This is a genomic window from Mediterraneibacter sp., from assembly GCF_030825015.1.
Lineage (GTDB): Bacteria > Bacillota > Clostridia > Lachnospirales > Lachnospiraceae > Mediterraneibacter.
Map to the genome: position 1 here is coordinate 5,160 of NZ_JAPJQP010000013.1, position 47,305 is coordinate 52,464.

Sequence of the window (47,305 nt, forward strand, 5' to 3'; positions counted from 1 at the left end):
GTACTCTGTCTTCGGCGCTGTCTTCACTTCGATTCCTGTTACCTTCGGTTCTTCTACCTGTCCTGCATTTACTTTAATCGTGATATCTGCTGTCTTCTCTGCGTATGTTACTGTTACTTTCTTATCACTTGTTTTCAATGCTGTTTCAAGACTTGGGCTGAATGCAAACGCTGCTTTTGTTGTATCGTCGTAAGCTACTTCTTTATCTTCGCCCTTGTCATATTTCACTGTAAGTACAAGTCCTGTCGGATCGAATTTGTCACCTTCTGTGTACTCTGTCTTCGGCGCTGTCTTCACTTCGATTCCTGTTACCTTCGGTTCTTCTTCCTTCGGATTAACCGTAATGATAATGTCTGCTGTTTTCTCTTTGTATGTTACAGTCACTTTCGTATTCTTTGTAGTAAGCGCTGTATCCAATGTTGGGTCAAATGCAAACTGTCCTGCTGTTTCTGCAGTATATTCAGCTACATCTTTCACTTCACCATTATCATATTTCACACCAACTTTAAGTCCTGTCGGATCGAATTTTTCACCCTCTGTGTAAGTTGTCTTCGTCGGCTGATTCTGAATCACAAGTTCTGTCGGCTTCGGCTCCGGTACTACCGGGTCATCTTCTGCTAATTTAACACGAATCTCAGCCGCACTCATAAACTTGTTTGCCTGTCCTCCATCACCATACGTTTCAACTCCTGTAAAGCGGATAAATTTCGCTTCAACCGGCTGTACAAACTGGGCAAGCTTCCAATCTGTTCCGTTTTCCCAAACTTGTGTTGCAGGTGTGATCTCCACTTTTGTCCAAGAATCGTCTGCACCTGTCATGCTCACTTCTACAGTATATGACTTCACACGACCATTCTGATCTCCGCCTGTAATATTGCCGCCCTTCGGCAAATAACGAAGCGCATCAACTTTCTGAGCCTCTGCAAGTTCCATCACTACATAAAGGTTCTCGTTTGTTGTTGACGGATTCCAGCTTGAATGCCAGAACGTATCATTCTTTTTATCGAATGCTTTCTCAATATCTGTACCATTATTAGGCTGTGTACTTCCTGCTGTCGCAGTGATAGTTCCGGTGTAATCCTTACTGTCATCTGCCGGATCTACTACTCCGAGGTTGATCACAAAGGTGTTCCGTGTCTTATGATCTTCTGATTCAATCAATACTTTTACAACATTATCCTTCGCCGGAAGAACTGTTACAGCCGCATTGTCTTTTCCTTCCGGAACTACTTCCTGTACTGCTTTTTCTGCAACATTCCATGATCCTGCTGTAAGCGCTTCTGCCGGAGCTGCTTTGCCGTCTACAGTCAGACTCTTCAGTTCCGCTGTTGTGTTTGTTGTGAAGTCAGACTGATTTGCTCGATACAGTTCTGCTTCTACAATTCCCGTACATGTAAATCCACCAGTCTTTCCTGCTGCATTCGGATTATTCACAACATGGATCTTTACAAATACAGCGCTTGTCGGAAGAAAATCATATGTGTATTCCACAACACCAACGTCCGGAAGTTCTGTTGGATGTGTTTCTTTTGCTTCAACTTCTGTCCAAGTTCCTTCTTCTCCGGTTTCCGAAACATATATTTTCGTTGTGTTATCTACCGGATAAGTTGCTGCATGTTTGTCAGATCTAAAGAAAATCTTGATCTGATTGAATACTTGCTGAGTTGCATACTGGAATATAATATCAGCATCGTTATCCTGAGCTTCTTTACTGTTTTTATAGTTACTCCACATTGTAGAGTTCGTATTTCCGCCCTGATTTGCATCTACAGTTCTGTTTTCATCGCGAATTGCTTCCAAATCATCTGACTGCATCTCTAATGGAATATCCTGTGTCAGTTTCATCGCTTCTTTTGCAATATTATCCCCTACTGAATACGTTGCTTTCTGAACACGAACTTTGGCATCAACTGGCATTTTTTCTCCAAATACATCTGCCGTTCCTTTTACCGATACAATTCCTTCTGCACTATATCCACCTTCCGGTTCTACCCATGTTACCGGGAATGATGCCGTAAGGATTGTTCCATCTTCCATAACAGCAGGTCTTGATGTCGGAAGCTTCGGATCTACACCGATTGAAGTCGTTGTTGAATAATTCAAAATTGCCGCTACCGTGTCGATCATATTTACATTAACTGAAACTGTCTCTTTCTTCTCAACACCGTCAACGGAAAGAGTTCCTGCTACACTGAAAGTACCCGCCTGACTGATCTGCTCTTCTGTAACATTCTCCCATGTTACTTTTCCTTTTGCTTCTGACTTATCTGTAAGAACAACGTCCAGTTCTGCCGGAAGCTGTGGCTGATTTCCAACTTTAACATAATAGTTCTTAGACATTTCTACACTACTGATTGCTTTTTCTTCTGCTGTGTTGTCTGAAGATGCTTCTGTTGTAATCGTCACTGTCTGTTCTTCCAGTCCATCAGCTTTCACTTTCACAGTGATTGTTCCTGCTGATTTTGTCGAACGAACGATACCTACAAGCTGTCCGCTGAATGCTTTTCTATTATCATCCCGATATGACTGATGATCTGAAGGTCTTCCGTTGTCAACACCTGCAAGCACTCCATCACCGCTTACTTCAAATGTCACTTTATTTTCTGCATTCGGCACAAGGTTACCATCTGCATCTGTAACACTTACTGTCAGATAAGAAAGATCCTGTCCATCCGCCGTAATCTTCGTGCGGTCAGTCTCTACCTTAAGCTTCTTTGCTTCACCTGCTGTTGTTACAGAAGTACGACCCTGAAGATTTTCTGTGATTTCTGTACCTTTTTCATCATATGCCTTCGCTGTAATCGTACCATCTGCATAAGGAACCATCCATGTCATATACAGATTTTCATGTTCTGTACTGCTCTTTCCGGTTCCTTCATACATCTGATATGTATATCCGGCAGCAGTTGTCTTCTTTGTGAACTCTTTTGCTCCCAGTGATTGCGGGGCTCCTCCGCTTGCCGGAGTAAAGAACAATTCTACTTTACTTGCATCACTGTATACAACTACCGGAACTTTATTTCCTTCTTTCTTGTACACAACATCTTCATTCCATGCCGGAAGAATATGTAATGTATTCACGTCATCATTCCACTGGCTTTGGTAGAAGTAATAGCTGTCTTTCGGAAGTCCTGCAGTATCAACGATACCAAAATAGGAATTCTTTGGTGCCGGCCATCTAGATGCATTACCCGGTTTTCCTTCTCCTGTTCCATTCCATGGTGTCGGCTCTCCAAGATAATCGAAGCCTGTCCATACATATTCGCCGGCAAGGAAATCTCTCTTAATCACTTCATACCAAGCGCTGCTTGCCGTAGCTCCCCAGCCAACTGCTGATGTGTCATAGGACGTCAGATCATAATCACCATAATCTGTCTGATTTCCCATTCCTTTATAGATACCTCGGCTGTTAACTGCAGATGCTGTCTCTGAACCATACATGCACCAGTCAGGATGTGCTTCATGAATCATGTCATAATGAGTCTTTCCCTGATTCCAAGGCTGAGAATAATTCATACCGTTGATTCCGCCGGCATCGTGTAAGCTCTGACCAAGAGTAATTGAATTTGTGTCATTGCCTTTGAGTTTGTTATCTCCTGTTGTCACTGGACGCGTAGTATCAACTGCTTTCGCCCACTTCACAAGATTGTCCTGAGCAGTCTTATATGCATCGCTGTAACCGCTTGTGCCTTCCCACATCTCATTTCCAAGTGACCACATAATGATCGCCGGATCGTTCTGTCCGCGTTCAATCATTGCTGTAAGGTCGAACTGCGCCCAAGTCATACCGTCTGCGGCGCCCATGATCTGATTATCTTTTTCGATTGTTTTATTAAACCACTTAGAATAATCATTCGAGTTACCGTTTTTCTGAGCTACCCATCCGTCAAACGCCTCGTCGATCACTAAGATTCCATGCTTATTGCATGCATCGATCAATTCATCTGACGCCGGATTATGCGTTACACGGATCGAGTTGCATCCCATCATTTTCAAGATCTCTACCTGCCGCTCTGTAGAACGGTCATTTGCGACTGAACCAAGCGCACCCTGATCATGATGCATACATACACCCTGAAGTTTCATTTTATTTCCATTCAGGGAGAATCCGTTATCCTTATCAAATTCAAAGTAACGGAATCCGTAATCTGTCTCGTATGTATCAACCGCTGCATTATCCACAAGAACTTCTGTTTTTACCATATAAAGTTCCGGTGAATCTGTACTCCATAATTTAATACCAGAAACCTGATCCTCAGCACTAATCTCTTTTGATTTTCCGGCCTCAACCGTATCTGCTGTGCTTTCAAAAGTAGCAACTGCCTGCTCTGCCGTTCCATTCTTCGGATAAATCGTATGTTTTACTTTTACAGAGGCAGTGTTTTCAGACTCATTCACAACCGTTGTTTTTACTTTCACCGCAACATTGTTGCCGTCTGCATGATTTTTCAAATCCGGTGTTTCAATCTTTGTTCCGTTCTTGTCCACATGAACAGCATCTGTTACAACAAAGTCTACATCTCTGTAAATACCGCTTCCTGAATAAAAACGGCTTGACGGTGTCTGGTGCTCTACCTTAACGGCAATCACGTTCTCTTTACCGAACTTCACATGATCTGTAATATCAAATGAAAACGCCGTATATCCATAAGGATGTGTACCGAGTTTCTCCCCGTTTACATAGACCGTTGCATTCATGTAAACGCCGCCGAAATCAATGCTGATGCGTTTTCCTTCTAAGCTCTTGTCTACAGTAAAACTTTTTCTGTACCAGCCTGTACCGCCCGGAAGATATCCACTTTCCGCTTCCATCTTCTGCGAATATTTTTGATCGATACTGTAATCATGCGGCAGGTTCACCTGATCCCATGAGGAGTCGTCAAATGCTGAAGCCTGAGCCCCGCTTGCGTCCCCAAGATAGAACTTCCAGTTATCGTTGAAGTTCTGCGTTCTGACCGTTCCGCTGTATTTATTAAGGAACACCTGCTCCGGCGCTGTATTTGTCTGCGTCGAAGTTCCCCCTTCCAGTTGAACGATCTCACCTTGTGCATAGGCTGTCGCCGGCAATACCATGCTTCCCGCTAAAGTTGCCGCGAGAACTGCCGAGCCTACTTTCTTCCATTTGAGATTTTTCATAAACTTTTTCGCCCCCTATAATTCCGGAGCACTCCTTCGTTCTGAATTTTCACGCATGTTCCGCAAAACAAAAGGATCTGCTTCTTATTTTCTCAAAAGATCCTATCTGTTTTCTCTATAAATTTCGTACAGATAGTGCCTTTTTGCATTACAAAAAAACGGCCTTTCCGTCCACGTTACTATGCGTAATATATAAATTATACAAAACTTTGTTTATTTTGTATAGATTACAGCAACATTTTTGTAAGGTCGTTTTTACTTTTTGGCACTTTTAACATATATCTCTTGATATGACAGATGAAGAAAGCGCGTTTTTTGTGCAGATTTTCAGAGTTCTTCCAACAATATCATCAGTTCATCCAATGTTTCCGTCTCGTTTACCCTTCTCCGCAAATCAGCCGCGCCTGTAAGTCCTTTCGTATACCACGCCACATGCTTTCTCATTTCCCGCATACCTGCAAATTCTCCGCGATATTGAATCTGCAGCTTGGCATGTCTAAGTATCATGCTTCGAACAGCATCCTTGTCGGGTCTGGGCGGTGTTACCCCATTTTCTTCTTTTCCGATCATTTCTGAAAAGATCCACGGGTTTCCCTGCGCACCTCTTGCGATCATAATTCCGTCGCATCCGGTTATTCGTACAAGTTCTTCTGCTTTTTCCGGCGTAGTCACATCACCGTTTCCGATCACCGGAATGGACACTGCTTCTTTCACCTGTCTGATGATCTCCCAGTCTGCCTTTCCGCTGTAATACTGTTCCCTTGTTCTTCCGTGAACCGCCACCGCCGACGCTCCAGCTTCCTCTGCCGCTTTGGCAACTTCGACAGCATTTACATGAGCATCGTCAAACCCTTTTCTGATCTTTACTGTAACTGGCTTCTCGATCGCCTTAACGATTGCATTGACAATCTCATACACAAGAGTCGGATTTTTCATCAGGGCAGATCCTTCTCCGTTTTTTACAACTTTCGGAACCGGACACCCCATATTGATATCCAAAATTGCAAAAGGACGCTCTTCAATTCGCTTTGCCATCTCACTCATGATCTTCGGATCAGAGCCAAACAACTGCAAAGATACCGGCTGCTCTTTCGGGTGTATCTCCATCAGTTTCTCTGTATTTTTATTCTGATACAGAATCGCTTTTGCACTAACCATTTCCATCCCCAAAAGACCTGCGCCCTGTTCTCTGCACAGCAAACGAAAAGGCAGGTCTGTCACCCCTGCCATAGGTCCTAATAGATATCGGTTTTCCAGCTCTACATTTCCTATTTTTAACTTCTTCATACTTTCTTCTGCACTTTCTCATGGATCAGTCTCAAGCCGTTCAATGTAAGCTGCGGATCGTACAGATCGATACATTCTGTTTCCTCGGCAATAATTTTCCCCAATCCGCCTGTCGCGATCACATAGGCATCTTCATATCCAGATTCTTTTTTCATTTTCTTCACTATATATTCCGTCTGTCCGACCGCTCCGTATACAAGTCCTGCCTGCATTCCGCTGACTGTCTCTGATGCAAGCACTGATTCCGGTTTCCTGATCTGAATTGCCGGAAGCATCGCCGCTCCATCCCACAGAGAACGACCCGCCGTTTCAATACCGGGTGCGATCACACACGCCTCAAGCGTACAATCCGGTCCGATCAAATCATACGTCGTAGCTGTTCCGAAATCAATCACGATCGCCGGACCTTTTGCAATGGCATATCCCGCCGCCGCATTGACGATCCTGTCCGGTCCGGTTCTCGCCGGATTTTCCGTTACAACATGAACTCCGGTGTCAGTCTGCGAAGATACGATCATCGGCTTTGTCCCTAAATATTTGATAATACCGCTTGTAAAGGAGTGCATGATATCCGGAACAACCGACGCGATAATCACCGCGTCAATCCGCTTCGGATCAATCCCTCTATGTTCCAGTATCCCACATATGGTAAACCCATATTCATCCGATGTCCGCGCCCGTTTTGTCGTCATACGGAACATCCCGAGCAGGAATTTCCCTTCAAACACGCCCATCGTAATATTTGTATTCCCTATATCAATCGTAAGAAGCACTGTATCTCCCTCCTGCCATGCCGGATTCCTCTGCTGCATTTTCAAAATGCATCTTTAACGTTGTCTGCTCAGCTTCTTGCCGCCAAGATCTCATAGCTTTGTTCAAAACTTTCCCCGACTTTAACCCGATTGACATATGGTTTCTCTGAAAGTTCTTTATCAAATCCTACATTGTCACATCTTCCCATCCACGGTTCAAGGCAAACGAACGGAGCGTCTTTCACCGACCAGATGCCGAAATTAGGAAAACCTGCGCATTTCATACCGACATACGGAGTTCCGTCTTTGTGATAAATCCACACTTCATCAAACTGACCGCCGTCAAAGATCAACGCGTCTTTTTCAAACATCTCGTCATTCAGTCCGCAGCATTCGTCTTTCAGTTCAAGCTGATACACCGTATCCGGATCAGCCGCACTTTCCGCAAGATTGACCAAAATGTATTCAAGCGATTCTTTATTCGGGAATCTCAACATATAATCTGTCTTTTTCTCTCCTTCTTTTTCAAACCGAAATGCCGGATGTCCGCCAATCGTAAAATACATCTCTTCGTCTCCTGTATTATGCACTTCCCATTTTACGATCAGACTTTCCTCTTTCAGAAAATATGTAACAATCAGTTCAAAATCAAAAGGATATACTTCCTTTGTTTCCTCACTGGAAGCAAGCAGAAACGCTGCTTTCTCCGGCTTCATGCAAATGCATTTAAAGTCATTATCTCTTGCAAATCCATGCGCTGAAGTAGGATAAGAAGTTCCATTGATCTTCACTTTGTTTTTATAAGTTTTTCCTACATTCGGGAAAAGAATCGGAGAATGTCTTTTCCAGTATGCGGGATCTCCTTCCCACAGAAGTTCCGCTTTTTTTTCTTTATCATAAATGCGTGTAACCTCCGCGCCATGCTCCGAAATCTCAACACAGAGCCGTTTATTTTCCAATTTCATCGCTTCTGCCTCCCTTTCCCTGAGTCGCCTTATTTGCTGCTGTCTGTATCGCTGTCAGACTCTTCCACCTGCACACAATTATCTACAAGATAATCCAATACAGCTTCTCTTAAGATTGCCGCTTTCAGGACATCCTCTCCAACCTGCTCAACATAAGTATCTACGTCCGCTCCTACCTCTTCTGCATACTCTTCAAATTTTTCTTTATATTCTTTCTCTGACGGCTCAAGCTTTTGTTTCTTCGCGATCAGTTTAATCGCCTCGTCAAACGCCGCTGTCTGCTGTGCGCTTTCTTCTACTTTTGAATTAAACTCATCTTCTGTCATCTGAAGATATGTTGTAATAAACTCAGAAAGTTCGATTCCGTAAAGACCTGCCATCTGCGTATAGTAATTTGTCATCTGTTCTTTCTGCTCTTCCACAGCATCTTCCGGATATTTCTTCACGTCAATCTCTTCCAGAAGCGCTTCCTGGATTTCTGACTTCAATGTCGTTTCATTTGCCGTCTCCGCGCTGCTTTCAATCTGTTTGCGGATCTCCTTGCGGTATTCATCTGCAGTCTTGGACGTCTTACTGTTGCTTGCCACCCATTCGTCTGTCAACTCAGGAGTGTTCTGTTTGTAAATCTCGTTTAACACGATGTGGAAACGTGCAACTTTCCCTGCCACATCCTGTCCCGGATAGGAATCTGAGAATTTTACCTGTATATCAAACTCTTCCCCTGTATTGTGTCCTACAATCTGATCTTCAAATCCTGCATACTCCCCTTCTGCCCCGATGAACGTTCCGCTTCCAAGTTCCAGATCCGCTCCTTGTGCCGTTCCGCCTTCAAACGCCACATCGTCAACATATCCTGTATAATCAATATTCACCCAGTCTCCCGACTCTGCCGCCCGGTCTGTGATTGCTTCTTTTTCTGCCGCCGCGCTCAAATTAGACTGAATCGTCTGCTCGACCTGCTCATCCGTCACTTCTATCTCTTCTACCTGCGCTACTTCAAGTCCTTTATACTGTTTTACCGTTACATAGTCGTTGGACAGTGTTTTGCTTCCGCATCCTACAACGGAAAGCGCCATCATTGCTGCAAGCATCATCGATACAATTCTTTTTTTCATAATTTGTCTCCTTTTCATCTGCGTATTTTACGCATCTTCCTTTATATTTATTTTTTATTACTTGTATTTTCTGCCCCTCAGACTTTTTTCTTTCCCCAACGATACATGTTTCATTTCTAATTGATTTATCCTCTTACAACAGAGGGGAAAGCAAACGTGAGAACTGTTCTTTTGCTTTAATGACAAGTCCTCTTTCATCGTATACTTTTCTCGTCACCTGTGTACACAATGTCATATCGTTTTCAAACGCGCGTTCCAGTCTCTGAACGGTACGCTCACTGTAAATCACCGCATTCACTTCAAAATTCAGTCCGAAGCTTCGGAAGTCCATATTCGCCGTTCCAACGCAGGCAACCATGCCGTCAATACTCAGCGTCTTCGCATGAAGGAATCCATTGTTATACACATAACATTTTGCCCCTGCTGCAACCATCTCTCCGATATAAGAATAGGTTGCCCAATAGACAAACGGATGATCCGGTTTACACGGGATCATAATGCGCACATCCACTCCTGACTTGGCGGCAATCTTAAGAGCATCCAGAATCGATTCATCCGGTATAAAATACGGAGTCTGAATATACACATGATCCTGCGCCCGATGAATAAGCCGCAAATAATTATCGTGAATCATCTTTATCTTCGAGTCCGGCCCGCTTGATATGATCTGAACCGGATCTCTGCCGTTTCTTAAATATTTCGGAATCTCAAAAAGCGAATCTTCCAGGAACAGATTCTCCTTCGCTGCATAATTCCAGTCAAGGACAAAACGTACGGCCAACGAAGTGACTGCCGCCCCTTCGATACAAAGATGCGTATCTCTCCAATACCCGAATTTTGCATCTCTTCCGATGTACTCTCTTCCTACGTTAAAGCCGCCCACAAAACCAACTCTTCCGTCAATGACAACAATCTTTCTATGGTTTCGGTAATTCACACGAAGCTGAAGCTGACCAAGAAGCGCCGGGAAAAATTCTGCAACTTGAATTCCCTCTTTTTCCAAACGTTCCCAATCGCGATTTTTCATCGTCCTGCATCCCATGCTGTCAAACAAGATCCTGACTTCCACACCTTCCCTTGCCTTTTGGATCAGCACTTTTTCTACTTCCTGCCACAGTTCATCGTTGCGGATAATATAATACTGCATGTGGATATACCGTTTTGCCTGTTTCATTTCCTCCACAAGTGCGCGGAACTTCTCTTTTCCATCCGTATAAATGCGAATATCATTATTATCTGTCAGAACGGCTTCTCCCGCCTCCAGATTATAAAGAATCAGATCTTTAAACCTCGCCATCTCCGGATTCGCCATACGCAGCCGTTTATAATAAATCGTCTCTTCCTGACGCCGGACGGCATATTTCAGCTCGCCTTCAATCTCCTTCGCTTTAAACATCCTGCTTTTATGGAAGTCCTGCCCGATGATCAGATAGAGAATAAATCCGAGTATCGGTATAAAATAAAGCAGAAGCAGCCATGTCCAAACAGTTTGCGGAGATCTTCTCTGAAAAAAAACAATGATCAGCGCAAGAACAATATTAATCAAGACGATATTGTCCATAATAAAATTATAAACACTCACCGCTCCGTTCCAAATCATTTCTGCCATAAATAGCACAACTCCTTTTTATGTACTTTTAGGTACTATAACAGTATACTCGTTCACCCCCTCAAAAGTAAACCCCTTTTTACTTGCACTACTTAAAAAACAATGGTACAATATTATTTGCGTAAATGCGGAAAACGGCATTATACAGTAAGATTTAGGAGGATTTGTCATGAGTACATTCACCATTGTGATGATCGTCATTCTCGTGATATTAGTCGCAGTGCTCGTTGGTCTTTACATTTTCGGAAAGAAGGCCGAGAAAAAACAGGCAGAACAGCAGGAGCAGATGGCGGCTGCGGCACAGGTTGTCAGCATGCTCATCATCGATAAAAAGAAACTGAGACTGAAAGAAGCGGGACTTCCTCAGGTAGTCGTAGACAACACACCGAAGTATCTTCGCCGCACAAAAGTTCCGGTTGTAAAAGCAAAGATCGGAGCGAAGATTATGACTCTTATGTGTGAGAACAAAGTGTTTGAAGTTCTTCCGGTAAAAAAAGAAGTCAAAGCAGTTGTAAGCGGACTCTACATAACAGAGATCAAAAGCGTACGCGGCGGTTCGATCGAACAACCTGTAAAGAAAAAAGGATTTTTCAAAAAATAAGAAAAACAGGCGTCATAAAGGAAACATTTTCCTATGACACCTGTTTTTTTATTCTGTAACCGATCCAAAACGAATACATCGCTCTTTTATCCGCCTATTTGAGGTCTAACTGCATAGAAACCCCTTTGCTGTTTCTCGGAACAATGCTCATATTAATACGGCAGTCTGCCAACGGTTCATGATTCACATCCAGTTCATATGCGACTTTCACACCGATCCGTTCCTCGTCCACGTTAATTTCCATGTTCTTTGTATTGACACCAACCAGCATCTGACCGTAAGGCGTTTTGTAATACGTCAGATTTTTCTTATTCTTTTCGAATACCATATGAGAAGACGTGACACCACTTTTCATAATCTCAAGACAATCTGTTCCGGTAATCTTGATCTTATTCTTGATCGTGCCCGCCATTCCTTCAAGAACTTCATCATAAAGAATATAATGTTTTCCGTTTCGCCAGTAATAACTTGCCGGAGTGACAACTTCGATCCCATCGTCCCCGACTTCATACCCTCTCGCCGGATCATCCATAATATCGATATGTTTTCCCGAAATGCTGACTAATACCTCTTTCGTCATTGATCTAATACTCCTCAATATTTACTACATTCGTTGTCGGCACATCAAACGGCATCACTGTATTTGCAAACTTGCGGAATTTCTCTGCCGCATCGCTTACATAAAACGAATACACGCTGTGCTGTCCGTCTTTCCCGTCATTTTCCATCTGTTGTTCATGCAGAAGCTTTTTCAAATCCATCGCCGTCTCATAAGCCGGATTCACGATCTGAATCCTTTCTCCGAGATAATCCCGTATTTTAGATCTGAGAAGCGGATAATGCGTACATCCGAGAATCATCGCGTCAATCTGCGTATGTCTCATGGAGTCAAGATAATACTCGATCACTTCTTCTGTAACGACATGTTCCTTAAATCCTTCTTCTACCAGAGGTACGAAGAGCGGACACGCCTTTTCGATCACTTCAATATCCGGAGCCATCCTTTGGATGATCTTTGTATACATCCCGCTTTGCACTGTCGCATCTGTCCCGATCACTCCGACTTTCTGATTCTTCGTCGCTTCCACGGCAGCCCGAGCCCCCGGAACAACAACTCCCATGATCGGAATATCAAATTCATCGCGCACGGCATCCAGCGCCAAAGCGCTTGCCGTATTACAGGCGATCACGATTGCTTTCACCTGTTTTGTCTTCAAAAACCGGATAATCTGCTCCGAAAAACGGATAATTGTATTCTGCGACTTGCTTCCGTACGGAACCCTCGCCGTATCTCCGAAGTATACGATATTTTCATTCGGAAGCTGCCGGGATATCTCCCTCGCAACCGTAAGTCCGCCTACCCCGGAATCAAAAACTCCGACAGGCGCGGTCTTTTTACAGTCTATTCGCATGATTCCCTCCATCGTGGAAACAGCCGGTATAAACTTTATACCGGCATGTTTTTATAAATATATAACGAATTTTTCTTACAGAGCAAGTGTTTTTGCCACTTCATACTGATATTCGGATACTGTCTTCTTCATCGCCAATGCTTCTTCGATATCAAAATCAACATACTCGCCGTTCTTATATCCTACCACACGGTTTGTTTTTCCCTGGCAGAGAAGATCCACTGCCATAGCTCCCATAATTGACGCGTAAACTCTGTCTTTACATGTCGGGCTTCCTCCACGCTGCATGTGTCCGAGAATGGTAGCTCTTGTCTCAATTCCTGTTGCAGCTTCGATTCTCTTCGCCATATTGATCGAATCACCGATACCTTCTGCGTTGATGATAATATAATTTTTCTTACCGCGTTTCTTATTCTTCAGAATATCGTCAATGATCTCCTGCTCGTCAAAGTCATGCTCTTCCGGCATAAGAATTCTCTCTGCTCCATTGGCGATACCGCACCACAATGCCAAATATCCCGCATCGCGTCCCATAACTTCAATGATACTGCATCTCTCATGAGACGTTGATGTATCACGAACTTTATCGATCGCTTCCATCGCTGTATTTACAGCCGTGTCAAATCCGATCGTATAATCTGTACAGGCAATATCGAGATCGATCGTTCCCGGAATTCCAATCGTATTCACACCGAGGTTTGCAAGTTTCTGTGCTCCGGCAAAAGAACCGTCTCCGCCGATAACCACAAGACCGTCAATACCATATTTTTTACAGATTGCAGCAGCTTTCTGCTGTCCTTCTTCTGTACGCATAGATTTACAGCGCGCTGTCTGAAGGAACGTACCTCCACGCTGAATCTTCTCGGACACATCACGCGCCGACAGATCAATGATCTCTTCTTTCAGAAGTCCGTGAAATCCTCTTCTGATACCGCGAACTTTCAATCCTCTGGCAAGCGCCGTTCTTACAACCGCACGGATTGCCGCGTTCATACCCGGTGCATCTCCACCACTTGTAAGAACTCCGATTGTACGGATCTGATCTTCAATCTCCTCTAAGTACTTTTCTTTTTGATTCTCTGCCATGATTTTTCCACCTTTCTGCAAAGTGACGCTATTAATAATATTTATTCATTGTAATTTTTTTAACAATAATATTCGAAAATTATTCTACCTTATTTAGAAGTGGTTTTCAATAGCTTTTTCAACCACTTTTACCCGACTTTCACCAAAATGGTTCATTAATCTGCTCAAAATCTGCTCATTGATCTGAATATTGCGGTTTTTCGGAAGCCTTTTTACTGCCCGTTCCTTCGCACAGTATATCACAACTTCATCTTCTCCTTCCGAATCTGCCAAATATCCGTAGACGATCTGCTCCTCATCAAGAAACGTTGCTTTATCCGGGAATTGAATCCACAATTCCTTCTTCGTACTCTCAAAAGGAATCACTTTCTCACAGATTAATTTACTTGCCTTTTCATCTTCCTCAGAAACTCTTCCGCTAATGAATACTTTCTCATTCAGTTCCATCCAGCGTCGGTTCCTCTCATAATCCCTCGGGAAAACAACAACTTCCACCGTTCCCAGCAAGTCTTCCAGCGTAAGAAACGCCATCACCTGATTCGTCTTTGTATATTTCGTTGTCTTATCGACGATCATCCCGCCAATGATGGACTTCTGCCCGTCATGCACCTTTGTTCTATTCAGTTCTTCATCAAACTGGAAGTCCGCCGTCGTAGCCGAGATCACTCTCCGCCAACGCTCTTCATATTCTTCCAGCGGATGACCGCTAATATAGATCCCAAGCACTTCTTTTTCAAATGCAAGCTTATTCTCTTTTGTGTACTCGCCTACGTCAGGCATCTTGATCTGAAAATCTGCTTTTTCTTCTTCCCCCACTAAGTCAAACAGGCTCATCTGACCTGACATAGAATATTTTTTCTCCTGATTCACATGATCTAAGATCTGAATGTAAATACTCATAAACTGTTTTCTCGTCCCGCCAAGAGCATCCAGTGCCCCGGCTTTGATCAGGTTTTCGATCGTTCTTTTATTCAATCCTTCTTTTGAAGAAACACGGGTAATAAAATCTTCGAGATTTTTATATGTTCCGAAAGTATTCCGCTCTTCAAGCATTGCATGAACGATCGGTCTTCCGATACTCTTGATCGCCGCCAAACCATATCTGATATTCTGTCCGTCAACTGAGAAATCCGCTTCCCCTTTGTTAATATCCGGCGGAAGGATCTGTATTCCCATCTGCCTGCTTGCGTAGATATATTCAGCTACCTTCGACGGATTATCAATGACCGATGTCATAAGCGCCGCCATATATTCGACCGGATAATAATATTTCAGCCATGCCGTCTGATACGCTACGACCGCATACGCGGCGGCATGCGACTTATTGAATGCATAGTTTGCGAAATCCAGCATCTCATCGTATATTTTATTCGCCGTCTTTTCATCAATTCCGTTCTTAATACATCCCGGAATATCAGAACCTTCATCCCCATATAGGAAAATCTGCCTCTCCCGCTTCATTTCATCGCCCTTTTTCTTAGACATAGCGCGTCTTAAAAGGTCGCTTCTTCCAAGCGAATATCCGGCAAGATCCCGCACGATCTGCATAACCTGTTCCTGGTAAACGATACAGCCATAGGTCGATTTCAGAATCGGCTCCAGCTGCGGACAATCGTAAGTGATCGACGTAGCATCATTCTTTCCTTTGATGTACTGAGGAATAAAATCCATCGGCCCCGGGCGATAAAGAGAAATTCCGGCAATCATATCTTCCAAGCTGTCCGGTTTCAGTTCTTTCATAAAGCTTTTCATTCCCGCGCTTTCCAACTGAAAGATCCCGTCTGTCTTTCCCGATCCGATATACTCAAGCACCTTTTTATCGTCATAATCCAACGTATCCATGCTGACTGACGGGTCTTTCTTTCTCGCCATATTCACTGCGTTTTGTATAACAGTCAGTGTACGCAGTCCGAGGAAGTCCATCTTCAAAAGTCCCAGCTGTTCCAAAGTAGTCATCGTAAACTGTGTCGTTACGGATCCATCTGCCGCCCTCGAAAGAGGAACATACTCATCCACCGACTTCTGACTGATCACAACACCTGCGGCATGCATGGAACTATGTCTGGGAAGTCCCTCCAGCCTTCTCGCCATCTTGATCAGATACTTTACTTCTTCATCCTCTTCATACGTCTTACGCAGTTCGGGATTTACTTTTAACGCCTTATCGATCGTCATCTTCGGCTCCTGCGGAATCATCTTCGCAATCGAATCTACAAACGCATAAGGCATATCCATCACCCGCCCTACATCGCGGATCACCCCGCGCGCCGCCAAAGTTCCAAAGGTCACAATCTGAACAACTCTGTCTTTTCCATATTTTCTCACAACATAGTCAATCACTTCCTGCCTGCGTTCGTAACAGAAATCCACGTCGATATCAGGCATGGAAACACGTTCCGGATTCAGGAAACGCTCAAACAGGAGCTGATACCGGATCGGATCGATCGTCGTAATCTCCAGACAATAAGAAACAATGCTTCCGGCCGCAGATCCGCGCCCCGGTCCGACTGCGATCCCATGATCTTTTGCATATTTTATAAAATCCCACACAATCAGGAAATAATCTACATACCCCATATTCTTGATCGTGCCCAGTTCATAATCAAGCCGTTCCCTCAGTTCATCCGCCCGTTCTCCATAGCGTTTCTCAAGTCCTTCATAACATAATTTCTGAAGATATTCCCATGAAGTATACCCGCTTGGAACATCGTATTTCGGAAGTTTTGTCACGCCAAATTCAATCTCCACAAAGCAGCGGTCTGCAATCTTCTGTGTATTGTCAAGCGCCTGAAGCGCATATGGGAAAAGAGCCCCCATTTCCTCTTCGGATTTCACATAATACTGTCCGCCCTCGTAGCGCATCCGGTTCTCATCCGACAATTTCTTTCCTGTCTGAATACAAAGAAGAATATCATGTGCTTTCTCATCTTCCGCATAAGTATAGTGCACATCATTTGTCGCCACAAGCTCGATTCCTGTTTCCTGCGACATTTTCAAAAGCTGTTGGTTTACAAGTGCCTGATCCGGCAGTCCGTGATCCTGCAGTTCCAGATAGAAATGATCTTCCCCGAAAATATCCCTGTATTCCAATGCAGCTTTCTTCGCTTCCTCATACAGCCCTTTCATCAGATATCGGGACACTTCCCCCGCCAGACAGGCGCTCAACGCAATGATGCCGCTATGATATTCCCGCAAAACTTCTTTATCTACGCGGGGTTTGTAATAGTATCCCTCCACAAAGCCTTTTGATACAATCTTCATCAGATTAGCGTATCCTTCGTTATTTTCCGCAAGAAGCACGAGATGATAATACCGGTCTTCCCCGCCGGTCACTTCCCGGTCAAACCGGGAGTTCGGGGCAACATATACCTCACAGCCTAAGATTGGATTAATTCCCTGATTTTTCGCTTCTCTGTAAAAATCAATTACCCCATACATTACGCCGTGGTCTGTGATCGCCGCACTGTCCATCCCCAGAGCTTTCACCCTTGCGACATATTCTTTTATCTTATTCGATCCATCCAACAGACTGTACTCTGTATGGACATGCAAATGTGCAAAACTCATCTCTCACCTCGTAAACTAACCTGTTCTAATCGATTCTCCTATTGGCTAACGCAAATCTGCCGCGAAAATTTTTCCTGCTTTATTGTCAATCTGTATCTTTCCCTGCTTCAAAAGTCTTCCGACTGCACGTTTAAATGCCGCTTTGCTCATTCCAAATTCTGCCTTGATCCGTTCCGGATCCGCTTTATCTGTAAACGGAAGCATCCCGCCGTTTTTCTCGATACGTTTTAATACTATATCGGCATCCGTGTCCATCTGTTCCGGTATCCTTCCTCTTACGCTCAAGTCGAGTTTTCCGTCTGCCTTCACAGCCGTCACCCTCGCCTCAACCTGCTGCCCGATATACATCTTTCCGTAAACTTCCCGCTTCGGGATCATTGCCGAATACTGATCATCCACAGCAACAAACACACCGAAATCACGACTCAGTTCATATACCGTTCCGCTGACCATATCCCCTTTCTTGTACGGCGAATCCGTCCGAAGGAGCTGATAAACTTTCATCGTTGCACACAATCTCCCGCTCTTATCTATATACAGACTCACAAGACAACGATCGCCTTTTTCTACCTTTTCTGTCTGTTCTTTGAAAGGAAGCAGCAGATCTTTCTCCAACCCCCAATCCAAAAACGCACCGACTCTTCCGACGTCTGCCACTTCAAGCACCGCCGTTTTTCCAAGTGTGAGTTTCGGTTCATTTGTAGTTGCGATCATACGATCTGAGGAATCCTTATACAGAAACACCTCGATCGGATCTCCCGGTTCAATTCCTTCCGGCACCTGCTTTTTCGGCAGAAGCACCCGCTCTTCATCATTACCGAGATACACGCCGAAATCCACGATCTTCACAACGGTCAGAACTTGTTTCTCTCCCAGTTTCATACATTCTCTCCTTTATCATTTCGAAGCAGAATCCCTTGCATCCGCCCCGATCTTCTTCCATCATTTGCTCCCCTCGAAGCTTACTGTTTATTGTATCACACCCGGGCGGATTGTTCCATACTCTCCATCAAATCCGGGGTTCCATTTTATCTGCTCATTCCTTATTTTGTCAATCAGAGATTGAACAGCTTCGCCGGCAACGCACCCGATCTGTTCAGCCGGCATCTCTCTTAATATTTCAAATTCTGAACCAAGTTCCACAAGAAGCCGCATATATTCCCTCTCAGCACGTTTGCCTTTCGGAGCAAATCCGTCCGCCAGGGCAACGACTTCTCTTAAAGGGATCAAATGTTCATATGTCTCTTTTTTTAATGCGACAGCCTTAGCCTCCTCTTCCGACCTGTCTGCCAGCTCCTCGATCCGATTCGCTACTCCTTCCGTCACCTTACGCCCGCACACCGGACAGATCCCGCCATGAGCCGCCGTTTCTGCCGGAGTAAAACAAACGCCGCATTTGCGATGTCCGTCCAAATGGTACTTTCCCTCCTGCGGATAAAATTCAATCGTTCCGCCCAGTCCGTTCCCTGTCCGCAGCGCTTCTGCCAGTTCTCTATAAGAGAGTCCGATATCAAAAAGCGTCGCTTCTCTTCCTAAATTCCCGGGAGAATGGGCGTCCGAATTAGAAATAAGCCGATAGTCATCCAAAACAGACACTCTGCGGTTCATGACCGGATCGGACGAAAGACCTGTTTCCATTGCATATACATAAGCCGTCATATCTCCAAAACACTCCTTTGGAGTCCGAAATTCCGAAAATGCACCGAACACCGAAAAATGCGGCGTCCATATGTGCGCCGGAATATAAACAGCTTCCCCGCACTCATCAAGTGTCAGCTCAATCAGATCCCGACAATCCAGTCGGAGCGTAGGACGCCCGTCCGAACAAAGATTTCCAATCAAAGCAAGGCGGTCTGCGATCCGTTCCGCCACCTCCAGATCGGGAAGGAGAACGAGACTGTGCACCTTCCGCGAACGACCTTCTTTTTTGTACACAGAACTGATCTCACCGCTTACGACAAAACGCGGAATCATCTCCTTCTCCTTGTTCCCATACGCACCAATTCGTTTTCCCTGCGCCTCGTCACGAAGCCTGTATTCTTCTTTCAATACATACAAGCCGTCTTCTGCCGGAGTCAGTTTCTCCCGAAGTTCTTCCCGCCACGCCGGATGGGTAAAATCACCGGTTCCTACAATATGGATCCCTTTTCTCCTTGCCCACAGATCGAGCAATTCCGGCGTACATGTCTTACTTGTTGCATAAGAATATCGAGAATGGATATGAAGATCTGCTATATACATTTTTCACTTCTCCCCTTTCACAACCGCTGTCTCTCACTTCTTAAAGCAGGAATCTTGCGTACATTTCTTATACCCGGCTCTCAAAGCTTCCTCCAGCGAATCGAAGACGCAGAGCGCATCTTCGGGTTTATTTGCGATATAAAGGCAGTCCCTTCTGCCATGGACATAGTAACCGTTGGCATAATATTTTGTATTTATCTTGCTTATAAACTCCGATATTGATGAAGCAAAACTGATTTCTTTCGCTTTCTCTCTGTTTATTATAAAGCCTTTTGAAGTTCCATTTTCAAGCTCCCGAACAAACCTGCACCCCGGAAGAGATATCGGAGATTCGGTTAACTGCCAATACAGCCTGTACAAATCCTGTTTTAAAAATATATAGTATTCGGCGCTGTTTCCGATAATCCAGTATTTTGTATTATCTTCTTTCAAAATTCCGCTATTTGTCCACGGAAGATTATTTCGCAGCCGTTCCTGATATTCTATATAGATATTCCCTGTCTTTGCCAGTTTCATGTCATGTTTGATCTCTAAACCAAATTCATTTTCGCCAGAGTACTGTCCCTCTTCATCAAAAAAGCTGCCAAGCTCAACCCCATATTTTGCAAATTCTTGTTCAACCCACACTTCAAATTCATGTCCGGCCTGAAGTTTCCCCTTAAAATAAGGTGTTTTTTTACGAGAGACATCCCAGTCAACAGGTTTTTCATAATGAATCGGATCCGCCAAAAACCGGTCGTTCCATGTCTTTACATAGTCATTATATCTGTAGATCAAAGATTCCGTAGGCTGAAAATCCGCATAATCAATCTCTGCACCGCTTGATATTTTTTCAAACCAAAACAGATAAAGATAGTCTTCGGGAGAAAGTCTTTCTCTTGGATTAATAATACGCATAGTCACCTCCACTGAATCTAAATTTCTTCTGCATAAGCAGTCAGCCGGTCCATATCACTGCCGAACTCCTTTTGCCGCTCTTTCCTGTTAAAGAAATGCAGCCCCCATATCTTATAATTATTATCATCCGCTATTTGAACAACCGGAACCAACTGATTTTGCATTTCCAGTAAAAACTCTTCTTTCCACTTGTCCACAGGCAATAAATGTGTCCCTTTCGGTTCAATAAAAACTTGAAGCTGTTCAAACCCTCCGTCCTTACATACCTGAAGAAACAAAAGATAATCCGGTTCAAATCTTCGTCCGCCGTCAAAAGAATAAAGATGCAGTTGTCTTTCATTTCTTAGCAGGTAAACTTTATCGTACTTCTTCTTCAACTTTTCGGCATATAATTTAAAATACGCCACAAACGCTTTTTCTTCCACAGTACCGAAATTATCTTCAAACGCAAACCAATCTTCTTTGGACAGATCTAATCGATACGCCGCGTCCACAGAACTGTCATTTTGAGAAACACCAATCCCGCCATCATGAGGATTGATATAGCTGCATTTTTTATCGGTGAAAATATCATGTATGTAATGTGCCTTGAACTCTTTTGTTCCTTCATATGTTTCCTCTGTTTTGGATACATTTTCAGCAATCTTTGACAAAGCGCTAAGGCATGCGTCATACAGAGTCAAAGCAGATGGACTTTCCTCTTTTGATATAATCTCAAGCTTAATCTTTCCTAAATAATCTTCCCCGAAAACAAATTCTTTTATCGATCTGACATTTGGAAAATATGTTTTTAATTTGTCGAACTTAAATACATCAAATTTGCACAGACCTTTATACACAATCCCGTAATTCATGTTTGCGATCTCGCTTACCGTACAGGAATACAGATAAGTTTCCACCTGCGATTCCTTTGCTGCGGCAGCTTCATCTAAAACAGTGTCTTCTCCCGTTTTCCCTGTATTTGCAATATATCGATACACTTTCTCCCTGACAGAAGAAGGCAGACCCGTAATTTCTTCTCTGCTCTTTGCAACCCTGTCATTTATAAATACGACTCCCTGCTTATACAATTCATCGTTTTTAAACGCTTCTTTAAGCGTATACATACAGGTAACCGTTTTATCCAAGTCAATTCCCACCTCGCGCAGAGCGCTCTTTAATTCATCTATATATCTGCTGTTGTTTTGGCAATGATAGTACAATTCCTCACAGATCCTCAGCGGATTCTCCACATCGCTGTCATACTTTCTTTGGTATTTCGACTGTTCCCGGTTCACAGTAAAAGGACAGTATCTGGCGCCTCGCCCGATGAGCTGCGCCTCTGAAACAGTTGATTTTCCCGGTTTTCCATTCCGTGAATCCCGCGTTTCATAAAGCCGGACGATATCGAACAGATTCAGTACATCCCATCCTTCGTCAAGTTTCTTCACCTCAAATATCGCTCTGTAAGGGTTGCCGTAATCTTCCAAAGAATTCAATAAAAGCTGTTGTTCCTCCGCTTCTTTGTCGTCATTTACCGACACCACATGCGCTTCGGAAAAATCTTCCCGCAGCTCCTGCGCCAATTCATCGTAAGTAATATTTCTGTCTGAAAAATACGACTGTACCGTATGCATCACACTGCTGCCAGACGAAGTAAAGATCCTCTCTATATCAGATGCAGACAAATTTTTAATCATATTGCAGAACTCCTGCATCTGCGTCTTGCTGTCCGCAATTTTTGCCGCTTTGAATAAAACGATCGGCTTCATAAAGATACGGTGTTCCTGAAAAACTTTCAGCCGGTACTGACTCAAAATAACAGCCTGCAATTCCCTGTCTAATAAAGGAATGTCACTTCTTAATGTAAGAATCTCTTTCGAATACCTGTCTGCTCTGAATTTGTATAACGGATAATCAAATATAATTTTATTGGAATACGAAGCTGCCAGAAGCGGATTTTCCGTATCACAAGTCGCCGTAAACTCCAACAGCACGTTCTCCTTGTTTGCTTCAAAAATATAGCGAACAGTCGACTCCCAACTATGATACGACTCTTCTTCGGCAGCATTCATTTTCGCAGTATTCCCCTGTAATGTCTCCACATTCAGATGATGTGCTTCATCCGATATAAGAACGACTTTCTGCCCCGAAAAATCATCCAACGACAGCGCGTTTTCTTTCGACGTCCACATATCCATATGCAGACTCTGCGTTGTCGTGAAACATAAATTGATCGCATTATCGTCACTATATTGGAAATTGCGAACCTCATTCACCGATACATGTTCTCCGTCTATCATAAGATCTTCTGCAAACAGATACTTGCCGGAAGATTTATTCAGGAAATTATCCTTCGTCTTTCTTACGATATTCGAAAGATTTACAAAAAACAGAAAATTCCTGTACCCCTGCCGGTACAGAAATAAAATCAGCCCTGCCATTATCAATGTTTTGCCGCTTCCGGTAGCCATATGGAATAATGTTTGGGTCGGATATGTCCGCAATTTGCTATTGTAATATGTTACAAAATTTTCAAAAGCTTTTTTCTGATACGGCCTTAATTCAAAGTTCGAATTCAGATTTTCCTCAATAAAAGAGGGCATTTCTTCGATATATCCGGCATCCCGCAGTCCCTCGATTTTTTCATATAAAAAGGTCATCTTACACCCCCTCGTAGAAAGATTTCGAAACCATTTTATCCTCTTCGCTGACGGCATACGATTCGTCGTCAATATCACAATAATTTACATATAATTGATTTAAATCCAACAGCTCCATCAAAAATCTTTTCTTTTCATCGACAGTAAGCTTATGAAAGTCTTCTGAAGACAGATCAATATCTTTCGGATTTATTTTATAACTTATATATCCGCTCTCCGCCATATCATTAAAAATCAGCGGCAATTCCTCTTCCGTCGAATCCATGATCCGATCAGCAAATATTTGATTCGCTTTTGCCAATTCAAAATAAACAAACGAACCGCTCCCGTCATACTCATACTCCGCAAGCAGATCATTTTCTTTGCCCTGAAGAACACCATGAATCCGCTTCACCGTTATCTGTTCTATGTAATCCATCTGCTCACAGATAATGAATTGTCTGTTCATTTTTAACGCAACTGCCGCCGTTGTTCCCGAACCGCCGAAAGCATCTAATACCAGATCGCCTTCCACCGTAAAAATACTCATGAGAAACGCTAACAAATCTTCCGGTTTTTTCCCATTTCTAAACTCAACATTTCCTTCATCATTCACAACATTATAGCTCTGAACAAAATCCAAAAAATTAGGATACGGTTTATAAGTCACCTTTGATGAAGTCGGCATTCCCTGCAAGTACGCTCCGTTTTTATTGCCTTCCGGCGGAAGATAAAAATAACGATAATCATACATATCATCTCCGATATCGTCCACCTTAAAAAGCGTTTTTGCAGGATAGGAACTTTCCAACGGCTGTAAATATTTCACATAAAATCTTCCTGATGAAACTTTTTCTTTTATCGAGCCTCGAACTGTCATCACTTTAAAGTTCTCTTTCGAAGGCTTCGTCTTTTTCATCTCGTATTCATCGGGAAGAAATACCCTTCCCTTCCTTCCGTCAAACTCAACCGGAGTTCCTTCCGACAGTTCGTTTACAACCCATTGATAATCATCGACCCTTTTCTCTTCTTCCTTTTTGGGCATCTTAAAATCAGAACTTTTCGAATATACAAGCACATACTCAACAACATCATTAAATTCTTTATCTCCTGTAAGCGTTCTATCCGGATGCCTTACAAGAACATTAAATGTCATAACATAATTCCCGATGATCTCATCAAGCAATACTTTTAAATACGAATATTGATGGAAACTGCATTGTATCAAAAATACACCGCCGTTGTTTGTAATCATCGGCAATACTTTTTCAACCCTGTTCTTAATAAATAACAGCCAACTGCTTCTGGAAAATCTGTCATTATACCCAAAACTGTCCGACCCGGTATTATAAGGAACGTCCCAGTAAACCATGCGCACTTTATTCGCATACTTCTTTCCGATCGAACTTAAAGCAAGCAGATTATTTCCCTTTATAACAAGATTGTCGTCCGGTCTGATTTCCCGCTCTTTTTTCCAGCCGGCAGCAGTATACCTCTTCGCGCCGCAAATAGTCTTTGGACACAACAATCTGTCAACTTCATCCGGCGCCAGCGCGGCATTATAAAATATTTCAGAACGTTTCTGATCTTCCTTTGTCTGTCCGCCTTCCAGCACACAGTCCTTATACGGAAAAACCAGCTCCACATCATTAGATGCAGATATCAAATCCCCGTCTGAATCTGTCAAACCAATCTTATTCTTAAACCGCGTATATGAATCCGGGAAAAATTCACGATTATTGATCAGCCATCCAAACGCGACTTTATCAAACACGGCAACTTCGTCAACCATAACAAAAAAATGATCTTTTGTAACATCGCTGCTCAATAAAAGTTTCAAAAGATTACGATCCATATGCATTGCAGCTTCATACAAAGCATTCTTAAGCAAAACACCTTCCTCTGAAAAGAAACGATCATCCTGCCTGATTACTTTCATAACCTCATCATAGAATTTTGACATTGTTACCTATCTTCCTCCGATGTTCCCTGTTCTCTGCATCTTGCCTTTCGCAGTTTCAAACAGATTTTTACTTGAGACCTTTCCGCCTCCCCGTTTAGTATCCCCTCATATCCCGATACTGTTAGGATATATCATAACACAATGCATGAGCAAAAATAAACTGTATTTTTTATACTACTCCTTTTCTGCAGCCGCACAAAAAATCCGACTATTTAGAATTCTTTTGATGATTTAATTCTTGCAAATTTTCTTCAAAAAATCATCAACTTCGTGATTAAATTTCTCATAGCGCTTATTGGCAATAAAATGATCTCCCTCGATCATAACCAGTTTCGCATTTGATATATTTTCTGCAATTTCTTTTGTATGTGATTCCTTGATCATATCCTTTGTTCCACAGATAACAAGTGTCGGAACTGTTATTTTCGCCAGTTCCTCCGGTGTAATGTCAGGATCATTCACCATAAGCCCCAGCATTTCTGCATTTCGTTCTGCCCTTGCTGATTTGGCGGAACACAGCCTCGCAATCCGATATCCGATCTCAATCGGAATCTGCGTCGTTCCTTTTACGCCCTTTGCATTTAGATTCCCTCCGTTTAAAATTAAAGCCTTCACCATATCAGGATGCTTCATCGCGAACTTCATCGCAATATTTGCACCATCTGAAAATCCCAAAATAATCGCATTGGAAAGTCCACTCTCTAACATAAAATCATATAAATCACAGGCAAACTGCTCTATGGTAAACGGTTTCGAACCTCTCGGTGATGCGCCGTGACCTCTTGTATCCAAAGCAATTACACAATATTTACTGCTGAAATACTCGATCTGATTTTTAAAATAAGAACTATCTTCTCCGTTCCCATGCAAAAGAAGAAACGGTTCGCCACTTCCCTTTTTCTCATAATGCAATGCTATTTCCATCCACTTATCCCCCTCCCAAAAAAGAGTTTCAACTGCTGCTATATCTGACAATTTTCCTGCTGCTATCCCCGCTTTTTCACAAATGCTTGTTCCATCTTCTCTGCGGAAATATGGAAAAAGCCCCTCGCCTTTCGGCGAAGGACTAAACTTACAACCTGACCATTTATATACCGCATATTTATAGTCTATCCTAAAGCTGACTCGTTTGGAAAGATCTGATCCCATTCCCGGAAACATCTGGAGATTCTCAAATTTACCGGAAATCTGCTATTTATATTATACACTAAGAGCTGTGAAATTCAACGTGAACTTTCACAGCTGATAGGTCTTGAACTCATTCCATCAGCGTATACATGGCTGACATGCCCTTCTGCTGAACAACACACATTGGTATCTTTTGATTTCATAGAATTCATAATTCCTGACCAGTTCCCAAGAATATATGCTTTAGCATTTTCAACTGCCTTTTGTTTTGTTTCTTTATCCGTAATACTTATGATCCGGTTAAATGTTCCTTCAGCCATCCATTTTTTCTTTTTATGGATTGCTCTATATAGTTCACTTCTAGCATCATCGGCAGAACCTTCAAGATGTGACGTAGCTGCTATGATATATTTGTGCATGTGATATTTATCCAGGGAAAAACGCGCCTTCGGGATGACCTTTTCTCCTCTACGTATCCATGCAGCTCCATCTCCATTGATATAAACTCGATCAACTGTATCCATGTCATATGCATCATTCAGATAATCTAACACTTCGTTCCAAAGCTGACTGATCGCGTCCTTTCCATCATAAACTCCACCAAAATATTTTGTATTTATAAGTTTCGGGCGTCCTTTCTCATCTGTGTCAACACCTTCATATACGTAAATAATCCGAGGCATTACCGTATTAATACGTGGTTTTTTAATATCTCCTTTATGCTCTAAACATTGAAGTGATACATGATCTTCATCCGCATCGATATAAATCGTTTTTAATTCTTTCTTTTCCTTAGCAGCTTTTATAACTGGAAACTCTAATCTATGCAGCTTATTCATAACAGATTCCTTGCTTATGGAATCCCCATTTATACTGGCATTCGCACCACCTTTTCTATAACTACTCTCAGATGCTTCTTTTAAGATTCTAGCTTCTGCATCCTCTGTAATTCTCGCATGGTGTTCTAACCCCATTATTTGATCCAAAAGATAGCAGGATTCACCAGTAGCAACATTTTTAAATAAAGTTTTATGATAGACAACTTCTCCGAGACTTGTCAGCAAAGAAGTCTCATCTCTTCGAACAATATGCCAACCTTGACGTAATTCTTTTCGTTTCCGCAACAGTTCATCATACGATTCCCATTCTTCTGCTATGATACTGTAGCCCAATTTGGTAACCTCATCTGTCACACCATAAACCATTTCGGCAATTTTAGTAAGATCGTCCGTATAAGATTTAAAAATATCTGTTAATTTTTTTGCTCCATTTTCACAAAACTGTTGTATACTATTAATCACGAAAGCACCCTCCTTGGATTTTGGTCTAGTCAACTTTAATCCTGACACAGGATCCCGGTGCTTTCTCTTTTTTATTTTTTTCTTACAAAAACTTTACCCTACGAATCAATCATGAACTTCATGCTTCCTTTACTCTCGTTTCGTCATATTTCCATAGACAAATCCTTCGACTTCAGGAAATCTATTACTTTTACAAGCATACTATTTTTGAATCCCTCATCTTTTTTCATTTTTTTAATAGAGCATTCCCACACAACAAGGCATTTAATATTATTCTCGAATAATTCATTTCTTACAACAAGATCTCTTTTCTGATTTACCTCAAATTTGTTCTTCCAAAACTCAATTCTTGATTTTGGCATATATGCAAATTTGCATCCTCCATGTCTGTGCCAAAAACAACCATGAACAAACACAGCTGTATTATATTTTCTTAAATACATATCCGGATGTCCCGGTACCTTTTTTGAATTCAGGCTGTATCTGTAGCCTTTCGCAAACAATAGCTTGCGAAAATAGACTTCCGGTTTTGTATCTTTTGACCGAATTGCCGCCATATTTTTACTTCGCTGTTCCGGTGTTACTATATCCATTTTATTTTTCCTCTATTGCCTTCACATACTGCACAAATCTTGATAATGTCCAGATTCTGTCCTGTCTGTCAGAAGGATATGTTTTGATATAAGGCTGTGGCACAACAAGGATAACATTTTCTGCCTGCATCTCATCCATCTGAGCACCCGATATTCCCTGCTGGAGAGTACATAAATATTTCGGCTTACCCTTTAATCTGTCTGCTTCATTAAGTACCTGTCTCCATCTGTCTTTACAGGTAGTCTTTGCAGCCAGGGAAATCAGTCTGTCCACAGAAAATCCGCTATTATGATAAGCTTCTTTAGACGGAAAAATAAAATCCGGTTTCTTATTCCCCTCTGTTACAGCCTGTGCCGAGTATTCAAGTTCATTTCCATCAAAGATTGCCGCAAGATGATGTTCCAGACTTTTTCCTGCTCTGCTTTTTCTTCTGTTCAATACCATATTCGCTACTTTTACAAATTCATCGACAGAAGTAAATCCTTTCGTAATAATATCTCCATATCGAGCATATTCGAGTGCACGAAACAGAGCATATTCCATATTCGTCCACTCAATAATTTTTCTGTCTGGATTCGTTTGTATATATTCAATGTGATCATATGCTCTGTTTTGAATATCTCTTGCTGCCGCAGACATGATCTCCGAAGCTGGAAAATCAACATCCAGACTGCAGATAAACTCCTGAATCGCAATCTGTTCATGTGTTTCCGGCTGAATTTTTCCAGTATCGATCAAACAGTTAGTTTCTGTGGGACTAAGGCCAAAAGCGTTTAAAAATGTTTCTATATCATCATCAGAATTCAATACATAGCCAAGATAATTTTCTTCATCTGCTTTAACAAAGACAAACAATGCTCCCGTATACTCCGTTGTTAAAAACGGAAAGTCTCTTCCAAAATTTGTAATACGGTACTCATTTCTTGTTCCCTTTCCATAATAAATAAAACGAGTATCTGTCACAAAATCGTCCTGCCACTTTACCTTTACCCACTTATCCTTATTTTCGCCTTTTTGTCCTGGTTCTGAAAATAAGATTTCTATAGATGATTTTGGAATATATATACCAGCCTGATGTCCTCCCGTCGCACCGGTATCATTTGCCGAAAAGAATTTACAAAATCCCCTCTGACCATTTAATACTGCCTGTATTGCCTGATTAGAATATTCTGTTGTCATTAAATCACCTTCCTCTGCATCTTATCTGCTGTCATTGCGTCCATATATTCAAGTTTTGCAACAATCAATTTTGCAACATTTTCCATCAGTGGTACAACAACAGAGTTACCAAACTGTTTATATGCCTGAGTATCTGATACCGGAATCTTGAAACTGTCCGGGAACCCCTGTAATCTTGCACACTCCCTTGGAGTAAGTCTCCTCGGATTCTTTCCCTCCTGTGCAATCAATATTTCGGACCCGTCTTTATAATACCTTGCACTTATTGTTCTTGATACCCCATCTAATGGAGCTATTCCATAACCAAAACCATTGCCCGCAGCTCTATGCTTTGCGGCATAATTTTGCAGATATATCCACAATTTATCTGACAAAGTATATTTTGCTTCCACATCCTTATCCAGAATATCCTGCATAACCGGCTTTGGATTTTTAGGTGTCAGCTTAAATTCAAAATCAATATCTTTTCCGTATCTCTCTCTGTCGAACCCGACTATAATAATTCTTTCTCTATGCTGTGGCACATAATTCTGTCCATCAAGAACTGCATGAAACACTTCATAATTCAGTTCATCCAGAGATGCTTTTATTACCTGAAACGTTCTGCCCTTATCATGACTGCAAAGATTTTTCACATTTTCCAGCATAAATGCCTTAGGACGTTTTTCTTTCAGAATCCGGCAAACATCAAAAAATAAAGTTCCCTGTGTCTTATCAGCAAATCCTGTTTCTCTGCCCATACTGTTTTTTTTGGAAACACCGGCAATCGAAAACGGCTGACATGGAAAACCCGCAACCAGAATATCGTGATTCGGTATATCTTTCTCATTTACCTTCGTAATATCTCCATCCGGCTGTTCACCAAAATTTGCAAAATATGTCTGCTGACTGTATTTATTCCATTCGTTAGAATAAACACAATGTCCGCCGGCTCTGTCAAATGCAATTCGCATTCCACCAATTCCAGCAAATAAATCTATAAATGAAAACTGTTTATTTGAAATATCTTTCTGCTTTCTTCTCATACCTGTCACATAATAGGCAACAGCTTCTCGAACGCAGTCTTGCATACTCTGCTCACTCTGTAAGGAATATGCATTCAGCTCCTCGTATAACTCATCTTCTACTCTTATGTGTACCTGTTTCATATCCAATCACTCCTGGGAATAATTTTATACCTGATTTTTCCCTATTATACTCCTGAAGTAAGAAAAAAGCAAGCCAAATAATCGAACGTATTTTCGCCCGCTTCGTTATCTTTTTCAGTTCATATATGACTTATAGTATATAAACTGTGCCCTTTATTCCTCTTTTTTATATACAATTTTACATTGTTGACAAAGTTTCTTTGTTAATGACAGATTCCATGCATGCATCCTGCTGTGCCATCGTTTGTTCCTCAGGAATGTGTCCCAATCCATTTCCAGAACCGTCTGCAATTCATAGTCTTCATCAAACTTGCATACAATAACATATTCAAACTTCTGACGGTCAGGCACGTCTGATTCCGGTTCTTCCAGACCATAAAACACCCCTGTTGTTGCATTGCTTGTTGACTTTATACTGTATCTGTCCCCTTTTCTGCTGATTGCATCAATATTCTCTGTTCCCACTGGTGCTGGTGCAAGATTTGGCAACCCCGGTGTATTATTATATATTTCTATTGCCAGATATTCACCCAGTTCCCCAACTACATTATTTGTTCTGATGACCTTACGTCGTTTTAATTCTTTAATAGACATGCTATACAAATGAATTATTTCCTTTGTATCTTTTTCCTGTAAATTTTCCATTTAACACTATCCTTCATCTTTATTGCTACCCTCAATATTTTCCTGGGCTTTTCTGATATACGGTAAAAAATAACTTAAACTATTGAAACTTTTGTCAATACTGTCAGCAGCAAGATGCAGCCCGTTTACAATTTCATCTTCTGAATAAGCATCCAACAATCTGATGATATTAACTCGATTAATCATCTTCACAGTATCTCTGGTTTTTGCATTGCACTTATATATTGTATCAGATTTCATAATATACTTATTTTTTTCACAGTACAAAATAGCCTTATTTAGCTTCTCCCCAAAATCAAATTCAGAAACCTTACCATTAAACTGTACTATTTTTTCCAAACTGCTGATACCTCTGGTCTTTTTTAACCCCGTATTTACACAATAGACATTTCTAAAAACCGCTCCATGAAAATCCGCTTTTTCCAGCTTGCAATTATCAAATAAAACATTTTCAAAAATCGCACCTTTAAATCTGCTTCCTTTGAAATTCACGCTTTTGAACTCAATAAATCGAAATGTGCATCCATTAAATCCACAGTATTTCATAGTTGCTCTGTAAAAATTATTTCCATAAAACAACGAACCTGTAAATTTTGTATTATATGACTCACTGTATCCAAAATCCTTATAGCTGAAATTTCGTTTCGCTCTGTCTGCATTTTTATAGCTGAAAAACTTGTTATATTTCTTTACTTTCTTTTTCCTATATTTTTTCATAATGTACCCCGCACAGCAGAGGGGTTATCAGTTTCGAATTAACAATTTTTAACAGTAACATCACAAGAAAACTCACAATAGTTGCCAAATCACCAATTTTACTCATGATAACAATCACCTCGCTATACTGATTGAATTTTAGCCCTCCTTCCGTCCGTAGACCTCATATCAACCCAACCTCTCGGCTGAGCGGGGCAGGGCACCTGTATTATAGCATATTTTTGTTCTGCTTAGCATATAAGCAGTTCTTGAGTTTCCGCAGTTTTATCCACAGACCTCTGATTATTACTGCATCTTTATAAACAACTTTCAAAAAATGCCCAAAATATAAGGAATCTTCATCCTTTTTGCTGTAAAATTAAGATACCAACCAAAAACCTTACTAAACAAAAAAGAAGGAGATTCCCTATGACTAATTTTACATCAAATACTTATCAAATGAAACGTAAAATTTTAACTTTTTCAAATAAAATTTCAAGGCGTCTTTCTAAACCCGAACGAAAATTCACCGCCGATCTTACTTACGGTATGCTGGCAGCTCAAAGTTGTCTTTTAACGGATGTTGTTGATCAGCTTCACGAGGACTCTAAAAAAATAAATATCGTTGATCGCCTTTCCAGACACCTTGATAAAGGTACTCCTGTAGAAGCTGCTGCTTCTTATCTTCAGCAGATTAAAAAATGGATTCCTTCAGAGCCTGTGATTCATATCGATGACAGCGATGTTGTAAAACCGAATGGTTATAAATTTGAGTCACTTGGTATCGTGCGCGATGGCTCTGAAAGCACCTCTGCAAAAAATGTGTATAAAAAAGGATATCATGTTACAGAAGCCTGTGTTCTCACCAAAAGCAATTCTCCTGTCAGCATTTTTTCCAAAATACACTCATCCTCAGAAAAGGATTATAAATCTGCAAATACCATTACCTTTGATGCCATAGAACAAGGAGCTGCACTTTTTGGAAAAGCAACCTTTGTGTTTTAGTTTCGGCTTCATATCTCTGGTGTAGGCTTCTACAAACTCTCCAAAGGTCATATCGAGATCAGCAGCTTCTTTCATGCGGAAATAACGTTCCCATTCTGTCGCTTCCCGTTTGGTCTTAAAACCTCTTTTCACTTTCCGACAATTTTTTCCTGTCCAGTCATAATAGTGAAACGATACATACCATGTTCCACGCTTTTCATCTTTGTACGCCGCCATAACCTCACCTCCCTCTTAATTTGTCTGCGCCATACCATAAAATTTTTCTTCATAGTATTTTCTGCTTACTCTTCCGGCGATTGTAATAAATCCTTTTTCTTCCAGTTCTTCATTCATCTGCCGCACTAATTTGTAGGCAAATGGTTTTGAAACACCCAAATCCTGTGCAACTTCTCCGGCTGTTACAAATAAATCATTTTTCAAATAGATATCCTCCTTATTCATTTAGCTTTTTTGTTAAGTCCCGTATTTGTATTATACTTAGCATTTTTGTTATTTTCAATAGCGTATTTGTTAAGTTTATCTTTTTTATTAAGTTTAGCATTTCTGATAAGTTTCTATTGTCGTATGATTTGAGTTATGCTAAAATATAAGAAATAGGATAGCCATTTTCACAGGAGTGCTTTATGAAATATACAATACGGGAAATGACAGCACAGGAGTATCCGTTATTGGACGATTTTTTATATGAAGCCATTTTTGTTCCAGAAGGAGTAGAGCCACCTTCAAAAAGTATTATTACTGCTCCTGAGCTGCAGATTTATGTTAAGGATTTCGGAACATCAAAAGATGATTTTTCATTAGTTGCTGAAGTCGAGAACAAAATCATTGATGCTGTCTGGGTGAGAATTATGAATGATTACGGACATATTGATGATAAGACGCCTTCCCTTGCAATCTCTCTGTATAAAAAATATCGAGGGCAAGGAATTGGGCGCAGTTTGATAAAAGAAATGTTGTCTCTGCTACAAGCACACGGTTATAAACGTGTTTCACTTTCCGTTCAAAAAGCTAATTATGCAGCTAAACTGTACCAAAAAATAGGTTTTAAAATCATAAAGGAAATCGGCGACGAATGGATTATGACATATAACTTATAGATTTCAGAAAGGACATGATTTATGGTATTAGGAGAACGAATTAAGAGAATACGAACATTTCGTGGATTAACACAACGCGAATTAGGCTTAAAACTGGGATACGAGGAACGAAATGCTGATGTTCGTGTAGCGCAATATGAGTCTGGTTATCGTGTTCCTAAAAAAGACACGCTCATGGAAATTGCTAAGATATTAAATGTGAATTATATTAATTTTATCACCGAGGCCCCCGGCTGCACCGAGGACATTATGCAAACATTCTTCTGGCTTGACGAAGATAATCGCAACACCTTTCATTTATTCCAACTTGTCCGTAATCCTGGTAAGTGCAACGCTTCTGATGACAAATCTGTCCGGTATAATGACAGCGACGAATGGCCTGCTCATGCTCCTGTAGGTATGTGGATTGATTATGGTCTGGTAAATGAATTTCTGCGTGAATGGTGTCTGCGAAAACAGCAGTTAAAGATCGGAGAAATTTCAGAAGACGAATATTTTGAATGGAAAATCAACTGGCCTGCAACCAGTAGCGATGTTGATGAAAAAGGAACTGACAAGAAAAACAATAGTTATGAATGGAGAACTCTATGATTAAAAAAATCTTAGTCCAAATACTCAAGCTTCCATAATTGCCTTTTCTTTCTCAGGCGGACATTGCGGCTGCTTAGCATCCTCAGACTTCGGCTTATTATAATTCTCACGCTCGATAATCCCACACTTCTGCTTCACCTATGCGATATACAAACTGCTGACCTTCATACCGCTATGTTCCAGCACATACGCCTTAATCTCTTCATAGGTTGCCTTACTCTCCGCAGCAGTCAAATCAGCTCGTCCATCTTAACTTCAACTTCAATATGCTGCTTCACATTAAGTTTGGACAAAAGGCATACCGTCTCCACGGTATTACCAGATTCCCACAAAATCTTGTACTAAATTATTACTAATCAGCTATGTTTTGTATTCCTCTGAAATTCCCTAAAATTCTCTTCTTGTCCATTTAAACAAAATTTCATTGTTAATCTGCTTCAATTGTATTTCGGCTATCCATATGTCAAAAACCATATATTTCACAAATTCTCAAAATAAAACCAACTATACAGTCAATTTTACCATTTTGATTAAATAATTTGTATTTAAGCGAATACGTTTATATCCGCTTCCTAGTCCATCACTGATTCGGCTAAACAATGGTACTGGCTTTTCATCAAACGAAAATGTAACAGAGTGAAGAGTATATGTCATATCCTTTTTCATACAAATATCATCAAGTGCAATTTCAATTACCTTTTTTCTTCCCCCATAATACGGATTAAGTATTTCTATTTCATAAAGGTTGCCTTCAATATATCTTGCTTTTTTCAAGGGAAGAAGCATCGATTCTTTTCCTGCATCGATAAAAACCAGACCTACGGTATGTGCCATATTATTAAGTATTTTCAAAATTGCGTCGGGTTCTTTATATATCTGTTCATCCGAAGGAATAATAAAACTATTATGTTTTACCTGTTCATCATATTTCAAATCCATCAAAGTTTGACAAGGCATGGTACCTCTTATTACCCTTAATTGGTCTTCTATATAACTCAAGCAACCTTCGATATCGATTCGTTCCCAATAATAATGTTTTGTTGCCTCCTCCATCAAACGATGCAATGGTTCTGCCGTTTCAATCTGAAGCTTATCTTTATCGATATAAACAGCATTGCGATTTCTCGAGTATTCTTCCAAAAATCCACTGTTATTACAATTAAGAACCATCCAAATTGTTTTCGCATACAAATAAACATCAGATTTTTGGTAATCCACACCATCAATTTCCTCAACTGACTGAAATTCAGGTGGACGAATTGCCCGTGGACCTAGAGGCTCATTCATTTCTGTTATGTGTTCATCTGTATCAGCAATATTCCTAACAAGCCCAAAATCAGATAGACATAATCGCCCATCGAATAGCAAAAGATTCTTTGGCTTAATATCTCTGTGTACAAAGCCAAGTTTATGTAATTGCCTTATACAATTCCCCAAAGCAAACATCTGCTCCATTTTTTGCAAAACAGAAAATTTTTGTGGGTTATACTGTTCTGCTTTTGGCATTAGATACCATAGTACATCTGGTTCTTCTTCACAATATACTGAAGTATCATATATAGGAATAATTCCGCTAACTTTATCTTGAAAAGAAAGAACTGTTTCAATTTCTTTTCTAAATCGCAGCTTTCTCTTTTCTAGTTTTTTCTCTTCATTTGATGTTACATCCAAAAATTTGATAGCGTAATCTTTTTTTTGTGGTAACAAGTCACCTCCCTCAATAATGTCTGCAACAAAAACAACGCCATTTCCACCGTTTCCTATTTTTTTCTTAATGAGATACGTTCCATATTTTCCTATCACCTTTGAACCCATTCTGGAAGAGATACTAGTACCAGCCATTTTCAGCATCCTTCCTTTCTCTTTCAGAGTCTTTCTTATAGGTTTCATACAAGCCATAAAAAATCTTTGCAGTTTTTGGATAATATGATTCTAAATACTGAGCATTCTCTTTAAACTCCTTCGCCATCCTAAGTTCTTCTTTTCCTGCTGAAGGACTGAATACGCCACGACGATTATATACAGCTACCTGATACGCTCCGTTCATCTTCTCATCGCCATATTTCTCAATCATTTTTCTGACTGCTTCACATGGTTCATGACCATCAGTACCTATCGGCGAAAAAGAGAACAAACGTCCTAGAGTTGTCGCAAACAAGCTTTCTTGATCATTCTCAAGCAGTAATTGTCTATATTTTTCTATCCATTGTTCTAGCTGTTCTTCTGACACTTCTCCATTACTTTCTGTCGGACAAAATCGAGCCTTCTCATAGATTGTATACATATTGTGAATGTACGCCTGATCTTTTGAATGTTTTTCTGCCGTGCCATGATCCTTTTTAAATACCCCTTCTACCAGTTGTGCAAATAATTCCGGAGACTGCTTGATTATATGATGGAAGCATTTCATATTCTTCCAATCCAACAAATTCATAAATATAATCTCAAGATGAGTAATTCTGATACATTTTTGCGGATCATCGATATAAGCCTCTTGAATTACACCTATAAGCTGTTCAACATGATAGTCTATCAACTGATTGCCCTCTGAATGTGGCATACTCTCAATATCTTCAAAACACTCAAAGATCTGTTCCGCTGACAAAGGTTTTTGATAGTGAATTAAATGAACCTGATCAAGATACACAGCAAGAGTAGCATACTTTTTACATTCTGCTAATGCCCAAAACTTATTGTGCTCATCACAATAAAAGCAAGTTTTCCAAAACTCTTTTTTTATCGGTTCAGAGGCGAATGTAACGAGCGGAATTTCTTTGGTTCTATGCGCTTCTATCTTATATACTTCCGCCAAAATTTCCGCCGAACAACCGTGATTTGATAAATCCTCAATAATTGTGTCACATGGTATAACCTCACTACTTCTTATGCTTCTTAAATAGTCAATTGCAATTGCGCCTGATACTTGAACTGCTAATAGTTTTTTAAACGTTGTAAAATCCCATTTACCATCATTCCAATATTGGGCTAGATAATTTCCCAAAGTAGAAAACGATTCTTGGGCGCAAACCTTTGCCAATACAGTTAAATCATATCCATATGATTGGAATTCTACTATTTTATCTCGAATCAACTCTCGTGTAGCTGATTTGTTATCATCGCTTTCCCCTTTTTGTTCATAAGGAACAGGGTGAAGAAGTGGATAATCATGATTGTTTACGAATAAATAACTATATTCATATTCCGAAGTTTTAATATTAATTTTATCAAGAAGTTTTTCGTATTCAGCAATTTTTTCTTCTGGCATTGACCAATCTGAAGACGAAAAATATCTATGTTTATAAATAAGATGTCTAATCTCATTTTTAATCCGCATTACTTCTTCATCAGACATTTGGCTAAGTTCATACAAAAGTTGTTCAAAAATGTTCTTATTTAAATTTTCAGGCACCTCACCTAATAAATCAATCATTTTCTTCCAACGATCCACCGAAAAATCCATGTGCTTTATAAGAAGTTCAAAATAGCCCAAATACGCCTTTCTCATTTCAGCTATAGTAGTTGCCTGTGCTTTTTCATGCTCCCGATATTTTGGTGATGATAGCTCGCCAAACATACTTCTTCCACTATTATTAATCGCCGAATACAAGTATTCCCAAATATTATTATAGTCAATATCAAAAGCAATTTCGGCTGCTGCTAATTTTTCCTCTGCAGTCTGAAGAGAAGAAAAATTCATCCATGTGCAAAATATTTTCGAGAAAATACCCTTCGGAGAATTTGATTTGTACTCAAAATTATAGAAATCTAATTTCAAAAGCCATCGAAACGCCGGCCAAAAATACTCTCTTTGACAAAGGAACTGTTCAATTCCCCACAGAATATCAATATAAGCATTTCTTCCGAAAAGGAAATCACTTGATTGATTTTGAAATAGACATAGAAGACCTGTATCTTCCTTCAACTCGTTTTCAAGTCTTTCCAATGTGGCTTCTGGAGATATTTCACAGAGTTCTCTCCAGAATTTAGATATGTATATCCACTGTTTTTCAGTTTTTACACAATTTAATACTTCCAAAACCAATCTGTTTAAGGTTAATTGCGTTTCTTCGTCTTTCTGATACGCGCCTTTAATGAGCAATGTTTTCAGCATACCTTTTCGTATTGTTTCAGACCAAAATAACTTTTCGCCTTTAAACTGTGCCATCAATCTTTCACGGCTATCATAAGCAAAAAGATCTTCTGATTCATTAATCACTTCATATACAGCCATGACAAAAGATTGCCAAATCTTTTCGTTAGTCAGGACATTAAGATAGCTCCATATATTTTCCGTGCTTGCCAAATAGTATGAAATAAATCCATTACGCTTTATCATGTATAGGAGAGGATCTTCTCCTTTCGCATATGGAAGAACCTCTTCTAAGAATCTATCATATGAATCACCATACAAAGATTCAATGATTAATTTATCACCTTCGATTTCTTCCCAGCTTCCAATAAGGAGACATGTCTTTTTCGCTCTATCACTAACACGCTCCATCCAAGAAGGTACTTTTAAGTACTCCCCTCTAAACAGTTGTTTTTTCATCTGTGCATATAAGCCATGCGTATCTGCTAAAAGAGCATAGGCTTTGTCATACTCCATTCCCGCTTCTTTTAAACATCTTGATAACGTGTCACGTGTTCTTGGGCGTAACTCTAAAACACTCTTGTTAAATACTGGAGTATTCTCATCTATCACAAAAATATTAGTGTTATTCTCAATCGCTACAATTTCTTCCGCATAGAACCAAGGAATGTACACATTCCCTTCATTTTCCAATACATGAAGTTTATTCCATGACTCTATATTTTTGACAATATAAATAGGACGTTTGTCATTAAGTCTCCATAATTCATTAAGAACACAGTAAATAGACTCTTCTCTGCTGCGTCCCCTCACAAAAACTAATTCTTCATATCTCTGATTTTCAAATTCATCTCGAAAATGCTCATCATCAACTATAAAAAATTCTATTCCAATAGATGGATTCTGAGTTTTTCTTCTAAGTTCGATATCCATTTGTCCAGAAGATGCTATTGCTACTTGCTCACGATTGTAAATTACAAGCTCATTTGACATCTTTTCGATTCGATTTTGTAATTCCTGAAAACTACTTTCCTGCTCATCTTTCCATTCCTGTAGGAAATAATGTTCATATTTATCAGGAGCGATTGTTTTTAGCTGTTCAAGCACTGCATAAATTATTTTTATTGTGTAAGTTTCAGCAACTTCATAAGGGATTTCATACTTGTTCATTAATTTCATAAGAGAACTATACAGTCTATGTTTCAATTCATATCCTTCTTCAGATTTTAATTCCTCTGCTATCTGAGTTAAATTTTCTCTTGACAATACAAGTTCTAAATCCTCGAAAAACGAATTCTCTTCCTGTTCATTTTTAATAAAGAATTCTCCTGTACCAACAATTAATTTCTTCCATGCCTGTGATTCTCTAAATTTTTTTACTGCACTCTCTCCAACTGAAGTCAGAACATTCTGCACCTCGGTAGAACCAAGGGATACAATAGCATCTAGTAATAGTTCAATCATATTTAAATCACTCCTTAATCGACAGCAAAAAACTATGCCACCACTCTATACATCGTGTACACATACTCATAAGAAAATCCAAAAAATAGTTTCTATTATTTTTTCTCTTTATCTATTTACTTCTATTTTCGGCAAATTATTTAAACTTACCGTCTCCAATGTCTGCAACTGCTGTACTGCTAACTGTCTTAATAATTCCATTCGTTCTTTTTGACTTTTCCCCTGATTAATTAGAACCGCATTATAACTTTCCAGATTCGCAAGTACCAGTAATTGATTCAGCGTTGCCACATCCCGCATATTTCCCTTCAGCGTTGGATTTTCATCTTTCCATTGCTTCGCCGTCTTGCCAAATAAAACAACATTCAACATATCGGCTTCATTAGCATAGGTATACGCCACCTGTGCAGGCGTTAATTCTGGCGGAATCAGATTTTCTTTAATCGCATCTGTATGTATCCTATAATTCAACTTAGAAATTTCTCTATTCAAATTCCAATTCAAAGATAGTCGACTATTTTCGTCTGTTTTTAAACGTCTATAGTCTTTCATAATATATAACTGGAACTCAGGAGAAATCCAAGTTGCAAAAGACATAGCAATATCACTATGAGCATATGTTCCTCCGTAGCGTCCTGCTTTTGAAACGATGCCAATAGCATCTGTCGCTTCTATCCATTTCTTCGGTGACATTGTAAAAGCATTTGCTCCAGCCTGCTTTTTAAACCCCTCGAATTCGAGGGGTTTAAAATCTGGGTTGTGCAGTCTTTCCCAAAGTCCTAAAAATTCTATTACATCCCGATTTCTCATCCAGTTTTGAATAACCGCCGTGGGGTCATCGCTTTTATATCGGGCAATATCCGTTAGTGAAATAAATTCATTCTCAAAATCCTGCGTATAAATTCCAATATCAATTCCAGCTGCATGAATTGTATCTTTAATTATTTTTCCCATTAATCCTCCCATAAACAAACCATAACATTCTGCAACACCAGATCCTTTTCCCTTTAAGAAAAGTCTGCCAAGTAATTATTTTCATCTTCCCACATTTTCCGATATGCTTCAATATAATCCTTAATACAATCAGGACATAAATACAAATATCTTCTACACATCTTTTTATACAATCCCAGCCTTTTTTCATCACATGCAAAATCCCTCAAATAATCTAGAAAATGAGATAATTCATCTTCTAACACGGTTCTGCTACACACATCTTCAACTAATGGCAGATAAACCTCATAGGCTTTCTGATGTAAGTGGACTATCTACTCTGCAATCTGATAAATATCTTCATCCATTAGATTACCTCAAAATACTTAAGAGCATCCGTTATCGCATCCACCTTTTCTTTCGGCGGATGTTTTCTCGGCTGCTTCAATTCCTCTGTCACATTAGGCGCATCATACATTGTTAATCCCAATAACCTCTTTACCTCCGCAATATAAGCGGTATGTACCTTAAATCCATATTTCTTCTGCACATACTCCTGTACCATTTTATATGTGATTTTCGGTTTCGGTTGATATTTCTTTGCACGCTCCGCTATTGCATCCAAAGACACTTTACCTTCGCCTTCGCCAAATTCTACTTTAACATTAATAATACTATCTGGTGATTTGTGGGACAAGAGCACGACACTTTCGATATGCGGTGAAAGTTTCTTCTTATACTAAATAGCGAAACCGTCACCTTTTGCGAAAAGGTTCATCCTCCACTTAGGGGATAGGATAGCTTGCGCCCCGATTATGACATATAAATCAAACAAGATTATTAAGTAAATTATTTACATAAAGAATATTTCTTATCGTGTCTGCATCATTTCTTACTAATAATCCTGTATGTGCACTATTTCTACGCAATTGATTTACAGCTCGTAAATCTGACAAATATAAGGTATAAGGATGTATATTATTTGTCGAAATCACACCGATTATCTGTCCTAACATGTGCATACTGCTAGGTATTTGACTTCCCAACAGTACCCTTAATTGCTTTTCAACAACCTTACAATATTCCACTATTATAGGTGCAAAATCGATAATGCTCATTTTATGTATTTCATAAAGAGTTTCTGCTGTAATTAAAAATTCCTTTGCATCTGCATCAAGATGTGTATATGTTGAATTAACCCAATTCCGGCTGTTTTGATATATGATACTATCTTTATTTACCGCCTGGACCATTTGATTGAGAACCTCGTCCATTTTTTCTAAATATTTATCCCAATCATCGTTTTCATCCAGATTTAATTGTCCAGAATTATTCTGAAGCTGTATCAATTGAAGCGCCCACTGGCGAACAGAACGTTTCTGCTCTACAGCTTTTTTACTGTTTTGACTAAGTTGTTCCTTAATTTCTATATAACGCTGATTTGCACTTTCTATCTCTGGTAAGGTTTGTTCCCATATTTCCCACTCACTTTTTTGAGGCATTCTTTCTTTCGCAATTAATAAATATGCTTTTGCTTGCTCATACTCTCTCAAAAAACTATATGCTGAAATAATTCCTTTTAAAGCTTCAAACATTATCATGCCAAGACTATTGTTAGATGCTATTGAATACAATTGCTTTCCATTTATATCTTTAAACTGATAAACATTCTCATCCACACTAATATGTTCAAGGCATTTTTGATACATAAAAACTGCATTCTCGTATTGCTTCATTTTCTTATAAATATCAGCAACAACTAATAACGTTGTATCATCCTCTACAATAAAAAGCGCTTTTTTTCCCCATTCCAATGCATCTTCTAATTTCCCTTGCCGTTTCAACAGTTCTGCATAATTTGAAAAATTTTGATTACATGGATGTTCCTCAATCAAATCACACATAACTTTTTCAGCCTCTTTAAATTGTTCGTTCTCCAACAAAGCAATAAAATAATTTCCAGTAATATCTTTTTTCAATTCTTCATCTTCTGCTAATTCTATTGCTTTCTCAAAAAATCCAACTGCAATATCCTTCCTATTAATTTCTGGTGTTAAACATACCCAGCCTAAACTATTATAAGTCACCGAATTTGGATATTCCTCAACACTTCTTTTGCCAAGTTCATACGCTTTAAGTGCATCATTACCAACCCCTAAATAATATGAAATAGCAACTGCACATAAACCTGCATTCATACCAAATTTCTCAAATAATGTATTGGTTATTTCATCTAATCCTTTTTTATTTTCTTCTCTATACTCTTCTCTGTTAGCCCATTCTATTGCATTTTGATATTCTTCTACAATCTGTACACTCATAGGACTATATATATTAGTATCTTCATATTGCGCTAATGCTTTGTTCGCATCTCCGTATTGTTTTAAATCCAAACAAATACCATACAGCATTCTCAATGCCACTTGATTATTATGTTTCAACTCAAGCGCACGTGAGCAAAAATCTTTAGCTTCCTCTAAATCTAACTGATTATGATTTAATAAATATAATACCCTTTTAGCGAGTGCCATATTTACATATGTTCCTGTGACACATATACTATTTTGTTGCTGTTCGATTATCCTTTTTCCTATATCTAATATTTTGTAACACTTATTCGCCTCATTTAGTCCTTTGGTCAATTCAAATTGCTCTAAATACAATACTTGTATTTCTTCCTCTGACATCTTATTGATACAACACAATTTATATTTTTTCCCACTTCCACATGGACATGGATCATTTCTTCCAATTTTCTTCCCCATACATTCTCTTCTTTCATCTAAAACATTATTTTAAGGAACAATAAGCATTCTTCTACTTATTTCTATATACACTGTTCTAACCGCTCACTTTCATATGGCAACAAATATTTTTTTATATTGCTGCGATTTTTCTTAATAAAGTCAATGACTTCATCCTCTGACAGATTAGACGGAATTACATTCTCCAATCTTCTTACAGCGTTACTTGGTATCCCAAATTCGACCAGAATCGATAAATTCTCACGTATAAAATCATTTTCCAATTGTTGTACGAAAAAGCTATAAGACCCTGGTTTAATGTTTCTCTTTTCACATATCAGACGTTGGATACTATCTACAACTCTAAACGCCTTCGGCACAGTAAATTGAAACCAATGTCTGTAGATATGAAATGCTGTTTCTACAGCTTCATCATAATATCTTGCTTTTCTCTCATCTGTCAAAGTCTTTACAGTCGCAATTTTACTATTATAAATATCATTAACAATATCAATAATATTCTTTTTCGTTCTGTACATATTCAAATATCTTGCAAGCTGCTTTACTGAAAACACGCCCCTTTTGCTATCAAAGTTAAATAGATTATTTTCTGCCAGTTCTAAAACATAGTACATTTGATCCCATGTAGGTAATTGGCTCCACTGAATATTTTGTAATACACTTTTTGATTTCAAGTCACTAATTAATTTGTTATAAATCCTGATTTGTCCATTTACAGAAACGCCATTTTGTTTAATAATACTTAATAAATCAGCGGGAAGCGCATTAATCTGATCATAACGATTTCTGACCTCTTGCTTTACATCATTCTTTTTTATGTTAATAAGTATTTCATTTGTCAATATTTCTGGATCTTGTTCATAAAATGGGATATCTATTACAATAGACTTCTGCACCGGAACGTGACAAAAATTAAATATTCTTCCCACATAATGTTCCATCATCCTTCCAGAACGACCCTTAATATTACTGTAGTCAAAAAAATCTATTTCATTTCCTCCCTTTTTTTCATCGAACAAAATTACATTTTTAGCACTAGTATTGACACCTTCAATTATCGTAGAGGTACAAAAAATACAGTTTAACCGTCCCTCATTAAAATACTTAATAATTGAAGCTCCTATATGCTTTTGTAAAGAGCCATCATGAATTGCCACACCGTATTGTAATTCCTTAGCTAAACTCCATTCCGGCGAGACATTTTTATTAATCCATTCTATTAATGGAAGTTGATTATTCTTTTCTCGTCCTATTCTTTGCAAATATTCTAAATATACTTTGGCCATACGCCTTGCTCGTGCAGGAGTTGAACAATAAATAAGCGTTTGTTCATTTCGCAACTCATCTAACAGTTCACACAAAATTGTGATTTTTTCCTTATCAATCTGTTTATCGCTGTTACTCCAGTTAATTAAATTACTCTTATCTATTACATTACAATCTACTAAAGAAAAATCTGACTTATAAAATATTGCATCATATTTTTCTGCAAATCCATCTGTTATTCCATCAATATTGGGGCCTAAGAAGTAAAATCTGGGATGAAATTTATTTACCACCTTCAAAAACGCATTGTTTAAGGTATCTGCCCGGTCATCCTTTCTTCTGAGGCTCAATTTGTAGAATTCATCTATAATAAGAAAATCTATTTGAGGTAGAGGCTCATACTCCATTACCCTTTCCGCTGTTAACAGAAAAAGATTTCTCTTGTCTTCAGAATATGGCTGCGAAGTTCTCACTATAATTTTGTAATCATCGGCATATTTCTTCAATTTTAATCGAGTTTCATCTAACAATGCTAATGTTGGCTGTATGATAACTATGTTTTTATATTTTTTTGAAGCTACGATTTCTTCTATAAGCAAACTTTTTCCAAAGCTTGTTGGCGCACTAGCAATTATATTTTTCCCTGACAAAAGATAATTAGAAATTTTCTTTTGCTCTTTATGTAGATATGTATTCTTTAAAAAATCTGACTGAAAATAACTCATTCGCACATCGTCTGCAAAAGACATAATTTTCAAATCAGAACTATTTTTTTGAATATACGGATAAAATCCTAACGTTTCAATCAAATCCGCCCACACTACATATAAATTTTTATCAATTTTTCCCCAATTATTCAGAACATGTATTACTATCTTTCTCGCGGATAATTCTGCTTCCGCTGAATGTTGTGACAACAATTGTGTGCAATATGAAACAATTTTAAAACTCTGTTCAAAAGAGATTCTTTCTGCATTTTCAATTTCTAATATGATTTCGGTTGTCTTGTCCATATTTCACCTCAAATATTCTGCATATGCCAAAGACGTTTATGCAAATTAATGACTAATTCATTTTTGTCATTTACAGGAAATAGCATAAGTATAATATTAACTCTGTCTTTTAGTGGCATTTTGTTCTGTTTATCAAAATACTCTTTTAACTCTCTGACATTTAATTCGTGGTAGGCTATTGCATTAGGATCATTCATATCAGAAAACTTTTTGTAAATGTCATGTGTATAAGTACAAAGCATTGGTATGTTTATAATATTAAGTTTGTCGCTTAGCTTTGTACAATTCGTTATTGTATCAATCCATTCCTCTCTGCCAGGTATAGAATTATTATCCAGATTCTTTTTAATTATCACAAACTGGTCATTTAAATAGTCTGTATTAATATGTTCATTCAAATCTTTCACTAATGCTTTTATCCCCTCTTTACTATCATCATAAAGCTTACTTTCACCAAGCCATAAAATTTTTTCATTCGTGGAAACATGTACCGCATCAAATCCATGTGCAGGCACACTCGCACTATCTTTGAAATAAACTTTAGAAATTAGTGGTATTGTATGCTTAAATTCCCTTAATATCAAATGCAACAACAACTCACCAAATTCTCCCCTTTTTGCTGTACTGGATCTTTTTAATTCGTTATATGCATTAATATCTTTATCTACACACCACTGTTTCATTAATTGAAAATCTTTGATTTTATAAATGCAATGAGCCGCTTCTCTTAACTTTTCAACAATGTCATTTTGAGGAATATTTGGATCTTCATATTGTGCAAAAACATATTCTGGAATTGTATTGCATATGGCTTTAGTAAAATCATCCAAGCAATATTTGGGATTTCCTTCGTCATCAATATCCATATCAACTAAAAAGGTATTCAAATCATCTTCGTTAACTTTCAGTAATATTACATTCTTTTTATCGAAAATTCTGTTAGCCATATTAAGCAGTACCTCCACAAAACCAAATAAAGTACATAACAACTTGTTCTTTTCATCGATATCTCTACACGCTATTATAATATTTTACCATAAAACTCCACCTTTTACTATCTGCAAAAGAGCAAGAAAAAAAGCCGTTACTGTCAAGTAATCGTTGGCAACTTTCTTTTTGATTTATCTTTTTGTTGAAA

Annotated in this window: 35 protein-coding genes and 2 pseudogenes; 4 read left to right on the forward strand and 33 right to left on the reverse strand. The window is 39.5% G+C overall.

The genetic code is table 11. The annotated features are described in order from the left end of the window. From RCH61_RS06835 to cls, 6 genes are all read right to left on the reverse strand, one after another. Positions 1 to 5,136 (reverse strand): sugar-binding domain-containing protein (locus RCH61_RS06835; protein ID WP_306480250.1); only part of this gene is annotated, 5,136 nt, incomplete at its 3' end. Between the two features lie 327 nt (positions 5,137 to 5,463). After that, positions 5,464 to 6,423: a tRNA dihydrouridine synthase DusB gene (gene dusB / locus RCH61_RS06840; RefSeq protein ID WP_178006984.1), complete on the reverse strand. Its 960-nt coding sequence runs from the start codon at positions 6,421 to 6,423 to the stop codon at positions 5,464 to 5,466. Continuing rightward, the gene (locus RCH61_RS06845; RefSeq protein ID WP_178006994.1) at positions 6,420 to 7,196 is read right to left on the reverse strand and encodes a type III pantothenate kinase; all 777 of its coding nucleotides are present in this window, start codon (positions 7,194 to 7,196) and stop codon (positions 6,420 to 6,422) included. The genes dusB and RCH61_RS06845 overlap by 4 nt, the downstream gene beginning before the upstream one ends. Before the next feature lie 68 nt (positions 7,197 to 7,264). Then, positions 7,265 to 8,140 (reverse strand): aldose 1-epimerase family protein, encoded by an 876-nt coding sequence (locus RCH61_RS06850; protein WP_178006982.1) that lies wholly within the window; start codon positions 8,138 to 8,140, stop codon positions 7,265 to 7,267. A 29-nt stretch (positions 8,141 to 8,169) separates the two neighbouring features. Next, entirely contained in the window at positions 8,170 to 9,255 is a 1,086-nt protein-coding gene (tig, locus tag RCH61_RS06855; RefSeq protein WP_178006980.1) for a trigger factor, read from the reverse strand. A 133-nt stretch (positions 9,256 to 9,388) separates the two neighbouring features. Continuing rightward, positions 9,389 to 10,864: a cardiolipin synthase gene (gene cls / locus RCH61_RS06860; RefSeq protein ID WP_178006978.1), complete on the reverse strand. Its 1,476-nt coding sequence runs from the start codon at positions 10,862 to 10,864 to the stop codon at positions 9,389 to 9,391. Between the two features lie 169 nt (positions 10,865 to 11,033). Here cls and RCH61_RS06865 point away from each other — a divergent pair, with 169 nt between their 5' ends. Then, a complete protein-coding gene (locus tag RCH61_RS06865; RefSeq protein WP_178006976.1) occupies positions 11,034 to 11,465 on the forward strand; it encodes a hypothetical protein in 432 nt (143 codons plus the stop codon). A gap of 94 nt (positions 11,466 to 11,559) precedes the next feature. Here the strand turns inward: RCH61_RS06865 and RCH61_RS06870 are convergent, their stop codons facing one another. The 17 genes and pseudogenes from RCH61_RS06870 to RCH61_RS06945 form a co-directional block, all read right to left on the reverse strand. Then, complete coding sequence (locus tag RCH61_RS06870; RefSeq protein WP_178006974.1) at positions 11,560 to 12,045, reverse strand: DUF1934 domain-containing protein; 486 nt, start codon at positions 12,043 to 12,045, stop codon at positions 11,560 to 11,562. Between the two features lie 4 nt (positions 12,046 to 12,049). Next, positions 12,050 to 12,877 (reverse strand): glutamate racemase, encoded by an 828-nt coding sequence (gene murI, locus RCH61_RS06875; protein WP_178006972.1) that lies wholly within the window; start codon positions 12,875 to 12,877, stop codon positions 12,050 to 12,052. Between the two features lie 75 nt (positions 12,878 to 12,952). Then, the gene (gene pfkA / locus RCH61_RS06880; protein WP_178006970.1) at positions 12,953 to 13,963 is read right to left on the reverse strand and encodes a 6-phosphofructokinase; all 1,011 of its coding nucleotides are present in this window, start codon (positions 13,961 to 13,963) and stop codon (positions 12,953 to 12,955) included. 93 nt (positions 13,964 to 14,056) lie between these two features. Next, positions 14,057 to 17,530 (reverse strand): DNA polymerase III subunit alpha, encoded by a 3,474-nt coding sequence (locus RCH61_RS06885; protein WP_178006968.1) that lies wholly within the window; start codon positions 17,528 to 17,530, stop codon positions 14,057 to 14,059. A 45-nt stretch (positions 17,531 to 17,575) separates the two neighbouring features. After that, entirely contained in the window at positions 17,576 to 18,412 is an 837-nt protein-coding gene (locus tag RCH61_RS06890) for a CvfB family protein (protein WP_178006966.1), read from the reverse strand. 87 nt (positions 18,413 to 18,499) lie between these two features. Continuing rightward, positions 18,500 to 19,771, reverse strand: coding sequence for an endonuclease Q family protein (locus RCH61_RS06895; protein ID WP_178006964.1), 1,272 nt, complete (start codon positions 19,769 to 19,771; stop codon positions 18,500 to 18,502). A 33-nt stretch (positions 19,772 to 19,804) separates the two neighbouring features. After that, positions 19,805 to 20,668 carry a hypothetical protein gene (locus RCH61_RS06900; protein ID WP_306480251.1) on the reverse strand — a complete coding sequence of 288 codons (864 nt, stop codon included), beginning with the start codon at positions 20,666 to 20,668 and terminating at the stop codon, positions 19,805 to 19,807. Positions 20,669 to 20,685: 17 nt separating this feature from the next. Continuing rightward, positions 20,686 to 23,310, reverse strand: coding sequence for a DEAD/DEAH box helicase family protein (locus RCH61_RS06905; RefSeq protein ID WP_306480252.1), 2,625 nt, complete (start codon positions 23,308 to 23,310; stop codon positions 20,686 to 20,688). 1 nt (position 23,311) lies between these two features. After that, complete coding sequence (locus RCH61_RS06910; RefSeq protein WP_306480253.1) at positions 23,312 to 25,252, reverse strand: DNA methyltransferase; 1,941 nt, start codon at positions 25,250 to 25,252, stop codon at positions 23,312 to 23,314. A 231-nt stretch (positions 25,253 to 25,483) separates the two neighbouring features. Then, complete coding sequence (locus tag RCH61_RS06915) at positions 25,484 to 26,176, reverse strand: alpha/beta fold hydrolase (protein ID WP_306480254.1); 693 nt, start codon at positions 26,174 to 26,176, stop codon at positions 25,484 to 25,486. A gap of 162 nt (positions 26,177 to 26,338) precedes the next feature. Continuing rightward, a pseudogene (locus tag RCH61_RS09885) lies at positions 26,339 to 26,443 on the reverse strand (type II toxin-antitoxin system RelE/ParE family toxin); the annotation flags it as partial. 32 nt (positions 26,444 to 26,475) lie between these two features. Then, on the reverse strand, positions 26,476 to 27,681 hold the full coding sequence (locus tag RCH61_RS06920) for an ISLre2 family transposase (RefSeq protein ID WP_306480255.1): 1,206 nt from the start codon (positions 27,679 to 27,681) through the stop codon (positions 26,476 to 26,478). Positions 27,682 to 27,824: 143 nt separating this feature from the next. Next, the gene (locus tag RCH61_RS06925) at positions 27,825 to 28,274 is read right to left on the reverse strand and encodes a very short patch repair endonuclease (RefSeq protein ID WP_306480256.1); all 450 of its coding nucleotides are present in this window, start codon (positions 28,272 to 28,274) and stop codon (positions 27,825 to 27,827) included. A 1-nt stretch (position 28,275) separates the two neighbouring features. Further along, positions 28,276 to 29,454, reverse strand: coding sequence for a type II restriction endonuclease (locus tag RCH61_RS06930; RefSeq protein WP_306480257.1), 1,179 nt, complete (start codon positions 29,452 to 29,454; stop codon positions 28,276 to 28,278). Further along, positions 29,454 to 30,602 carry a DNA (cytosine-5-)-methyltransferase gene (dcm, locus tag RCH61_RS06935; protein ID WP_306480258.1) on the reverse strand — a complete coding sequence of 383 codons (1,149 nt, stop codon included), beginning with the start codon at positions 30,600 to 30,602 and terminating at the stop codon, positions 29,454 to 29,456. Before dcm ends, RCH61_RS06930 begins: the two co-directional genes overlap by 1 nt. Before the next feature lie 153 nt (positions 30,603 to 30,755). Continuing rightward, on the reverse strand, positions 30,756 to 31,247 hold the full coding sequence (locus RCH61_RS06940) for a hypothetical protein (RefSeq protein ID WP_306480259.1): 492 nt from the start codon (positions 31,245 to 31,247) through the stop codon (positions 30,756 to 30,758). Between the two features lie 6 nt (positions 31,248 to 31,253). Then, on the reverse strand, positions 31,254 to 31,964 hold the full coding sequence (locus tag RCH61_RS06945) for a pentapeptide repeat-containing protein (RefSeq protein ID WP_306480260.1): 711 nt from the start codon (positions 31,962 to 31,964) through the stop codon (positions 31,254 to 31,256). Positions 31,965 to 32,372: 408 nt separating this feature from the next. Here RCH61_RS06945 and RCH61_RS06950 point away from each other — a divergent pair, with 408 nt between their 5' ends. Beyond that, positions 32,373 to 32,948, forward strand: a complete 576-nt coding sequence (locus tag RCH61_RS06950; RefSeq protein WP_306480261.1) for a hypothetical protein — start codon at positions 32,373 to 32,375, stop codon at positions 32,946 to 32,948. On the opposite strand, the gene RCH61_RS06955 is transcribed toward RCH61_RS06950, so the two are convergent. Then, positions 32,856 to 33,164 carry an Arm DNA-binding domain-containing protein gene (locus tag RCH61_RS06955; RefSeq protein WP_330692938.1) on the reverse strand — a complete coding sequence of 103 codons (309 nt, stop codon included), beginning with the start codon at positions 33,162 to 33,164 and terminating at the stop codon, positions 32,856 to 32,858. The two genes, RCH61_RS06950 and RCH61_RS06955, sit on opposite strands and share 93 nt — an antisense overlap. A gap of 15 nt (positions 33,165 to 33,179) precedes the next feature. Then, complete coding sequence (locus tag RCH61_RS06960) at positions 33,180 to 33,368, reverse strand: DNA-binding protein (RefSeq protein ID WP_306480262.1); 189 nt, start codon at positions 33,366 to 33,368, stop codon at positions 33,180 to 33,182. A gap of 203 nt (positions 33,369 to 33,571) precedes the next feature. Between RCH61_RS06960 and RCH61_RS06965 the strand changes: the two genes are divergently transcribed. Both RCH61_RS06965 and RCH61_RS06970 read left to right on the forward strand, forming a co-directional pair. Then, positions 33,572 to 34,045 carry a GNAT family N-acetyltransferase gene (locus tag RCH61_RS06965; RefSeq protein WP_306480263.1) on the forward strand — a complete coding sequence of 158 codons (474 nt, stop codon included), beginning with the start codon at positions 33,572 to 33,574 and terminating at the stop codon, positions 34,043 to 34,045. A gap of 21 nt (positions 34,046 to 34,066) precedes the next feature. After that, complete coding sequence (locus RCH61_RS06970; protein ID WP_306480264.1) at positions 34,067 to 34,636, forward strand: helix-turn-helix domain-containing protein; 570 nt, start codon at positions 34,067 to 34,069, stop codon at positions 34,634 to 34,636. 24 nt (positions 34,637 to 34,660) lie between these two features. Here RCH61_RS06970 and RCH61_RS09890 read toward each other — a convergent pair. The 8 genes and pseudogenes from RCH61_RS09890 to RCH61_RS07010 form a co-directional block, all read right to left on the reverse strand. After that, positions 34,661 to 34,947 (reverse strand): annotated as a pseudogene (locus RCH61_RS09890) (hypothetical protein); the annotation flags it as partial. A gap of 193 nt (positions 34,948 to 35,140) precedes the next feature. After that, complete coding sequence (locus RCH61_RS06980; protein WP_306480265.1) at positions 35,141 to 36,478, reverse strand: protein kinase domain-containing protein; 1,338 nt, start codon at positions 36,476 to 36,478, stop codon at positions 35,141 to 35,143. After that, positions 36,465 to 40,190 (reverse strand): hypothetical protein, encoded by a 3,726-nt coding sequence (locus tag RCH61_RS06985; protein WP_306480266.1) that lies wholly within the window; start codon positions 40,188 to 40,190, stop codon positions 36,465 to 36,467. The genes RCH61_RS06980 and RCH61_RS06985 overlap by 14 nt, the downstream gene beginning before the upstream one ends. Positions 40,191 to 40,298: 108 nt before the next feature. Beyond that, entirely contained in the window at positions 40,299 to 41,144 is an 846-nt protein-coding gene (locus RCH61_RS06990; protein ID WP_306480267.1) for a KilA-N domain-containing protein, read from the reverse strand. 346 nt (positions 41,145 to 41,490) lie between these two features. Further along, a complete protein-coding gene (locus RCH61_RS06995) occupies positions 41,491 to 41,748 on the reverse strand; it encodes a hypothetical protein (RefSeq protein ID WP_306480268.1) in 258 nt (85 codons plus the stop codon). Between the two features lie 202 nt (positions 41,749 to 41,950). Continuing rightward, positions 41,951 to 43,888, reverse strand: a complete 1,938-nt coding sequence (locus RCH61_RS09940; RefSeq protein ID WP_330692939.1) for an SEC-C metal-binding domain-containing protein — start codon at positions 43,886 to 43,888, stop codon at positions 41,951 to 41,953. Positions 43,889 to 43,950: 62 nt separating this feature from the next. Then, positions 43,951 to 46,167 carry a DEAD/DEAH box helicase gene (locus tag RCH61_RS07005; RefSeq protein WP_306480269.1) on the reverse strand — a complete coding sequence of 739 codons (2,217 nt, stop codon included), beginning with the start codon at positions 46,165 to 46,167 and terminating at the stop codon, positions 43,951 to 43,953. A gap of 8 nt (positions 46,168 to 46,175) precedes the next feature. Beyond that, positions 46,176 to 47,114 (reverse strand): HamA C-terminal domain-containing protein, encoded by a 939-nt coding sequence (locus RCH61_RS07010; protein WP_306480270.1) that lies wholly within the window; start codon positions 47,112 to 47,114, stop codon positions 46,176 to 46,178. Between the last annotated feature and the right edge of the window lie 191 nt (positions 47,115 to 47,305).

Coding starts and splice junctions, on each gene's coding strand:
- dusB (WP_178006984.1), bottom strand. CDS start 6,423: ATGAAGAAGTTAAAAATAGGAAATGTAGAGCTGGAAAACCGATATCTA.
- RCH61_RS06850 (WP_178006982.1), bottom strand. CDS start 8,140: ATGAAATTGGAAAATAAACGGCTCTGTGTTGAGATTTCGGAGCATGGC.
- tig (WP_178006980.1), bottom strand. CDS start 9,255: ATGAAAAAAAGAATTGTATCGATGATGCTTGCAGCAATGATGGCGCTT.
- cls (WP_178006978.1), bottom strand. CDS start 10,864: ATGGCAGAAATGATTTGGAACGGAGCGGTGAGTGTTTATAATTTTATT.
- RCH61_RS06865 (WP_178006976.1), top strand. CDS start 11,034: ATGAGTACATTCACCATTGTGATGATCGTCATTCTCGTGATATTAGTC.
- RCH61_RS06870 (WP_178006974.1), bottom strand. CDS start 12,045: ATGACGAAAGAGGTATTAGTCAGCATTTCGGGAAAACATATCGATATT.
- murI (WP_178006972.1), bottom strand. CDS start 12,877: ATGCGAATAGACTGTAAAAAGACCGCGCCTGTCGGAGTTTTTGATTCC.
- pfkA (WP_178006970.1), bottom strand. CDS start 13,963: ATGGCAGAGAATCAAAAAGAAAAGTACTTAGAGGAGATTGAAGATCAG.
- RCH61_RS06885 (WP_178006968.1), bottom strand. CDS start 17,530: ATGAGTTTTGCACATTTGCATGTCCATACAGAGTACAGTCTGTTGGAT.
- RCH61_RS06890 (WP_178006966.1), bottom strand. CDS start 18,412: ATGAAACTGGGAGAGAAACAAGTTCTGACCGTTGTGAAGATCGTGGAT.
- RCH61_RS06895 (WP_178006964.1), bottom strand. CDS start 19,771: ATGTATATAGCAGATCTTCATATCCATTCTCGATATTCTTATGCAACA.
- RCH61_RS06900 (WP_306480251.1), bottom strand. CDS start 20,668: ATGCGTATTATTAATCCAAGAGAAAGACTTTCTCCCGAAGACTATCTT.
- RCH61_RS06905 (WP_306480252.1), bottom strand. CDS start 23,310: ATGACCTTTTTATATGAAAAAATCGAGGGACTGCGGGATGCCGGATAT.
- RCH61_RS06910 (WP_306480253.1), bottom strand. CDS start 25,252: ATGTCAAAATTCTATGATGAGGTTATGAAAGTAATCAGGCAGGATGAT.
- RCH61_RS06915 (WP_306480254.1), bottom strand. CDS start 26,176: ATGGAAATAGCATTGCATTATGAGAAAAAGGGAAGTGGCGAACCGTTT.
- RCH61_RS06925 (WP_306480256.1), bottom strand. CDS start 28,274: ATGGATATAGTAACACCGGAACAGCGAAGTAAAAATATGGCGGCAATT.
- RCH61_RS06930 (WP_306480257.1), bottom strand. CDS start 29,454: ATGACAACAGAATATTCTAATCAGGCAATACAGGCAGTATTAAATGGT.
- dcm (WP_306480258.1), bottom strand. CDS start 30,602: ATGAAACAGGTACACATAAGAGTAGAAGATGAGTTATACGAGGAGCTG.
- RCH61_RS06940 (WP_306480259.1), bottom strand. CDS start 31,247: ATGGAAAATTTACAGGAAAAAGATACAAAGGAAATAATTCATTTGTAT.
- RCH61_RS06945 (WP_306480260.1), bottom strand. CDS start 31,964: ATGAAAAAATATAGGAAAAAGAAAGTAAAGAAATATAACAAGTTTTTC.
- RCH61_RS06950 (WP_306480261.1), top strand. CDS start 32,373: ATGACTAATTTTACATCAAATACTTATCAAATGAAACGTAAAATTTTA.
- RCH61_RS06955 (WP_330692938.1), bottom strand. CDS start 33,164: ATGGCGGCGTACAAAGATGAAAAGCGTGGAACATGGTATGTATCGTTT.
- RCH61_RS06965 (WP_306480263.1), top strand. CDS start 33,572: ATGAAATATACAATACGGGAAATGACAGCACAGGAGTATCCGTTATTG.
- RCH61_RS06970 (WP_306480264.1), top strand. CDS start 34,067: ATGGTATTAGGAGAACGAATTAAGAGAATACGAACATTTCGTGGATTA.
- RCH61_RS06980 (WP_306480265.1), bottom strand. CDS start 36,478: ATGGCTGGTACTAGTATCTCTTCCAGAATGGGTTCAAAGGTGATAGGA.
- RCH61_RS06985 (WP_306480266.1), bottom strand. CDS start 40,190: ATGATTGAACTATTACTAGATGCTATTGTATCCCTTGGTTCTACCGAG.
- RCH61_RS06990 (WP_306480267.1), bottom strand. CDS start 41,144: ATGGGAAAAATAATTAAAGATACAATTCATGCAGCTGGAATTGATATT.
- RCH61_RS09940 (WP_330692939.1), bottom strand. CDS start 43,888: ATGGGGAAGAAAATTGGAAGAAATGATCCATGTCCATGTGGAAGTGGG.
- RCH61_RS07005 (WP_306480269.1), bottom strand. CDS start 46,167: ATGGACAAGACAACCGAAATCATATTAGAAATTGAAAATGCAGAAAGA.
- RCH61_RS07010 (WP_306480270.1), bottom strand. CDS start 47,114: ATGGCTAACAGAATTTTCGATAAAAAGAATGTAATATTACTGAAAGTT.